General features: G+C 58.4%; 50 protein-coding genes and 1 riboswitch (1 of these 51 only partly in view). Of the genes, 31 read left to right on the top strand and 19 right to left on the bottom strand.

The features are described from left to right. The 3 genes from NW849_RS00250 to NW849_RS00240 form a co-directional block, all read left to right on the top strand. Positions 1-641, top strand: partial view of a response regulator transcription factor gene (locus NW849_RS00250; protein WP_414342492.1) — the 3' portion only. Its footprint begins 112 nt before the window's first position; only the last 641 of its 753 coding nucleotides appear in the window; its start codon lies off the left edge, out of view; its stop codon occupies positions 639-641. An 84-nt stretch (positions 642-725) separates the two neighbouring features. Beyond that, the gene (locus tag NW849_RS00245) at positions 726-2,858 is read left to right on the top strand and encodes a TIGR00300 family protein (RefSeq protein WP_414355387.1); all 2,133 of its coding nucleotides are present in this window, start codon (positions 726-728) and stop codon (positions 2,856-2,858) included. 68 nt (positions 2,859-2,926) lie between these two features. Further along, the gene (locus NW849_RS00240) at positions 2,927-3,709 is read left to right on the top strand and encodes an S-adenosyl-l-methionine hydroxide adenosyltransferase family protein (RefSeq protein WP_414355385.1); all 783 of its coding nucleotides are present in this window, start codon (positions 2,927-2,929) and stop codon (positions 3,707-3,709) included. A gap of 38 nt (positions 3,710-3,747) precedes the next feature. Here NW849_RS00240 and NW849_RS00235 read toward each other — a convergent pair whose 3' ends face one another. Next, complete coding sequence (locus NW849_RS00235) at positions 3,748-4,200, bottom strand: Hsp20/alpha crystallin family protein (protein ID WP_011431920.1); 453 nt, start codon at positions 4,198-4,200, stop codon at positions 3,748-3,750. Between the two features lie 287 nt (positions 4,201-4,487). Between NW849_RS00235 and NW849_RS00230 the strand changes: the two genes are divergently transcribed. Together NW849_RS00230 and NW849_RS00225 are read left to right on the top strand one after the other, a co-directional pair. Further along, positions 4,488-7,391 (top strand): molybdopterin-dependent oxidoreductase, encoded by a 2,904-nt coding sequence (locus tag NW849_RS00230; RefSeq protein WP_414355383.1) that lies wholly within the window; start codon positions 4,488-4,490, stop codon positions 7,389-7,391. 202 nt (positions 7,392-7,593) lie between these two features. Continuing rightward, positions 7,594-11,706 carry a hypothetical protein gene (locus NW849_RS00225; RefSeq protein WP_414355381.1) on the top strand — a complete coding sequence of 1,371 codons (4,113 nt, stop codon included), beginning with the start codon at positions 7,594-7,596 and terminating at the stop codon, positions 11,704-11,706. A 27-nt stretch (positions 11,707-11,733) separates the two neighbouring features. Here NW849_RS00225 and NW849_RS00220 read toward each other — a convergent pair whose 3' ends face one another. From NW849_RS00220 to ffh, 3 genes are read right to left on the bottom strand one after another with little or no spacing between them, the layout of a single operon-like run. After that, entirely contained in the window at positions 11,734-12,795 is a 1,062-nt protein-coding gene (locus tag NW849_RS00220) for a histidinol-phosphate transaminase (RefSeq protein WP_011431927.1), read from the bottom strand. A 48-nt stretch (positions 12,796-12,843) separates the two neighbouring features. Then, positions 12,844-13,302 carry a tRNA (cytidine(34)-2'-O)-methyltransferase gene (locus NW849_RS00215; RefSeq protein ID WP_414342486.1) on the bottom strand — a complete coding sequence of 153 codons (459 nt, stop codon included), beginning with the start codon at positions 13,300-13,302 and terminating at the stop codon, positions 12,844-12,846. Between the two features lie 9 nt (positions 13,303-13,311). Next, complete coding sequence (gene ffh / locus NW849_RS00210) at positions 13,312-14,775, bottom strand: signal recognition particle protein (protein WP_011431929.1); 1,464 nt, start codon at positions 14,773-14,775, stop codon at positions 13,312-13,314. A gap of 166 nt (positions 14,776-14,941) precedes the next feature. Between ffh and NW849_RS00205 the strand changes: the two genes are divergently transcribed. From NW849_RS00205 to NW849_RS00180, 6 genes are all read left to right on the top strand, one after another. Continuing rightward, a complete protein-coding gene (locus NW849_RS00205; protein ID WP_414355379.1) occupies positions 14,942-16,390 on the top strand; it encodes a carotenoid oxygenase family protein in 1,449 nt (482 codons plus the stop codon). A gap of 577 nt (positions 16,391-16,967) precedes the next feature. Beyond that, positions 16,968-17,930 carry a hypothetical protein gene (locus NW849_RS00200; protein WP_414355376.1) on the top strand — a complete coding sequence of 321 codons (963 nt, stop codon included), beginning with the start codon at positions 16,968-16,970 and terminating at the stop codon, positions 17,928-17,930. An 82-nt stretch (positions 17,931-18,012) separates the two neighbouring features. Then, complete coding sequence (locus NW849_RS00195; protein WP_414355373.1) at positions 18,013-18,303, top strand: hypothetical protein; 291 nt, start codon at positions 18,013-18,015, stop codon at positions 18,301-18,303. A 67-nt stretch (positions 18,304-18,370) separates the two neighbouring features. Continuing rightward, positions 18,371-20,098 (top strand): ABC transporter permease, encoded by a 1,728-nt coding sequence (locus tag NW849_RS00190; RefSeq protein WP_414355370.1) that lies wholly within the window; start codon positions 18,371-18,373, stop codon positions 20,096-20,098. Positions 20,099-20,126: 28 nt separating this feature from the next. Further along, complete coding sequence (locus NW849_RS00185; RefSeq protein WP_414331442.1) at positions 20,127-21,500, top strand: nitrate/sulfonate/bicarbonate ABC transporter ATP-binding protein; 1,374 nt, start codon at positions 20,127-20,129, stop codon at positions 21,498-21,500. 148 nt (positions 21,501-21,648) lie between these two features. Next, positions 21,649-22,635 (top strand): macro domain-containing protein, encoded by a 987-nt coding sequence (locus NW849_RS00180; protein ID WP_414355368.1) that lies wholly within the window; start codon positions 21,649-21,651, stop codon positions 22,633-22,635. 130 nt (positions 22,636-22,765) lie between these two features. Here the strand turns inward: NW849_RS00180 and ndk are convergent, their stop codons facing one another. From ndk to NW849_RS00165, 3 genes are all read right to left on the bottom strand, one after another. Beyond that, positions 22,766-23,215: a nucleoside-diphosphate kinase gene (ndk, locus tag NW849_RS00175; RefSeq protein WP_011431937.1), complete on the bottom strand. Its 450-nt coding sequence runs from the start codon at positions 23,213-23,215 to the stop codon at positions 22,766-22,768. 87 nt (positions 23,216-23,302) lie between these two features. Further along, positions 23,303-23,974 (bottom strand): HupE/UreJ family protein, encoded by a 672-nt coding sequence (locus tag NW849_RS00170; protein ID WP_414355365.1) that lies wholly within the window; start codon positions 23,972-23,974, stop codon positions 23,303-23,305. A 50-nt stretch (positions 23,975-24,024) separates the two neighbouring features. Beyond that, positions 24,025-24,537 carry a hypothetical protein gene (locus NW849_RS00165; RefSeq protein ID WP_414355362.1) on the bottom strand — a complete coding sequence of 171 codons (513 nt, stop codon included), beginning with the start codon at positions 24,535-24,537 and terminating at the stop codon, positions 24,025-24,027. Positions 24,538-24,761: 224 nt separating this feature from the next. Here NW849_RS00165 and NW849_RS00160 point away from each other — a divergent pair, with 224 nt between their 5' ends. The 7 genes from NW849_RS00160 (at position 24,762) to NW849_RS00130 (ending at position 31,737) form a co-directional block, all read left to right on the top strand. After that, positions 24,762-25,214, top strand: coding sequence for an MGMT family protein (locus NW849_RS00160; protein WP_414355360.1), 453 nt, complete (start codon positions 24,762-24,764; stop codon positions 25,212-25,214). Between the two features lie 212 nt (positions 25,215-25,426). Beyond that, positions 25,427-27,379, top strand: a complete 1,953-nt coding sequence (locus NW849_RS00155) for a bifunctional metallophosphatase/5'-nucleotidase (RefSeq protein ID WP_414355444.1) — start codon at positions 25,427-25,429, stop codon at positions 27,377-27,379. 357 nt (positions 27,380-27,736) lie between these two features. Then, on the top strand, positions 27,737-28,264 hold the full coding sequence (locus NW849_RS00150; protein WP_011431942.1) for a hypothetical protein: 528 nt from the start codon (positions 27,737-27,739) through the stop codon (positions 28,262-28,264). Between the two features lie 51 nt (positions 28,265-28,315). Further along, entirely contained in the window at positions 28,316-28,780 is a 465-nt protein-coding gene (locus tag NW849_RS00145; protein WP_414330005.1) for a GUN4 domain-containing protein, read from the top strand. A gap of 40 nt (positions 28,781-28,820) precedes the next feature. Next, entirely contained in the window at positions 28,821-29,558 is a 738-nt protein-coding gene (locus NW849_RS00140) for a DUF1995 family protein (protein ID WP_414350487.1), read from the top strand. A gap of 112 nt (positions 29,559-29,670) precedes the next feature. Further along, positions 29,671-29,771: riboswitch (TPP riboswitch) on the top strand. A 5-nt stretch (positions 29,772-29,776) separates the two neighbouring features. Further along, a complete protein-coding gene (gene thiC / locus NW849_RS00135; RefSeq protein WP_414355358.1) occupies positions 29,777-31,144 on the top strand; it encodes a phosphomethylpyrimidine synthase ThiC in 1,368 nt (455 codons plus the stop codon). Between the two features lie 206 nt (positions 31,145-31,350). Next, entirely contained in the window at positions 31,351-31,737 is a 387-nt protein-coding gene (locus NW849_RS00130; protein ID WP_414355356.1) for a VOC family protein, read from the top strand. 129 nt (positions 31,738-31,866) lie between these two features. Here the strand turns inward: NW849_RS00130 and psbM are convergent, their stop codons facing one another. Then, positions 31,867-31,974, bottom strand: coding sequence for a photosystem II reaction center protein PsbM (gene psbM, locus NW849_RS00125; protein WP_071818137.1), 108 nt, complete (start codon positions 31,972-31,974; stop codon positions 31,867-31,869). A gap of 85 nt (positions 31,975-32,059) precedes the next feature. Further along, positions 32,060-32,356 (bottom strand): 2Fe-2S iron-sulfur cluster-binding protein, encoded by a 297-nt coding sequence (locus tag NW849_RS00120; protein WP_414350488.1) that lies wholly within the window; start codon positions 32,354-32,356, stop codon positions 32,060-32,062. A gap of 361 nt (positions 32,357-32,717) precedes the next feature. Between NW849_RS00120 and psbB the strand changes: the two genes are divergently transcribed. The 3 genes from psbB (at position 32,718) to NW849_RS00105 (ending at position 35,265) form a co-directional block, all read left to right on the top strand. Further along, entirely contained in the window at positions 32,718-34,250 is a 1,533-nt protein-coding gene (psbB, locus tag NW849_RS00115) for a photosystem II chlorophyll-binding protein CP47 (protein ID WP_011431948.1), read from the top strand. 106 nt (positions 34,251-34,356) lie between these two features. Further along, positions 34,357-34,455 (top strand): photosystem II reaction center protein T, encoded by a 99-nt coding sequence (locus tag NW849_RS00110; RefSeq protein ID WP_011431949.1) that lies wholly within the window; start codon positions 34,357-34,359, stop codon positions 34,453-34,455. A 399-nt stretch (positions 34,456-34,854) separates the two neighbouring features. Then, positions 34,855-35,265, top strand: a complete 411-nt coding sequence (locus NW849_RS00105) for a response regulator (RefSeq protein ID WP_414355353.1) — start codon at positions 34,855-34,857, stop codon at positions 35,263-35,265. Between the two features lie 17 nt (positions 35,266-35,282). Here the strand turns inward: NW849_RS00105 and purQ are convergent, their stop codons facing one another. After that, complete coding sequence (purQ, locus tag NW849_RS00100; RefSeq protein ID WP_414355351.1) at positions 35,283-35,960, bottom strand: phosphoribosylformylglycinamidine synthase subunit PurQ; 678 nt, start codon at positions 35,958-35,960, stop codon at positions 35,283-35,285. A 172-nt stretch (positions 35,961-36,132) separates the two neighbouring features. Continuing rightward, a complete protein-coding gene (gene purS / locus NW849_RS00095) occupies positions 36,133-36,390 on the bottom strand; it encodes a phosphoribosylformylglycinamidine synthase subunit PurS (protein ID WP_414355348.1) in 258 nt (85 codons plus the stop codon). Positions 36,391-36,452: 62 nt separating this feature from the next. Between purS and NW849_RS00090 the strand changes: the two genes are divergently transcribed. Continuing rightward, complete coding sequence (locus tag NW849_RS00090; protein WP_414355347.1) at positions 36,453-37,226, top strand: ABC transporter permease; 774 nt, start codon at positions 36,453-36,455, stop codon at positions 37,224-37,226. Positions 37,227-37,252: 26 nt separating this feature from the next. Next, positions 37,253-37,981, top strand: coding sequence for a 2-phosphosulfolactate phosphatase family protein (locus NW849_RS00085; RefSeq protein ID WP_414355346.1), 729 nt, complete (start codon positions 37,253-37,255; stop codon positions 37,979-37,981). Between the two features lie 136 nt (positions 37,982-38,117). Here NW849_RS00085 and NW849_RS00080 read toward each other — a convergent pair whose 3' ends face one another. Beyond that, the gene (locus NW849_RS00080; protein WP_414355344.1) at positions 38,118-38,402 is read right to left on the bottom strand and encodes a hypothetical protein; all 285 of its coding nucleotides are present in this window, start codon (positions 38,400-38,402) and stop codon (positions 38,118-38,120) included. A 244-nt stretch (positions 38,403-38,646) separates the two neighbouring features. On the opposite strand from NW849_RS00080, the gene argC reads away from it, so the two are divergent. The 4 genes from argC (at position 38,647) to NW849_RS00060 (ending at position 44,057) form a co-directional block, all read left to right on the top strand. Continuing rightward, positions 38,647-39,753 carry an N-acetyl-gamma-glutamyl-phosphate reductase gene (gene argC / locus NW849_RS00075; RefSeq protein ID WP_414355341.1) on the top strand — a complete coding sequence of 369 codons (1,107 nt, stop codon included), beginning with the start codon at positions 38,647-38,649 and terminating at the stop codon, positions 39,751-39,753. Between the two features lie 38 nt (positions 39,754-39,791). Continuing rightward, positions 39,792-41,246 (top strand): hypothetical protein, encoded by a 1,455-nt coding sequence (locus tag NW849_RS00070; protein ID WP_414355338.1) that lies wholly within the window; start codon positions 39,792-39,794, stop codon positions 41,244-41,246. A gap of 299 nt (positions 41,247-41,545) precedes the next feature. Then, the gene (gene murD / locus NW849_RS00065) at positions 41,546-42,988 is read left to right on the top strand and encodes a UDP-N-acetylmuramoyl-L-alanine--D-glutamate ligase (protein ID WP_414355337.1); all 1,443 of its coding nucleotides are present in this window, start codon (positions 41,546-41,548) and stop codon (positions 42,986-42,988) included. Next, entirely contained in the window at positions 42,933-44,057 is a 1,125-nt protein-coding gene (locus NW849_RS00060) for an FtsW/RodA/SpoVE family cell cycle protein (RefSeq protein ID WP_414355334.1), read from the top strand. The genes murD and NW849_RS00060 overlap by 56 nt, the downstream gene beginning before the upstream one ends. Positions 44,058-44,200: 143 nt before the next feature. On the opposite strand, the gene NW849_RS00055 is transcribed toward NW849_RS00060, so the two are convergent. Both NW849_RS00055 and NW849_RS00050 read right to left on the bottom strand, forming a co-directional pair. Continuing rightward, positions 44,201-44,395: a hypothetical protein gene (locus NW849_RS00055; protein WP_414350751.1), complete on the bottom strand. Its 195-nt coding sequence runs from the start codon at positions 44,393-44,395 to the stop codon at positions 44,201-44,203. Positions 44,396-44,509: 114 nt separating this feature from the next. Beyond that, positions 44,510-45,133, bottom strand: coding sequence for a hypothetical protein (locus NW849_RS00050; protein WP_414355331.1), 624 nt, complete (start codon positions 45,131-45,133; stop codon positions 44,510-44,512). Between the two features lie 332 nt (positions 45,134-45,465). Between NW849_RS00050 and NW849_RS00045 the strand changes: the two genes are divergently transcribed. Then, a complete protein-coding gene (locus NW849_RS00045; protein WP_011431964.1) occupies positions 45,466-45,645 on the top strand; it encodes a hypothetical protein in 180 nt (59 codons plus the stop codon). Positions 45,646-45,836: 191 nt separating this feature from the next. On the opposite strand, the gene NW849_RS00040 is transcribed toward NW849_RS00045, so the two are convergent. Both NW849_RS00040 and pdhA read right to left on the bottom strand, forming a co-directional pair. Further along, positions 45,837-47,423 (bottom strand): NAD(P)H-quinone oxidoreductase subunit 4, encoded by a 1,587-nt coding sequence (locus NW849_RS00040; RefSeq protein ID WP_414355329.1) that lies wholly within the window; start codon positions 47,421-47,423, stop codon positions 45,837-45,839. Positions 47,424-47,675: 252 nt separating this feature from the next. Further along, complete coding sequence (pdhA, locus tag NW849_RS00035) at positions 47,676-48,677, bottom strand: pyruvate dehydrogenase (acetyl-transferring) E1 component subunit alpha (RefSeq protein ID WP_414329458.1); 1,002 nt, start codon at positions 48,675-48,677, stop codon at positions 47,676-47,678. A gap of 326 nt (positions 48,678-49,003) precedes the next feature. Here pdhA and NW849_RS00030 point away from each other — a divergent pair, with 326 nt between their 5' ends. Beyond that, a complete protein-coding gene (locus tag NW849_RS00030) occupies positions 49,004-49,816 on the top strand; it encodes a phosphatidate cytidylyltransferase (RefSeq protein WP_414355326.1) in 813 nt (270 codons plus the stop codon). A gap of 61 nt (positions 49,817-49,877) precedes the next feature. On the opposite strand, the gene NW849_RS00025 is transcribed toward NW849_RS00030, so the two are convergent. Next, positions 49,878-50,519 carry a hypothetical protein gene (locus tag NW849_RS00025; RefSeq protein ID WP_414355324.1) on the bottom strand — a complete coding sequence of 214 codons (642 nt, stop codon included), beginning with the start codon at positions 50,517-50,519 and terminating at the stop codon, positions 49,878-49,880. A gap of 165 nt (positions 50,520-50,684) precedes the next feature. Here NW849_RS00025 and NW849_RS00020 point away from each other — a divergent pair, with 165 nt between their 5' ends. Together NW849_RS00020 and NW849_RS00015 are read left to right on the top strand one after the other, a co-directional pair. Next, the gene (locus NW849_RS00020; RefSeq protein ID WP_414355322.1) at positions 50,685-53,423 is read left to right on the top strand and encodes a valine--tRNA ligase; all 2,739 of its coding nucleotides are present in this window, start codon (positions 50,685-50,687) and stop codon (positions 53,421-53,423) included. A 224-nt stretch (positions 53,424-53,647) separates the two neighbouring features. Further along, positions 53,648-53,971, top strand: coding sequence for an RNA recognition motif domain-containing protein (locus tag NW849_RS00015; protein WP_011431969.1), 324 nt, complete (start codon positions 53,648-53,650; stop codon positions 53,969-53,971). 231 nt (positions 53,972-54,202) lie between these two features. On the opposite strand, the gene cobN is transcribed toward NW849_RS00015, so the two are convergent. Together cobN and NW849_RS00005 are read right to left on the bottom strand one after the other, a co-directional pair. Continuing rightward, positions 54,203-56,416 carry a cobaltochelatase subunit CobN gene (gene cobN / locus NW849_RS00010; protein WP_414355320.1) on the bottom strand — a complete coding sequence of 738 codons (2,214 nt, stop codon included), beginning with the start codon at positions 56,414-56,416 and terminating at the stop codon, positions 54,203-54,205. Then, positions 56,404-56,703, bottom strand: a complete 300-nt coding sequence (locus tag NW849_RS00005) for an SBBP repeat-containing protein (protein WP_414355442.1) — start codon at positions 56,701-56,703, stop codon at positions 56,404-56,406. Before NW849_RS00005 ends, cobN begins: the two co-directional genes overlap by 13 nt. Positions 56,704-56,991: the final 288 nt, after the last annotated feature.

Genomic DNA, 56,991 nt, shown 5'->3' with positions numbered 1-56,991 from the left:
AAGCACTGGCTCTGCAAGTTCTCCCCGATCTCATCATCCTCGACCTGATGCTGCCCCAGGTAGATGGCCTGACCGTTTGTCAGCGCTTGCGGCGGGAGGAGCGCACCAGCGAGATCCCGATTTTGATGCTCACCGCCCTCGGCCAAACCCAGGACAAGATCGAGGGCTTTAATGCCGGTGCCGACGACTACCTGACCAAGCCTTTTGAGGTGCAGGAGCTGCTGGTGCGGGTGCGGGCCCTGCTGCGTCGCTCAGACCGGATCCCACAGGCGGCTAAGCATGGGGAGATCCTCACCTATGGCCCTCTCACGCTGGTGCCGGAGCGCTTTGAGGCGTTGTGGTTCGGCAAAACGATCAAGCTCACCCACCTGGAGTTTGACCTGCTCCACTGTCTGATGCAGCGACATGGGCAGACCGTTTCCCCCAGCGAAATCCTGCAGGAGGTGTGGGGCTACGAGCCCGACGACGACATCGAGACCATCCGTGTTCACATCCGCCACCTGCGCACCAAGCTGGAGCCGGATCCCCGCCACCCCCAGTACATCAAAACCGTCTATGGGGCGGGCTACTGTCTGGAATTGCCCAACATTGCCGATCCCAGCCCACTGCAGCCAGAGCTGGCGAAAGATTCCCACAAATAATGATTCTTTCATGATTCTTGAGGATGCTGCTCACGCAACTGCTAATCTAGGGGATGCCCTGCTGCAGATTGCGCTCTGAGATCTATGCCTGGTGCCATTCGGTATTTGATGTGCCCACCCGATCACTACGAGGTGGACTATGTGATCAACCCCTGGATGGTGGGGAATGTCCACCGCTCTTCCCGAGAACGGGCGCTGCAGCAGTGGCAGGCTCTTTATCGGCATCTCTCGCAGCGGGCGGAGGTGAAGCTAATCCAGCCGGTGCCGGGATGGCCGGATATGGTGTTTACGGCAAATGCCGGGCTCATTCTGGGATCCAAGGTGGTGCTGAGCCGTTTTTATCACCCAGAGCGGCAGGGGGAACAGCCCCATTTCAAGGCTTGGTTTGAGGAACAGGGCTACACCGTCTATGAGCTGCCGCCGGCCCTGGCTTTTGAGGGGGCGGGAGATGCTCTGTTGGATCGGGCAGGGCGCTGGCTGTGGGCGGGCTACGGCTTTCGCTCCATGTTGGAGTCTCACCCCTACTTGGCCAAGTGGCTGGGGATCGAGGTGTTGTCTTTGCGGCTGGTGGACGAGCGGTTCTACCACCTAGACACCTGCTTTTGCCCCCTCTCCGAAGGCTATTTGCTCTATTACCCGCCGGCTTTTGATGCCTATTCCAACCGCTTGATCGAGATGCGGGTGCCCCCTGAAAAGCGGATCCCGGTTCAGGAGGCGGATGCCATTCACTTTGCCTGCAATGCCGTGGATGTGAACGGCACGATCTTGGTGAATCGGGTCAGCCCAGAGCTGGAAGCCACCCTACAGGAGCGGGGATTTGCGGTGGTGCAGACGGAGCTGACGGAGTTCCTGAAAGCCGGTGGGGCGGCCAAGTGCCTGACGCTGCGCCTCGACGAGACGGTGGCTCCCCAAACCGATCCGGTGGCCACGGTGCTCAGCCGGACGGTGACCCTCCAGGGACACTTGGTGGACAGCGACCTGCTCACCAGAGCCGTCGATTGCATTGTCGACAATGGCGGCAGCTTCCAGATCCTCAAGTTTCAGCTTGGGGAAAAACGGCAGAGCACTTCCACGGTGGAACTGGCCGTTTCCGCTCCCACCGAAGAGACCCTGGATACCATTCTCAGCGCCTTGATCGAGCAGGGGGCCCGTCTCTCGGAGGAAACCCAGCAAGATGCCCGTCTGGAGCGGGTAGAGAAAGCAGGGGTAGCGCCCGACGATTTTTATGTCACCACCATCTATCCCACGCAGGTGCGGGTGGCCGGCCAGTGGATCCCGGTGCAGCGGCAGCGCATGGATGGGGTGATCGTGGTCAAGGGATCCGATTGCAATGGCGAGACGGAGTTTTCAGCCTACTGCACCCTGATTCGAGATTTGCAGGTGGGGGATGCCGTGGTGTGTGGGGTGGAAGGGATCCGCACCGTGCGCCAGGCCAGCAAAGAGCGCTCTTCCCAGGAGTTTACCTTTATGGGATCGGGGGTCTCCAGCGAGCGGCGGGTGGAGATCCTGGTGGAGCAGATTGCCTGGGAGCTGCGGCAAATCAAGGAGCGGGGCGGCAAAACGGTGGTGGTGGCAGGGCCGGTGGTCATCCACACAGGCGGCGGATCCCACTTGGCCACCCTCATCCGCGAAGGCTATGTGCAGGCGCTGCTGGGGGGCAATGCCATTGCCGTTCACGATTTGGAGCAGAATCTCTACGGCACCTCGCTGGGGGTGGATCTGTCGCGGGGCACCCCGGTCAAGGGCGGCCACAAGCATCACCTCAAAACCATCAACCTCATCCGCAAGTATGGCAGTATCCGAGCTGCGGTGGAAGCGGGCGTGATTACCGGCGGGGTGTTCTACGAGTGTATTCGCGCTCAGGTGCCCTTCTCCCTGGCGGGATCCATCCGCGACGATGGGCCGCTGCCAGATACGGAGATGGATTTGATCAAGGCCCAGCAGGATTACGCACGGCTGCTGCAGGGGGCCGACATGGTGCTGATGCTCTCCAGCATGTTGCACTCCATTGGTGCCGGGAACATGACGCCTGCCGGGGTCAAGCTGATCTGCGTGGACATCAACCCGGCAGTGGTGACCAAGCTGGCCGATCGGGGATCCCTGGAGTCGGTGGGGATTGTGACCGATGTGGGCCTGTTCTTGAGCTTGCTGGTGCAGCAGTTGGCGCGTTTGGGGCAGGTGTATGAGCGCCCGCAACCTGCTCTTGCTGCCCGCTAGCCACCCCATCCATAAGCGCTGTTATCTTTTGGGATCCTTAAACTGGGATCCTCAAGCCTCAAAAGGGTATGCCTTTTATTAGCCTGTTGACGGATTTTGGCCTGCAGGATCCCTATGTGGGCATTATGAAAGGGGTGATTCATACCCTTTCCCCACAGGCTCAACTCATCGACCTCAGCCATGGGATCCCGCCTCAGGATGTGGCGGCGGCTCGCTTTGCCCTGATGACGGCCTACCCCTATCTGCCGTCGGGCACCATTCACCTGGCCGTTGTGGATCCAGGGGTGGGGAGTAGCCGCCGGGCGGTAGCCATCCAAACCGAGACGGGCTTTTTGGTTGGCCCTGACAATGGCCTGTTCAGCGGCGTTTTGGCCCAAACTCCGGCGCTGGCTGCTGTGGAACTCAACCGGCCCCGCTATTGGCGCACCCCCTCTCCCAGCCGCACCTTTCATGGGCGGGATATTTTTGCCCCGGTTGCCGCTCATCTGGCCAACGGGATCCCTTTGGCGGAGCTGGGGGATCCCCTAGACGTAGCAGAACTAACCCGCTGGGAGTGGCCGCCACCCCAGATGGAGACCAACGGCTGTCGCGGCCTGGTCCAGGCCATCGACCACTTCGGCAACGGCATCACCAACCTGCCCGGACAGTGGGTGGAAGGTCGAAGCTGGAGCGCCTGGATCAAAGGGATCCCCGTCCGCTCCGTGGCCACCTTTGCTGAGGGAGAAGTTGGGGAAGTGCTGGCCCTGGTGGGCAGCTCCGGCTGGGTGGAGATCGTGCAAAACCGAGGCAATGCCAGCCGTGCCTTGGGTTTCAAAGTGGGAGATGAGGTGCGCGTGCAGTGGAACGGCTAGATCCCCTCGCCTGAAAAGAGAGGGAGAGACTGGGGATCCTAGGCAGGTTGGCTTTCCACCGTCACGGCTTCCGTCGGAGTAGTGGGGTTTGAGGCGCCCACTTGGACTTTGATCACCCGCGCTGCGTCGGCTTTGGGCAGAGTGAGGGTGAGGATGCCGTCGCGATAGGTGGCCGAGACTTTCTCCGGCTGGATGCGGCGGGCCAGCTTGAGGATGCGTTGAAAAGGTTGGGGCTCCACTTCTTGGTAGCGCAATTCAGCACCTTCAGGGCCGTGAACCTGGATCTCGCCGCTGATGGAGAGCTGTTGAGCCGTGGCCTCGATGTGGAAGCGTTCCCGATTGGCACCGGGCACCCACAACTGGACGGTGTAGGCTTCGCCGCTCTCCCAAACCTGCAGAGGAGTGGGCAGGAAGGAGCGAGAGCGTCCCCGGTTGGGCTCCGCTTGCAGAGCTTGTACCTCGAAAAGCGGGCTGAAGTAAAGAGTTGCCATAGTGTCTCCTAGGGTAAATAGGCTAAGTCATCAATGGAGTTGAGGGAAGCGAAGAGATCTCGGCACAGAAGGCTTGGCCTGCACTTGGGATTTGAATTCACAAAATCCTGCTCTGATCATCCAAGAAAGCCATCCCAGCGAGGGAGGGCAAACCGATCTGCGATAGGCAGGATCCCCTCACCTCATGGGGAAGAGGGATGAAAACAAACAGGGCAATCCAATGGTTCACTCGAAACATTTTGCTCAAAACAGAATGGGGTAGATGTGAGTGAAAAAAGAAGACCGTTATGGATCCCACTCCCATTCCCATCCGATTTCAGGTGAACGGCCAACCCTATGGGCAGGTGGTTCCGCCGGGGATCACTCTGCTGAGCTTGTTGCGGGAGCTGGGCTGGGTGGGGGTACGCCGTGCCTGCGACTCGGGGGATTGCGGGGCTTGCACGGTGCTGTTGGAGGGGGATCCCGTCCACAGTTGCCTGTACCCGGCGGCGCGCTTGCAGGGCCAAGCCATCACCACCATCGAGGGGTTGGCCAGAGGCGGGGAATGGGATCCGATGCAGGCCCGCTTTTTAGAGGGACAGGGGTTCCAGTGTGGCTTTTGCACGCCGGGGATGATCTTGAGTGCTCGTCAGCTCTGTGGGGAAGGGATCCCATCCGCTCGCGTAAGCGGGACGGAGTCCTTGGCCGAGCTGCGGGATCACCTGCGGGGCAACCTTTGCCGCTGTACAGGCTATCAAGCCATCTTGGACAGCATTCAAGGGATCCCGGCCTCGTTCGCGTTAGCGGTGGGGAGCACTTTCCCTGAATCAGAGCTGGAGAGTGTGGGGCGCAATGTTCCCAAGCAAGATGGCCCACAGATCGTCTCCGGCCAGCCTGCCTACACGGGCGATTTTGCTCCTGCTGGGCTACTTCATTTGCGGCTGCTGCGCTCCCCTTATGCCCATGCCCGAATCCGCCGTATCGACACCAGCCAAGCCCAGGCCCTGCCGGGTGTGGTGGCCGTACTGACCTATCGGGATGTGCCGCGTCGGGCTTACAGCACTGCCGGCCATGCGGAGCCGGTGCCGGATCCTCTGGATCGCTTTGTGCTGGATGAGAAGGTGCGCTTTGTGGGGGATGGAGTGGCGGCGGTGGTGGCCGAGTCAGTGGCCATTGCCGAGCGGGCCTGCCAGCTCATCCAAGTGGAGTATGAGGTTTTGCCCCACGTGCTGGATCCCCTGGAGGCCATGCAGCCGGGATCCCCGGTCATCCACGACGAGCCAGAAGCCCGGCAAATTGACGTTCGCAGCGGCGGTGCGGAGCGCTTGGCCAGCCGCAACCTGGCAGGATACGTGTGCCTGCAAAGTGGGGATCCGGCCCAGGGCTTTGCCGAAGCGGATCTGATTCTGGAGAACACCTACCATCTCCCTGCCGTACAGCACGCCCATCTGGAGCCCCACGTCAGCACCAGTTGGCTGGAAGCCGTTGTTAATGGGACGGAGTCCTTTGACCGCCTGGTGGTGCGCTCCAGCACCCAAGTGCCCTTCCATTGCCAGCGAGTTTTGGCGGAGATCACGGGGATCCCTCGCGAGCGCATTCGGGTGATCAAGGGCAAAATCGGGGGTGGCTTCGGCAACAAGCAAGAAATCCTCACGGAACCCCTCTGTGCCCTGGCGACGCTGAAGACGGGCCGACCTGTGCAGTGGGAGCTCACCCGCAGCGAGGAATTCACCGCCACCAACAGCCGTCACGCCATGCAGATTCGCGTCAAAACTGGCGTGAAAGCCGATGGATCCCTGATTGCCCAGGAGATCACCGCCTACGCCAATGCCGGCGCCTATGGCAACCACAGCCAGGCGGTGGTATTTCTGGCGGGCTACATACCCTTGGGGCTGTACCGCTGCCCCCACAAGCGGTTTGAAGGCTTTGCCGTCTACACCAACTCCATGCCAGGGGGAGCCTTCCGCGGCTACGGGGCCACCCAGGGAACCTTCGCTGTGGAATGCCAGATGGACGAAATTGCCCACAGGTTGGGGCTGGATCCTATCCAGTTGCGACTGAAAAACGTCATCCAGCCCGGGGATCCCCTCACGCTGGGGTACCGAGATCAGCAGAATGCTGATTTAGAGGATGCCCACTTCAACCTCATCGGCAGCTACGGCCTCAAGGACTGCTTTGAAAAGATTCAAACGGCCTTCAGCACCCCCCTTCCCCCACCCCAGGGATCCCGCCGCTACGGGCGTGGCATTGCCATCTCCATGCAGGGGAGCGGCCTTTCCAAGATCCACGTGGCAGGCGTCAAACTCAGCCTCTTGCCTTCTGGGCGCATTCTCATGCGCAGTGGGGCAGTGGATGTGGGCACTGGCTCCGATACCACCCTGCGCCAGATCGTTGCCCAAGTGCTGGGGATCCCCATAGACCAGATCGATCTCATCGCTGCCGATACCCAAGAAACCCCCTTCGACGCCGGATCCTACGCCTCAGCCACCTTGTACATTTCCGGCGAGGCCAGTCGACGGGCGGCCCTAGCCCTGCGGGACAAACTCATCCAGGCGGCTGCCCTGAGATTGCAGACGGATCCCGGCCAAGTTTGTTTTGCGCAGGGACGTTTTTCGGCTCCCCAGGGATCCCTGACTTTGCCGGAGCTGGCCCAAAGGGCTTCGGATCCCATCGAGGTGGAGCTGCACCATGCCGCCGACGAATCTTCCCTCTCCTTTGCCGTGGCGGGGGTGGAATTGGCAGTGGATATGGAAACCGGCCAGATTGAGCTGCTGAAAATCGCGCAAGCCATCGATCTGGGCACGGCCATCAACCCGCGCATCTGTTATGGGCAAGTCGCGGGGGGCACTGCCATGGGCATCGGCTACGCCCTCTCCGAAGAACTGATCCGAGATGAACAAGGCCAGATCCTCAACGCTGGCTTCCGCTACTACCGCATCCCCACCGCCAAGGAAGTTCCCCCCATCGAAGTTCACTTGGTGCAACAGGCGGATCCCTATGGACCCTTTGGCGCCAAAGGAGTGGGGGAAATCACCACCAACTGCATCGCTCCCGCCATTGCCAACGCCGTCTTTCAAGCCACCGGCCTTCGCTTGCGTCGGCTGCCCCTCACCCCAGAGCGGGTCTGGCAAGGGATCCAATCTGGCATTGGCGCACCTCAGTCTGTTCGCGCTAGCGGTGGGGAGCACCAACCCTGCTCGGAGTTGAATTGAGCTTACCGTTCGCGTAAGCGGGACGGAGTCCTTGCATTTCACAAAAGCTTGAATCGAGATGTTTTGTGAGTTTGCAAATGGCTACATAGGTAGTTGTGGGCTACGTGGGGATTATGAAAAAAATTAAGACTTTTGGCACAGCGGCAATTTTCGCCAGTAGTCCGGCACTAGGATGGCTTCCAGGTATACCCAGCGAGATCCCATGTATGTATATTGCCCGGAGGAATTTCTGGGAAGCAAAACCCAGTGCAACCTAGAAGCATTGATAGAACGGCTGGAAGAGGGGGGTCGCACCCTTTTGAGCCAGTTGTTTGACGTTCGTTACCCTTACTGGAAGCGTAATCTCCGCAACAACATTCGCTTGGTGGGGGAGCTGCGCTATGTAGGCGAGGTACCCGTTCTGGTTTTGTTTGGCCTCTGGCCGAGAGGCAGTCACGAATACCGGGAGTTCTTAGACCGACGGCGAGATCCGGATTATCAAGAACGGGTGCGGAGCTGGGTGCCCGATGACCGTTTGCAGGCGTGGCTGGCGCAGCGGCACGAACCAGGGGATCCGCCAAACCATCTCCCCCCTCTGCCCGACGAGCTGTATGAATGGACACAGTTCTTGAATGCTCCCAATCCGCAGGAGCGGCTGGTGTTGGAAAGTGGGGAATGGGTTCGGCAAGTACGGGCCCTTTCTCCAGAGCAGCGGCGCCAGGCTTACCAAGCAGTATCCCGCTTGGTATTGGTAGATGACATTGAAGGCAGGCTCTACCGGCAGCTCCCGCCGTTTTATCTGAAGGCAGAGGTCAAATGCTGGCAGGAGGGATCCCTGTATCTGGCCGTCAGCTTGGTACAAGCGTGCGAGCAGCCAGGGAGATTGTTTCCATTTCTCATCGGGGTTTACGACCACGCCCCAGAGCAAAAGGAACGGTTTGAGCTGGGATGCCAAACCTGCCTCTTTGGGATGAAAGCCAAGCAGCCAGACATTCTCCAGCACCCGCAACCTTTGGAGGTGTGGAAGCGGTACGCCCGTCGCGCCTACCCCGACTACATGGTGATGGATGAGACCATTTGGTTGGAAATGCAGGAGATCACAGAGGGAAATTTGGCTTTGTCCATGGAGGAGGAAGAAATCCTGCAGAGTACATCCATGCCCCTACTGATCAACGGAAGGGCCGGGAGTGGCAAATCTCTGATGTTGTACTACCGCTTTGCCGACTATTGCAGCCACTACCTCAAAACTTCAAAACAGAGACCTCTTGAGTACCGCCCTCTCTTTTTGACCTATAGCCCCAGTTTGGTGCAGCAAGCCCGCGACAGGGTAAGTTCAATTTTGCGCATCAGCCACCGCTATCGGGAGAAGGGGTGCAGCTTCTCCACGGAGGAAATTCAGCAATGTCAAACTTTTTTTAGCACTTTTCAGGATTACCTGCTGAACTGCCTTCCTGCCGAGCGGCAAGAACGCTACCAACCGGATCGGTATGTCAATTTTTATCGATTTCAGAGCTGGTATTGTGGTCGCCGCGATGTAGAGCTGGCTTGGCACACCATTCGCACGCTGATCAAAGGCTATGAGGTCAGTGACTATTTGGATCCCGATAGCTACCGAGAATTGCCTGAGGCCGACCGCAGTGTGGATGAAGAAGCCTTCGAGCAGATTTACGAAGAGATTTGGCCAGGCTACCGGGATCGAACCACCCATGAGGGCTACTGGGATGACCAAGATTTGGCCAGAGATGTGCTGCAAAATGGCACTCTTAATCCTATTCATCCAGTCATTTTTTGCGATGAGGTTCAGGACTTTACCCAACTTGAGCTGAATATCATTTTTTGCTTATCTCCTTGGGGAAAATACAAGTTGGATTGGGCTATTGAGCGCCTGCCCTATGCCTTTGCCGGGGATCCCTTGCAAACCATTAACCCAACGGGATTTCGTTGGGCTGCTCTGAAAAAATATCTCTACGAGCATATCCGCGCCTACTTGTTGCCGAGCCATCCCTTTGAGATTGCAGGCCCGCAGGAGCTGAGAAACAACTATCGCAGCAATCCACAAGTTACTCGTTTTAGCAATGTAGTCAACCTGTGGCGGCGAGTTCTCAGCAAGAGTCGAGAAATCTATCCCCAACAGCCCTGGCGTCCCCATGAGCAGGGCATGCCGGTTCAAAGGTTTGTGCTGGATGGTCAGGAAAGAAACTTAATCGAAGATGAGCTTAGAAAAATGCTTAGTGATCTCACAGGAACAGTCTGTATCTTACCCTGTCCTGTGGGAGAGGAGCTGAACTACGTGCGTCAGGATCCCGAACTCCAGAAGATCTTTGCCGAGGAATTGAAGCAGAATCTTAAACCACCGCTCCTGCAAACTGCTACGTCTGTTAAGGGAATGGAGTTCAAAAAAGTTATCCTCTACAAGTTTGGAAACGCCTATCGACAAAACTTTAACCGGCAGCTTAATTATTACGCCCGAGGAGCTGGGGAGGCGATATCCCTGCAACTCCATTATTTTCTCAACCAATTGTATGTCGGCATTACCCGCCCCATCGAGGCCCTGGCCATTGTGGACACCTCTGCCGGTTGGCGGGAGTTCTGGGATCCAAGCTTAGAATCCAACTCTTGGCTCGATCATCCTTCTCTGCAACCGGATCGGTCGGAATGGGAGACCGACCCACCGGTATTGGGTTACCCTGTCAAAGGCATCAATATCCAGTACTGGACCAATACAAGCTTGGAAGATCTGCAGGAGGCAGCTCTTGAGCTTCTCAGGCGCGGCATCGAGGAGGGCAACCTCAAACTTCTGGAGGATGTTCAAACTCTGGCGCGGAAGGCAAAAAAACCACCTCTAGAACAGGAATGTCAGGCCTGGCTCCTCAAGCTCCAGAGGGATTACGTTTCCGCAGGGCAAAAGTTCCTGAGCCTGGAGCAGTCTGCTTTGCCCAACAAAAATCTTAAACGAGAAGCCTGGGAGTGCTTTTGGAGAGGGAAGGCCTGGTTGGAGCTGCAGCGTAACGCCGCCTACTTTGCTGGATGTCCTGGGATCCCAGACTACAGCCCCTTGGTGGACTTGATGGTGGCGACCCAAAGAACCTCTGTCAAGTCTATGGAGCGCTTCCGACAGGTGGTGCGGGTGCGAGATTGGCTGAGCGTTGAAGTCAGCCCCAAAGATAGGGACTTCGTCCCGCTTACGCGAACGGATCCCACCTGGAAAGAGTGTGTACAGCAATTTTTGGCAGAGCTTGAGCAAGTTCTCAACAACTTAGAAACTTTTTGCCCTCAGGCAGAGGCCCGCAGCTGGTTTTTGCAAGAGACCCTTGAGGCTTTGAAGGGACGTCTGGCCTTTCTCGGCCAGCGGCAGCTGTTCGCGAATCAGTACTACAAGATTTGGGGTATCTGTCACTTCTATCGGCAGGAATTTGAGCGGGCGGTAGAGGTTTGGGATCAGGGGGGCCAAACGGAGCATTCCCCCTACTACCGGGCCAAGATCCACCTGGAACCCCTTCCCGGCAAGGTGAGGTGGCTATCCAAAGACCGCCAAGACTCGGTGGTGCTGGACCGATGGCAAGAGGCAGGACGTCCCCTCACAGGCGAGTGGGCAGAGTACATCGGCGACGTCGTCACCAGTCTGGAGCGCTTGAAAGACTGGCCGCTGATGCTGCGAGTTCTGATCCAGTGCCGAGAGTGGGAGAAGCTCTGGAAAACGGTGCAGGCCCATCCTCAGGCGTGGCAGCGGGGACATGACTACGAGCTGGTGGCTGCCATGGCCCGGGATATCCGGACCAACTGGGAAGACTTGAGGCGCAAATCCCCTGGGCTGCGAGATTTTCTGCAGGAAGTGGTTACCAGCACACAGATGGAGCGGGCCTGGTGGCTACAGCCCCTGGAGGTAGGCTTGGCTTGTGAGCGATTGGGCCACTACCGAGACACGCTCAGGTTTTACGAGCGCTTCACCGAAAGCAGAACCGGCAGGCTGACCAGGCAGCAACGCTCTCAAATTCGGCAGCGCTGGCTGGTGACCCACCAAAGGTATCAAGAGGTTCTCCAAGCGGAGGGGCGCCCAACAGATCGTTTGGCGGAGGAGTTTCGACAGGCTCAAGAGCGCTGGGGGGAGCAACTGCCCCAGGCAGAACCTGAGCTGGACGAACGGGATCCCTGGGCGCTTGACTTTGTGGAGCACCCCAGCCCTGTCCAAAGTTGGCTGCTGCAGCGGGCCCAAACCGACACCCAGAGCCGACTCAGAGCGGAAATCGCCCAGGCGCTGGAGCATCTGGACGAACGACACTTGCAGCAGGTGCACAGCTTGATCCAGCGCTTTTCGCGCGCCGACCCATCCACCTAGGCTGGCTCCGAACGCAGGCCGGGAGGCCTATTGCAGGATTTGGCGCAGGCGCTCCAAGGCCCGTCGGTTCTCTTCAGGGGTGCCCACCGTCAGACGCAGCCCCCCACCCGTGTAGCGCACACCAGTCCCCAGCTCCTGCCAGGCCCGCTGCAGCTCTTGGGGATCCCAGCCGGCCACCCGGAAGTAGAGGAAGTTGGCTTGGCTGGGCCACACCCGCACCCCTGGCAGCTCCTGCAGAGCTTGATAAAGGGCTTCCCGCTCCTGACAAATTAGCGTCACGTCGGCCAAAAGCTCCTCGGCATGCTCCAAAGCCATCTGAACCGCCCACTGAGAAAGGGCCGTGAGGTTGTAGGGCAGGCGGATCCCATCCAACACTTGCATAAGCTGTGGATGACCCACAGCATAGCCCACCCGGTGGGCCGCCAGGCGAAAGGCTTTGGAGAAGGTGCGCAAGATTACCCAGTTGGGATGCTCCGCCAATTTGGGCAGGGCTGTGTGCCGGCTGAACTCAAAATAGGCCTCATCCAAAATCACCAGAATCTCTTCGGGCAGCCCTTCCACCCACTCCCACTCTGCAGCCGTCAGGCCATTCCCCGTCGGCGAGTTGGGATCCACCAGGCACACCACCCGAATCGGATGCTCCCTCAAAGCCTGTTGACATCGCTCTAGATCCAGAGCAAACGTCTCCGGGTCGCGGGGAACCCGCACCACCGGGATCCCCAGGCTCTGGGCCAGGATGGCGTACATGGAGAAGGTGGGCTCTGCCACCAAAATGCCGCCCCGCCCGCCCAGACAGGTGGCAATCAGCAGGGAGCGGATCAGCTCATCCGACCCATTGCCCAGGCTGATCTGCTCTGGCTCCGCTCCGGCATAGGCGGCGATGGCCTGCTTCAGGCCCCGGTGGTGGGCATCGGGATAGCGGTTGCTGGGGATCCCCTTTTCCCAAAGGAGGGAGAGCTTCTGCTTAAAGCCCGCCGGCCAATCGAGGGGGAACTCATTGGCATCCAGCTTGTCGGCAGCCGGGGCTGGCACAGCGTCGTAGGGCTTGAGGTAGAGCAAGTCGGGGCGCAGATACTGCAGAGCACACATCTTCCTGACGGGGAGAAGTAGCTATTATATCAGGGCCAACCCGACCACTTATTCTTTTGTCAGGGATCCCTGCTGACGTAGCGCCTCAAAAAGGGCAATCGCTACGGCATTGCTGAGGTTCAGGCTGCGCACCGGCCCCCGCAACGGAATGCGCACGCTGGGATAGGTTTCCAAAAACATGGGATCCAACCCCCGGCTTTCGCTGCCGAACACCAACCAGTCTCCCGGCTGATAGGTTACTTCCGTATAAAGGGCTTTGCCGCGCACGCTAAAACACCAGAACCGGGCCTCAGGGTGGGCCTGCACCAGAGCAGACCAAGAGGGGTAGCGATACAGTTGGACGTGCTGCCAATAGTCCAGCCCCGCCCGCTTGAGGTAGCGATCCGAAAGGCGAAACCCCAGAGGATCCACCAGATGGAGAGGCGTATCGGTGGCTGCACAGGTGCGGGCGATATTCCCCGTGTTGGCCGGGATCTCTGGGGCAACCAAAACAACGTGGAAGGGCATAGTCCTATCCTACTTGCCCCCAAATCCGCGGTTGCCGCCCCCTTTTTTGCCCCCACCTTTGCCCGGTTTGCGGCTGGGCTGTTGCCGAGAGGGAGAGGCCGTTGAACGTCCGCGCCAACTGGGATCCCCGCCGGGAAGAGAGGTACGCCCACCCCCCCAACCCATACCGGGAAAACCGCCACCCATGCCCATGTTGCGCATCATGTCGCGCATGCGTTGAAAATCACTGACCAGTCGGCTGACATCCTCCAGCTTGTGGCCAGATCCGCGGGCCACCCGTCGTTTGCGGCTGACGCTGCGGGCCAACAGATCCGGGTTGCGCCGCTCTTCGGGGGTCATGGAGTTGATCATGGCTTCGGCGCGGGCCAGTTGGTCTTGTCCCTTTTGCAGTTGTTCCTCGCTGATTTTGCCCATCCCTGGCATCAGTCTCAGCAGCCCTGCCAAGGATCCCATGCGTTTAATTAGGCGCATCTGCTTGAGGAAATCGGTGAAATCAAACTGGGCAGTCATCATCTTCTCCGCCATGCTGGCGGCATCTCCCAGGTCGATTTCCTCTTGAGCTTTTTCCACCAAGCTGAGGATATCCCCCATACCCAGAATGCGGGAGGCCATGCGATCCGGGTAGAAGGGATCCAGCGCTTCCACCTTTTCGCCAACACCGATGAACTTGATGGGCTGACCGGACACTTGGCGAATGGAAAGGGCGGCCCCACCGCGGGTGTCCCCATCCAGCTTGGTGAGAATGGCCCCAGTGATGCCCAAGCGCTCGTGGAAGGCTCGGGTAAGGCTGGCTGCCTCTTGGCCGATCATGGCATCCACCACCAGCAGGATCTCGTGGGGCTGCACCGCCGCCTTGATCCGCTCCAGCTCTGCCATCATCTCCAGGTCAATCTGCAAACGACCGGCAGTGTCCAAAATCACATAGTCGTAGCCCTGCTGCCGGGCCGTCTCCACCCCCTGCCGGGCAATCTCGACGGGATCTGCTTTGCCCAGGTCGAAAACGGGGATCTGAATTTGCTGGCCCAGCGTCTTGAGCTGGTCGATGGCCGCCGGACGGTAGATGTCTCCGGCCACCATGAGAGACTTCTTGCCCTGCTTGCGCAAATACAGAGCCAACTTGGCGCAGGTGGTGGTTTTCCCGGATCCCTGCAAACCGGCCATGAGGACAATGGTGGGAGGCTGCTCCGCTTGGGCAATGGGCACGTTGGCTTCCCCCATCACTTTCACCAGCTCGTCGTGGACGATCTTGATGAACTGCTGATCCGGTGTCACCCCCAGGATGACCTCGGATCCCAGGGCAGCTTCCCGCACATCCTCGATAAACTGCTTCACCACCTGCAAGTTGACATCCGCATCCAGCAGGGCTCGCCGCACCTCCCGCAGAGCTTCTTGAATGTTGGTTTCGGTGATCTTGTCCTGGCCGCGCAGCTTTCTCCAGGCCAATTCCAACTTCTCGGAGAGGGCATCAAACATGGGTACTGTGAATCCTGTCAGGCGCTTTGGGGGCATTTCCTACCATAGTCGAATCGGGGCGACTCCATCTTGGGGATCCCAACCAAGGTGGCTATCCGGGCCCAGAAAAACTGGCGACTTCACAAAAGTTTAAGCAACAATAGAGGGCGTTGCATGCAGATCTTCCATGGTCAGCGTCGCTTCCCTTCCCTACAGCACCACCGACTGGCAATTGGGCTATCGCTCCCTATCCCAGGAGTACGACTATTGGATTACGGAGATCGAAGGACGGATCCCGGCAGGGTTGCGGGGAACCCTGTTTCGCAACGGCCCAGGCAAGCTGGAGGTGGGATCCCAGCGCTACGGGCACCCGTTCGATGGCGACGGCATGGTCTGCGCCATCACCTTTGTGGAGGGGAAGGTTCATTTTCGCAACCGGTTTGTGCGCACCCGCGAGTTTGAAGCAGAGGAAAAAGCCGGTCGGGTGCTTTACCGAGGGGTGTTTGGCACTCAAAAGCCGGGCGGCTGGTGGAGCAACTTTCTCGACTTGCGGTTTAAAAATCCCGCCAACACCAACGTCATCTACCAGGGAGATAAGCTGCTGGCCCTGTGGGAGGCCAGTGCCCCTTACCGGCTGAACCCGGCCACCTTGGCCACCGAGGGGATCGAAACGTTTGCAGGAGGGATCTCAGCCAACCAGCCTTTCACTGCCCATCCCCGGCGGGATCCCCACACGGGAGATCTCATCGCCTTTGGGGTGCGGGCTGCCCAGAACTCCACGTTGCTGTTTTACCGTCTGGACTCGCGCGGGCGCTTGGTGGAAAAGCGGGATTACCGCCTGCGGGGCTTTGCCTTTCTGCATGATTTTGTCTGGACACCCCGCTACCGCATCTTTTTCCAAAATCCCTTGGCTTTCAATCCCCTGCCGTTTGTGTTGGGCTGGCAACCGGCGGGCACCTGTCTGACCTTGAAACCGGGGGAGCCGACCCGCATCTGGCTCTTTCCCCAGGGCGACGAGCCGCTGCAACTGGAAACGGAGCCGGGGTTTGTTTTCCATTTTGTCAACGGCTACGAAGTCGGGGATCAGGTGGTGGTGGATGCCGTCCTCTATGAGAGCTACCCTGCCCTGGAGCCGGATGCCGATTACCTGCAGATTGACTTTGCCCAAATTCCAGCGGGCAAGCTGTGGCGGTTTTATCTGCATCCCAAGGCGGGCAGTGTGCGCCGAGAACTGCTGCTGGATCGCTCGGTGGAGTTTCCGGCCATCCACCCGGCTCAAATGGGGGGATCCCACCGCTACATCTACATCGGGGCCACCCATGCCCCCGGCCCCAATGCTCCCCTACAGGCCATCCTCAAGCTGGATACCGCCACAGGCCGCACGCAGCAGTACAGCTTTGCCCCCCGCGGCTTTGTGGGAGAACCGGTGTTCATCCCCAATCCAGAAGACCAGGGAGAAGAGGCAGGGTGGATCGTGACGGTGGTTTTTGATGCGGCCAGCCAGCGCTCTCAAGTGGTGATCCTAGAAGCAGCCGACCTGACAGCCGGCCCGGTTGCGCGGATCCCATTGCGGCACCACATTCCCTATGGCCTACACGGCAGTTTTACTCCCCAGGTGTGGGTAACGCCTGCCTAAGCGATGAGCTTCAAGATGGCTGAATGGATCCCCTTGGCTGAGGGAATGCAATCCAGCCCTTAGAGAGCCCTGGGGATCGGCCAGTTGGATCCCGGCTGTGCAAAAACACCTCTATTGGCTCCAGTCAGCGTTGCTGGAAAAAACTACAGGTACTCTATTCGTTTCAGCTTAGGGTGAGACGCCTGGGCTACTGAGAAAAGCCTTCTGGCTCTGCACCTTCAATGTTTTGGGTGTGAGTATAATGTCCTAGTTCGAATCGAAATGACCATAAAGATGAAATGGTTCTGTCTGGGGGATAAACATTCTGCGGCCTGAGAACCATTCCCTTGGAACAGTTGCTAGTATTGGCTACACGTCGGCTACAGTGTTGACAACTGCTGGCTCCCCAGTTCCCGACGAGGGCACCTGCTGGGAGTTTGTCAATGGAAGCAGGATGGAAAGACGCTGTTGGGCGTTGTTAGGCTAGTGAATGGTGTGTTGAGCAGGTCTTGGGTCAAGAGCAAAGTTATGGCCTGTTTTTGCAACGGTAAATGTCTGCCGCCGAGCACTCTGAATTGACAGCAACGGAACCGTCACAATGTCCTCCGATCTGAGACCTCCCTTTCGACCGGTACGGCCCCCCAGACCCAGCTCAACGGGTGAGGCCAAGGGATCCCTGTCGTCGGCAAAAGCTCAGGATCCTGGTGCTGCTCGCGACAGCGGGACGGAGTCCTTGCAGCCCGTTGTCAGCACCACCGCTACCTTGGGGGAAAAGAAAGCGGCAGAAAGAGAGCGAGTCTGTCTGGAACCCATCCCGCCGCCTGGGGAGAAGATGCAATACCGAGCCATCGGCCTCATCGAAGGGCAATACATCCCCTCCCCAGAGCACTTTACCCGCGGGATTTTGCGCACCTCGGATGGCTTGGATCTCAATGCCGTATTGCTGGGCCGGGTGATGAGCCTGGTACGCAAGCATCTACGGCCGGAACGCAACTATCTGTGGGTGGTTTATCCTCGCACCCGCGACAAAACCGAAGATCTGCACGTGCAGTTGCTGGGGGTGTGGGCCCCAGAAGAAATGGGGCGAACTCTCCCCGAGGGATCCCGTCCAACAGTGGTGCCGGATTGGTTTTCCATCCGGGGCGAGGTCGTTTTTCAATCCCAGGAGAAAGGGTTCATCATTGTCAAGATCCGTCAATCGGGCAAAAAAGCTTCCGCCAACTCTCCCTCTCAGCGAGTCCAGAAGGATGGAGCCGCAGCCCCCAAGCCCCAAGCCTTCAAATTGCGCCTGATTGGATCCCTGCCGGGCAAAGGGGTAGGCAATTTCTGGGATCTGCAGGTGCGCCGCCGCGGATCCCTGCTCTATGTGGAGGCGGGCACTCCCATCGGCCCAGTACTCAAAACGCCGCCGCGCCCACGCCTGAAGCGTTCCCCCCCCCAACCCAAAGCCAGGAAGAGTTCCACCCCCTCGACACGTGGGGAAGCGTCTATTCAAGAGCCGTTTTATCCTCTGCGAGATCCCACAAAAGTACCCAAGCCGGTTAAGAGAAAACGCCCATAAACTGGGCTAGTAGATCCTGCTTTAATGGAGCTTTTCATGTTGACCTTCTTGTTGTGAACCATTCTTTTACCCTGGTTAGGCCGTGGCAGAACCAACTCCTCCCAACAAACCTCCCAACAAAGATGAATTCATTTCGCCTCGCTATCCCTACTGGGGCGAAGTGAAGCCGCAGAACCTAGTTTTTGATGCCAACCTGCAGGAATTTAGCAATAAAGTGTCCTTGATTTGTAGCTTGGAAACCGGGGGCAAAATTACCCCGGAAGAAGCCTACTGGCAAATCAAGGAGCTGTGGAAACAACTCAAGCAGACCAAAAAAGCCATCTTGGACGATCCCCAGTGGAAGGAGTCTCCCCCCGACTTGCCGGAAGAGTAGCCGGCTGGATCCTGGCTAACCGCAAACGGTGTACACTGGGCGCGGATGCCGGGCTTGGTCAGGGAACATGAGGACTTTTCCTTCTCCGGAGGCGCTGCGTCGGCTGCCAGCGGGGGCTGCCGATGGGGCCATCATTCTGGGCACGTTGGTTCTCCTGGCCTTGGTGGCGCAGGTGGGGGTAGGGGCTTTTGAGCGGTTTCAGCCCCCGGCGGTGGTGCCCCGGATCGACTTGGATCCGCGCAACCTGCCCTACTATGCGGCCCGCTCCACCTTGCGCATGTTCATTGCCTTGGCCTTTTCCACCCTTTTTACCTTGATCTATGGCTACATTGCTGCCAAAAGCCGCTGGGCCGAGCGAATTTTGATCCCCCTGTTGGATATCTTGCAATCGGTGCCGGTGTTGGGGTTTCTCTCCATTACCGTCACCGGCTTTATTGCCCTTTTTCCCGGCAGCTTGCTGGGGCTGGAGGCGGCTTCTATCTTTGCCATCTTCACCAGCCAAGTCTGGAACATGACCTTTTCCTTCTACCAATCCCTGCGCACGCTGCCTCAAGAGTTGGTGGAAGCGGCTACCTTGTATCGCCTGTCGGGGTGGCAGCGCTTTACCCAGTTGGAAGTGCCGGCGGCAATGGTGGGCCTCATCTGGAACGCCATGATGAGCTTTGGCGGAGGGTGGTTCTTTGTGGCAGCCAGCGAAGCCATCAGCGTGCTCAACCAGGAATACACGCTGCCGGGCCTGGGATCCTATGTGGAAGCGGCCGTCCAGGCGGAGGATCTGCCCAAGCTGGGCTGGGCGCTCCTGACCATGGCCGGGGTGATCCTGCTGGTGGATCAGCTCTTCTGGCGACCTTTGGTGGCTTGGTCGGATAAGTTTCGCCTGGAACAGAGCAGCGGGGCTGCTGCCCCCGAATCCTGGCTGTACGATCTGCTGACCACGGCGCGGATCCCGCGGCTGATCGGCAGTTGGCTGTCCCCCTTGGCAGAGTTGGTGGATCGGCTGTTGTCCCACTTAACTCGCCCCCGTTGGGTGGATCCCCTTAGTCCTGAGGTCGAGCGACGCCGCGAGCGGCTGCTGACTCAGCTTTCCTGGATAGCTATTGGCGGCATTGGGATTTGGATTGTTGATTTTGTGGCCACCACTGTGGGCTTTGGGGAGGTGCTGCTGAGCTTTGGGCTGGGGATCCTCACCTTGCTGCGGGTTAGCGTGTTGCTGGTGTTCGCCACGGTGATCTGGACTCCCATTGGGGTGGCCATTGGCTTTAATCCAAAGCTGGCAAAACTGCTGCAGCCGGTGGTGCAATTTCTGGCAGCTTTTCCCGCCAATTTCCTCTTTCCTTTTGCCACGTTGTTTTTTATCCGCACCCAGATCAGCATTGAGTGGGGCAGCATTTTGCTTATGTCGCTGGGAGCACAGTGGTATATCCTTTTCAACTCCATTGCCGGTGCCCAAAGCATCCCCACGGACTTGCGAGAAATGGCCGTGGATGTGGGCTTACGAGGATGGCAGCGCTGGCGAAAGCTGATCATTCCAGGGATCTTTTCCGCCTGGGTCACCGGGGGAGTCACGGCCAGCGGCGGCGCTTGGAACGCCAGCATTGTCTCGGAGATTGTGGCCTGGGGATCCACCACCCTGACGGCTACGGGGTTGGGCACCTACATTGCCGAGGCAACCTCGGTGGGGGACTGGCCCCGCATTACCTTGGGCATTGGCATGATGAGCTTGTTTGTGGTGGGCCTTAACCGCCTCTTCTGGCGACGGCTGTATCGGTTGGCAGAAGAAAAATATCACCTTTAGTCTTTTCAGTTTCTGAGGCAATCTCTCTATGAGCTCTGCAGCTTCCCCCGTTTTAATTGAGGTTGAGAAAGTCTACAAGCGCTTTCCTTTGCCAGAGGGCAAGGGGGAGTTTACCGTTTTAAGCCAAATTGATTTGCAAGTGCGGGCAGGGGAGGTCTTGGCTCTGCTGGGCCGCAGCGGCAGTGGCAAAAGCACCCTTTTGCGCATCATGGCGGGCCTGATCCCCCCCAGCCAAGGGCGGGTGCTGAGCAACGGCCAGCCTCTACGCGGGCCTAACCCCGATGTGGCGATGGTGTTTCAGAGCTTTGCTCTCCTACCCTGGCTGACCGTGCAAGAAAATGTGGAGCTGGGGCTGCAAGCCCGAGGGATCCCCCGCGAGATCCGCCGGCAAAAGGCCCTGAAGGCCATTGACTTGGTGGGCTTGGATGGGTTTGAGAACGCTTACCCCAAGGAGCTTTCGGGGGGGATGAAGCAGCGGGTGGGCTTTGCCCGCGCCTTTGTCTTGGAGCCCAAGGTGCTGTTTATGGATGAGCCTTTTAGCGCTTTGGACGTGCTGACGGCGGAAAACCTGCGGGGGGAAATTGATGAGCTGTGGAATGCGCAAGCCTTCCCTTCCCAAAGCATCCTCATCGTTACCCACAACATCGAAGAGGCGGTGTTTTTAGCGGATCGGGTGGTGATTCTGGGATCCAACCCGGGGCGGATCCGGGGGGAGGTGAGAATAGATCTGCCGCGGCCCCACGAGCGCACGGATCCCCGCTTCAAGTCCTTGGTGGACTACATCTACGAGATCATGACCAACCCCGAAATTGCTGTTACCGGAGAGGTGGCTCTGCCTGCGCTGGCTGGTGATAAGGCCACTTCCCCCTATGCCCTGCCTCTGCCCCATGCACGGGTGGGCGGGATCAGCGGTCTGCTGGAGTTGATCGTGGAGTGGCCGCAAGGGCGGGCGGAGATTGCCGATTTGGCCGAGCGGCTGCAACTGGCCGTGGACGATCTGCTGCCGATTTTGGATGCGGCGGTGCTGTTGGGCTTTGCCGAGGTGGCCAGCGGGGTGGTGCAACTGACCGAAATTGGCCAGGACTTTGCCAACACCACCATCCTGCGCAGCAAGGATCTCTTCCGACAACAGCTATTGGCACGGGTTCCCGTGTTCCGCAGCATCTTGCAGACCCTGGAAGAAAAAGGCAGCCGCTCCATGCGGGCGGATTTCTTTTTGGATCTCTGGGATGAACATTTCCCCCACGCTGAAGCCGAACGGCAGTTTGCCACCGCCATTGACTGGGGACGCTATGCGGAGCTATTTGAGTATGACGCCTCGGAAGAACGTCTCTATCTGCCCGAGCCAAGCGAGAGCTCCACTGCTCAAAAGCCTGTCGGTCTCAACTCTCGTTCCGACTGAAGCGCATCTGGCTCTGCCTTTTTCAAAGCTGCATCGTAGAGCGGAGGTATGGCGCCAATTCCAGAAAGTCCCAAAATCTACCACATTACCCATGTAGACAACTTGCAAGGGATTTTGACATACCCCCCCGCTTTTAGGCAGGGGATTCTTGTTACTGGTTCTGCGACAGCACTTGAAATCATGGCCTGGGAACTTCAAGGCCTACGCGGCAGCCTGCCGGCGGGGGGAAGTCCAACCGGGCAAAATGTTCGTTTTCGAGACCGGAAACCTGACCAATCCGCGCTACATCATCAATTTCCCCACAAAACGCCACTGGCGGGGGAAGTCGCGGATCGAGGATATAGAAGCTGGGCTGAAGTCCCTTGCCGAGGAGATCAGGCATCTTGGTCTGCGCTCAGTCGCTTTGCCACCCCTAGGCTGCGGCCTCGGGGGTCTTCATTGGCCCGATGTGCGCTCCCGCATCGAGCAGGCGCTAGCAGAACTTCCCGACGTCCACATCCTTGTCTTTGAGCCCACCGGGCCTCAGCCTTTACCGAAGAGCATGCGCCGCGGCCAGATCCCTTCCTTGACGCCGGGAAGAGCGGTGCTGGTGGGCCTTATGGAGCGCTATGTAAACGGTCTACTTGTTCCGTTTGTCTCTTTGCTTGAGCTGCACAAGCTGATGTACTTCCTGCAGGAAGCCGGGGAGCCGCTTCGCCTGCGATTTACAAAGGGCGTTCATGGACCCTACGCCGAGAACCTGCGGCATGTTCTTAAGGAAATCGAGGGTTACTACATCTCTGGGTACGGATCGGGGAGTGACCGACCAGACAAGAAGCTGGAGCTGGTGCCTGGCGCCATCGAGGAGGCCCACAGCTATCTCGCCGATCAGCCAGAGACGAGAGAACGCTTTGAGCGTGTCAGTGACCTCGTGGAGGGCTTTGAGTCGCCGTACGGTTTAGAACTGCTCGCTACTGCTCACTGGATTTTGACTCGGGAGCACCCTGCCACGGCGGAGGCGCTGGTGGAGGGTTTCCACGCCTGGGCAGAAAGGAAACGGCAATTCAGCAAGAAACAAATCCTGCTTGCCGCTCAAGTTTTGGCAGAGAAGGGGTGGGTCGAGGCGCTTCCAGGGCAGCAGTTCACAGCCAATTGAAGCCCGTTTGAGATATTGCCCCGGAGTGCTGCACAGACTTTGCTCCTAGCCTTTGTGCCGAAGGCAGAGGATAACTGGGGATCATAGCACTGCCGTTGGAGATGAGGTTGGCGATTTGCAATAGCCATACTTATTCATAAATCCAGCTTTGGGCAACCGGTGTCCAGCTCACCAATTCCGACTCATCGAACCAAAGGGCGATCTCCCGCTGCGCGGTTTCAACTCCATCGGAGCCGTGAATGAGGTTGCGGCCAATGTCGATGCCAAAATCGCCGCGAATGGTGCCCGGTTCTGCCTCCAGGGGGTTGGTCTTGCCGATGAGCTTACGGGCGGCAGCAATCACCCCTTTGCCCTGCCAGACCATAGCCACCACCGGCCCCGAGGTAATGAACTTCACCAAACTGTGGAAGAAGGGGCGCTCCTTGTGTTCGGCGTAATGGGCTTCCGCCAGCTCTTGGCTCACTTGCACCAGCTTCAAGCCCACCAATTGGTAGCCCCGGCTCTCCAGGCGCTGGATGATGGTGCCCACCAGCCCCCGCTGCACGCCGTCTGGCTTGATGGCAATAAAGGTGCGCTCCATGGGATCTCCCCTCGTTTTACAGATCTTCACCGCTATCCTTGTACCGGATCGGGGATCCCGAGCGCAAGGGAGCAAAATTAGCGCTTTTTACGCGCCCACCACTGCCAAGGTCAGGAAGGCAGCCCCCACCACTGTAATCGCCCAGCCGGCCCAGCGAGTTAAGCCAGGGATCCGCAACCCCCAGCGTTCTGCTGCCCAAAGGGCCAGGAGAGCTACCCCATACTGGACGGTGCTCAACCCCAGTAGATATCCCACCCAAGGCATGGGTTGGGCGCCGATAATGGTTTCGGCGTAGGCATAGCCATGGAATAGCCCCGCCAGGGATCCCCCCATTAGCAAGAGCCAACTTGGGATCTGCCGCGGTTGCACCAGCAGCAAGCCGAAGAGAACCACGGAAGAGGCAATGGCCAGCTCCGTCAGTCCCAGGGGATCCCAGCCGGCCAGGTGGATCCCAGTGCCCACCAGACCCGCCAACACAAAGCCCAGCGGGATCCCGTAGCGCCAGGGCTGCCCCGCCGCCACAAGACCGATGGCCACGACGAAGGCCAGGTGATCCAAGCCAATGACAGGGTGAGCCAGCCCGGAGAGAAATCCCTCCCAGGCCGTTGCAGGCAGTTTCCCTCCCAGGGCGTGGTGGGCAAAAGCCGGCGAAAAAAACCCCGTAACTGCCAGTGCACCCCCAGCAGCGGCAAAGCTGGGGATCCCTTCCTTCCGCCACCGCCCAAGCGGCGATGGGACTTGCTGCCAAAGCCAAGACATGCTTTCAGACCTCCCTGAGTTGCCCTCAGTAGCCACCCCGATCTCCCAGTCTACGGGCGCTCTCTGTACCCTTGCAGATTCTCCGGCTCAAATTGGCGCAAAATCCGCGTGGCTTCGCGGAGGCGGGTTTCGTTCTCTTCTTCCACAATGAGCACGTACTTGCCCGCAGCGAGGCGGTTGCGGTAAGCCAAGGCATCGCCGGAGCCACCAGACAAGCCCACCCCGCCCCCGACAAAAAAGCTGCCCATGGCCGCTGCGGCTCCACCCAACACTCCACCGATGAGGTGGTTGCCCAGGGATCCCGCCCAGGCGAAGGTATCCAAGCCACTCAAGACGCTGAACCCCACCCCAGCCAAAAAGCCAAAGGGCACCAACCAAATGGCCAAACGCTGCATCTGACGGCGGGCGGCTCGGGCCGGATCGATCAGCCCAAACTCATCGGCGGTTTTGTAGCCTCGCCCCAGTAGGTGCAATCGCTCTAGCGGGAAGCCCGCTCGCTCCAGGGCGCTGTAGGCCGCCTCAGCGGCCATACGATCCGGCAGTACCGCGATCAAATAGCTCATGGATGCGGAGAGCCAATCAGTTCCGTACTTCATTGTCTGCCAAGTTTGGGCGAGGATCCCGGTGACCGAGAAAGCTGGGTTGCAAGCCCCGCCCTTAAAGCCTACGGCCCGCTGTCGCGACAGGGCAGCTTTGTGTTATGGTGCGGAGCGAACTCTGCCAACTTGAATATGGCGCAGTGTCAGAAGAGTGAAGTATCTGGGAGTTTATCCCGGTAGTTGGGGTTATGGCATCCCCCACTAATCGCAAGGGTGGTGTAGCCCAGAAAGTAGGAGTCATCCTGCAGCCTGGGAAGGAATCCTTGCCCTTTAGGGCAGGGAGTGATGTCGAGAAGTCTTGCCAAGCCGAGCCAAAATCCGTCAGCCTCTACCAGCGTTTTTACGAAGTGGTGCGGCGGATCCCCCCCGGTCGGGTGGCCACCTATGGCCAAGTTGCACGGGCCGCCGGCTATCCTGGCTATGCCCGGCAGGTGGGCTATGCTTTGTTTCGCCTGCAAGGCCAAAATACCGATATCCCCTGGCAACGGGTGATCAACGCCCAGGGCTGCATTTCCTACTCCCCTTTTCGCCTGGGCTACGACGACCTGCAGAAAGCGCTGCTGCAAGCCGAAGGGATCCACTTCGACGCCGAGGGCCAGGTGGACTTGCAACAATTTGGCTGGGATCCAGGGGAAGTTTAACCTAGGCTTGACCTAACCTTAAACAGGTCATAGCGAAACCCCAATCCCAGCCTTGGTAACGTGAACGCGGATGCGTCCTCTCTTGTGGATGGAGTGAAGGAATTGTCATGAAACCAGCTTGCCGTGCTCGAGGGTCTGCCCCTGCCAAGAGATGGCTCCCGGATTGGCTGAACCCTCTGGCCAGGTCCCTGTGGGTCGGGTTGTGGTGTTTGGTGCTGAGCCTGGCCAGCGCCTGCGGTAGCAGCAGCTCGGTTCCCCCAACCGGCGGAGGGGCAGGGTTTATCGCCTCGGATCCCAATGTGGCCCTCTCGACTCAGCCGCCCGCTTTTACCCTACAAATCCTACACGCCAGCGACTTGGAAGCCTCGATAGCTGCCGTACAAGATGCGCCGCGCTTCTCGGCGGTGGTGAATGCTCTGCGCCCCCAATTTCCCAACACGGTGGTGCTCTCCAGTGGGGACAACTATATCCCCAGCCCCTTCTACAACGCCAGCACGGATCGGTCTCTGCAAGGCCGTTACAACCTCACCCCTGGCAAAGCCGATATCGAGATCATCAACGCCATTGGCTTTGAGGCGGCTGCCTTCGGCAACCACGAGTTCGACCAAGGCACGCGCCAGATTCGCGATCTAATTCGGCCCGACACGGGCCGCGGCTACGCTGGGGCTCGTTTTCCCTATCTGAGCGCCAACCTCAGCTTCAGCGGCACCGGGGAATTGGCCAGCGCTGACTTTGCCGCCGATGGCCAAGAGGCCAGCTCCATTCGAGGCAGAATTGCCAAGACAGCAGTGATTACCGTAGGAGGGCAGCGAATTGGCTTGGTGGGAGCCACCACCACTCGCTTGGCTGCCATTTCCAGCCCCGGCCCAGAGGTGAGGGTGGAAGGCAGAGTGGACGACACCGACCAGGTAAGTGCTGCCCTGATCCAGGGCTTTGTCGATCAACTCACTGCCCAAGGCATCAACAAAATTATCCTCCTGGCCCACCTGCAGCAGTTGCAAAACGAGGTGAGCCTAGCCAGCCAATTGCGAAATGTGGACATCATCATTGCCGGGGGATCCCACCGGGTGATTGCCAAGCCCACCGACCGCCTGCGCACCGATTTGCCGGATACCCGCACGGGTGACTACCCCATCTTGCGCTCCTCTGCCAGTGGTCAACCGGTGGCGGTGGTCAACACCGGCTCCAACTATCGCTACGTGGGCCGCCTGGTGGTCAGCTTCGACGCCAACGGGGTTATTGCCCGCATTGACCCGGTGAGCGGTGCCTATGCCACCGACGACCAAGGGGTAGCAGCTGTCAGGGGCACCCCCAATCCTGACGTGGTTCGGGTGGCCAATGAGATCGGCAACATCATCCGCACCAAGGATGGCCGCACCTTCGGCTCCACCACCCAATTTCTCAACGGCCTGCGGGCAGAGGTGCGCACTGAGGAAACCAACCTGGGCAACCTCACTGCCGATGCCAACCTGGCCTACGCCAGAACGGTTGATCCTTCTACGGTCATCTCCCTGAAAAATGGTGGCGGCATTCGCGCTCCCATCGGAGCTACCACAGGGGGTGGCGGCGGCGAGCCGGTGCGGCGGATCCCACCGGTTGCTAACCCTGAGGCCGGCAAGCAGTCCGGTCAAATCTCTCAGCTGGACATCGAAACGGCCCTTGCTTTTAACAACGGCCTCTCTCTGTTGACCGTCACCGCTGAGGAACTGAAGCAGATAGTGGAACACGGGGTGGCGCAAACCCAGCCGGGAGCTACGCCGGGCCGTTTCCCGCAAATTGGCGGCTTTGCCTTTAGCTTTGATCCCTCGCGGCCACCGGGATCCCGCGTCCTCTCCTTGCGGGTGGATACGCCCACAGGTCGGGATGTGGTGGTGCGCAACGGCCAAGTGCAAGGGGATCCCAGACGCACCTTCCGCCTGGTGACCCTGGACTTCTTGGCCAACGGTGGGGATGACTATCCCTTCCCTCGCCTGTCCAACCCCAACCGGGTGAACTTGGCCCCCAGTTCCGGCATCACCTTCGATACCCCCGGCAGCGAACAAGATGCCTTGGCTCGGTATTTGCGGCAGATCGGCGTGTTCACCCAAGCAGACACCCCGCCTGCCCAGGATACCCGCATCCAGAATCTGTCGGCCCGCCCCGATACGGTGCTGCAAGGGCTGTAGATTGGGTTAATGGACTGAGGCGGATGGATCCGGAGGAGTAGGGATTCCGATGCCAGACTCACTTCTTGCAAAAGGGGAGAGTGGCTTGGGTTAATTCCCTCAGCAACGCCATAGAAAATGTCTTGAGCTTTTTAGGAAAGACTACAGGAAGGGATCCCTGGCCAGTGTCAAGGATCCCTTTTCTTTTTCCTACTCCTATCCCTGCTGGTGTTACTTGGCAACGTTTACCGGGGTGCCCAGGCGGGCTGTAAACCTTGCGGGCATTGCCCACAATAGGTGGATTTGTATACGGATTGAATTGCTTCCTCAAGGAGGAATCATTACCATCAAGGGTGACGTTCGCTCCTTTTGCTGTTCATGACTCTGGAGACGTTTTTTACCCAGCTCAACGCCAATGGCTTAGCCATTGCGCTTTTGCTCTTTGCCACCCCTTGGGTGGTTTGGGTTCTCTGCGACTGGATCCCAGGCCAATGGGAGGAGCCTTTTTTGCTCAGCTTAAGTATCGGCTTGGGAGCGGTAACTCTTGTCCTCTGGGCGGGCTACTTGGCCTATGCCACCAACACCGCCGGCTGGCAGGCGGTGGTGAAGCAGGCGGATATGTTCTTGCTGCTGGTGCCTCCCTGGACTTTTCTTAGCTCCATCTGGGTGGCACGCCAGCGCATGCCTCTCTCGCGGGTGCCGGCTTTTCGCACCTTGCAAGGGATCGGCATTTTGGCGGCAGTCTATCTTATTTTTTCTTGGCTCAGTCGCCGGGTTTATCTTGTCTTTTTTTCCTACATGCCCTTTTCGGCTTTCTTGTGGATCCTGGCAGGGCTGTTGGGGGTGGCGTACATCGGCTATCGCATCATCTTCGGGGATCCGCCCAAGTACCCGCCTGAAACCTGAGGGGACGGACAGCAGGGACTAAAATCAAGGGAGACCTTTTGCAACTTGGCAATGGTGACCGTCCCTCTGACTTCAGCCCTGAATATCGACTATCGTCCTCTGCAGGAGCTGTTATCGGCGGGAGCCTGGCTGGAGGCGGATCGGCTGAGCCTACAACTGCTATGTCGGGCGGCAGGAGAGGGGGCGGCGCGGCGAGGCTGGCTGTATTTTTCCGAGGTGAGCCGGATCCCGGTCGAGGATCTGCGCACGATCGATCGCCTGTGGCGGGCGGCCTCCGGGGATCGCTTTGGCTACTCGGTGCAGCGGCAACTGTGGCTGGGGGTGAACCGCAACTGGGAGCGCCTCTGGCCGCTCATTGGCTGGAAGCAGGGCTACCACTGGACTCGCTACCCTGACGAGTTCATCTGGGATCTCTCCGCCCCCAAGGGCCACCTGCCCCTTTCCAACCAACTGCGGGGGGTGCGGGTTCTGGAGGAGTTGCTCACCCACAAGGCTTGGGAAGAAGTGTCTGGCTGAGCATCCCTGGTTACTGGCTGAATCATAATTGGACTAGACTGTGGCCGAGCAACTGCAACTAACCCAATTTCCCAACTTGCCCATCGACCTGGCCCAGGCCTGTGAGCAGGCCATCCAGGCTACACGGCTGGCTATGCAAGCAGGATATCGCCGCCTGCTCATCGAGATCCTGGCCCCCGACATCAAGCCAGAAGTATTGTCCCGCCCGTTCTTGGAGCTGCTGCAACCGCCTGCTTTGGTGCTATTCAGCGATGCCGGCGGAGCAGCCCTGGCCCAGCGGGAATGGGGATCCCTGCCAGAAGGGATTGAATTACAGAGCTTGACTTCCCGGACTCAACCTACCCCAGAACAGAGCCTCCTGCTGGTGATGCCAGCGGTTTACAGCTTGGATCAGGTGGAGCGGGTTTGCCAAGCGGTCAGCGGTGGGGATCCCTCTGGACTGACTTCCAAAGGACGGGATCCCAAACCCGTCGTTCTCCTCAACCCCCAATTGCAGGATGCCGCCACCGTGGGTGTGGGTCTGGCCGGTCGCCGTCTGCGCCAGCGGTTTCTGAGCACCTTCGAGACCAGCTACTACCTGCGCTCATTGGTGGAGGGAGCCCTGTTTCGCGCCTATCCGGATCCCTGGAGCGTGTGGCAGCAGGAAGAGCCCGGCCTCTACAGCGTCTTGAAGACTTTTATTGCCCAGCCCACCGGCGAGGAAGTGGCCGAACTGTTCAGGGCCAGCAAGGGAAAGGATCCCTGGTGGAGCTGGCGGCGCTGGCTGGGATCCCTGTGAGGGTCAGGATCTCATGGGGAGAGAGGCCAGGGGTGAGGGTTAGTACTATCTCAAACTCTTTTAATAAAGACTATAGAGCTCCCCGCCTCATCTCTATTTCGGTGATATGATCACACCACGCTAGGAGTGTCTGGGGATTATCCCCAGGCTGAGATTACATCCTCAGAACCTGATCTGGTTCATACCAGCGTAGGAAAGCGAGCACTGGAGTTGACAACATGCGCAGCGAATGGGTTGCCCGTCGTCGTGGGCAAGCAAATGTAACGCAAATGCACTTTGCCCGTCAAGGCCTGATTACCGAAGAGATGGAGTACGTGGCCCGGCGGGAAAACCTGCCGGCGGAACTGATCCGCTCGGAAGTGGCCCGGGGTCGCATGATCATCCCTGCCAACATCAATCACACCAACCTCGAGCCGATGTGCATTGGGATCGCTTCCCGCTGTAAAGTTAATGCCAACATCGGCGCTTCCCCCAGTTCCTCAGGATTGGCGGAAGAGTTGGAGAAACTGAAGTTGGCCATCAAGTACGGCGCCGATACTGTTATGGATCTGTCCACCGGAGGCGGCGATTTGGATGAAATCCGTACTGCCATTATCCAAGCTTCTCCGGTGCCGGTTGGTACGGTGCCCATCTACCAAGCCCTAGAAAGTGTGCACGGCAACGTCGAAAAACTTTCTGCAGAAGACATCTTGCATGTTATCGAAAAACAGGCCCAGCAGGGGGTGGACTACATGACCATCCATGCCGGGATCCTGATCGAATATCTGCCGTTGGTGCGCCATCGCCTGACGGGAATTGTTTCCCGTGGAGGTGGGATCCTAGCCCGCTGGATGTTGGCCCACCACAAACAAAATCCTCTCTATACCCACTTCCGCGATATTATTGAGATTTTCAAGAAATACGATGTTTCTTTCAGTTTGGGAGATTCTTTGCGACCGGGATGCTTGCACGATGCTTCTGATGAAGCACAACTGGCGGAGTTGAAAACCCTGGGCCAGTTGACCCGCATGGCTTGGGAGCACGATGTGCAGGTCATGGTGGAAGGGCCCGGCCACGTGCCGATGGATCAAATTGAATTCAACGTGCGCAAGCAAATGGAAGAGTGCGATGAGGCTCCCTTCTATGTTTTGGGACCTCTGGTAACCGATATTGCGGCAGGCTATGACCACATCAGCTCCGCCATTGGGGCGGCCTTGGCTGGCTGGTATGGTGCGGCAATGCTCTGCTACGTCACCCCCAAGGAACACTTGGGTTTGCCCAATGCTGAGGACGTGCGCAACGGCCTCATTGCCTACAAAATTGCCGCCCATGCTGCCGATATTGCCCGTCATCGCCCCGGTGCCAGGGATCGGGATGATGAGATGTCGAGGGCCCGCTATAACTTCGACTGGAACCGGCAGTTTGAATTGTCTTTGGATCCAGAACGCGCCAGAGAATATCACGACGAAACCTTGCCGGCAGATATCTACAAAACGGCAGAGTTTTGCTCTATGTGTGGGCCAAAGTTTTGCCCTATGCAAACCAAGATGGATGCAGAGGCTTTGAGCGAGCTGGAGCGGTTCTTGGCCGCGCAGCCAACAGGATAAGTCTTGGTTCATCCCCAATCCAATGGGTTGAAACCATCTTCTGTCCTGCCTATGGACTGGGTTGGGATCCCAGCCTCAAGCTGTCAAAAAGTTGGGTCTAAAGTTCTGTCCTACCGCAGGGATCCCTACCCTTCGGGGTGGGGAGTGTGTCAAGCTGATCTGGAGGAGAACCGTTGCAGTTGGCTCACTTGAGCACAGAGGATGACATGGCACTTAGACAACTCGGGCATGTCGCCATCCGGGTAGAAGACATCCCCAAGGCGGTGGAGTTCTACCAAAAGCTGGGCATGGTCAACGTCTGGCAGGATCCCGACTGGGCCTACATGAAGGCGGGAGAGGATGGGCTGGCACTGCTGGGGCCGGGCTATCGCGCAGCAGGGCCCCACTTTGGCTTTGTCTTCGACAGCATAGAGGAGCTCCAGCAAGAACACCAACGCCTGAAATCCCAAGGGATCCCGGTAGGGGCCATTCACACCCACAGGGATGGCACGGCCTCTTTCTACGGCAAGGATCCCGACGGCAACCTGTTTGAGTTTTTGTATGAGCCTGCGGGGACTTTCGACAGGGCTAGGTCAGCTCAAGCAACAGCTTGACCGATAGAGCTCCAAATACCCTTAATTCGCCCAGCCTAGACGACAAAAGACGAAGGGATCCCCTCCTACACAGGGGATCCCCCCTTTTGACCAGCATTTACCCGACTTGAGCCAGTGGGAGTTGCCCGGTCAGTCGCCAGATCTGCTGGAGGTTTGCACGTACAAAATCACCAGGAAGATGGCGGGCACCAGAACGACTAAGAGAGTGGCCAAGATGCCCAGGTAGTTCGTCTCCATAACTCCAAATGCCACAAGCCCAACTGGCAGTCAGCATACCACTCTTGAGTACGACTTGCCCAAAGGGAAAACAGGCGGGCCAAGGCTAGGGCTTTGTTTTGACGGAAACATCCCCCAGCACTTTGGTCTGGCAGGCAAGGCGGTAGCTATCGGGCTTGCGCTTGAGCTTGCGGTTTTCTGCCTCGGTGCGAGGGGAGAGATGCTCGGATCCCTCGACAATCTCCACCACACAGGTGCCACATTGGCCGTTGCCGCCGCAGTTGAGCAGCTTGGCCATCATTTTGTAGAGATCGATCTGGTTTTCCAGAGCCTTCAAGCGCAAGTTAGCGCCTTCAGCGACGAAGATCTCTCGGTTCTCGTTGACGAAGCGAATCGTTGCCATACCCCTGCCAGAAACCACGACACTTTTCAGCCTGAGCCAGGAGAGCGCTCACAGTTGCTAAGTATTGTAACATTTTAAGTCATATTTTTAATCTCCGGCGAGAGATCTGGGAAGATGATGCCTAAAGTGAGACGGCATCCTGCCTGAAGCCACTCAGGTCGGTAGCGTTTCGTTATACTGTTTGATGCCCGCGATGGAAATTCTGAGAGCGATATCCTAGTTGGGTGCGCTCAGGGGTTCAAGCGGGTGCGGCACCCCTCGACTCTGAAGAAACTGCTCAGGTCAGGATCCCAGGTAAGATGTCGGCTTAATTTTGACTGGATATCGCGCAAGTGTTGGAGAACGTGGAGGACCGAGCTTTATGGGACTACCGTGGTATCGGGTCCATACGGTTGTACTGAATGACCCAGGTCGCCTAATCGCGGTTCACCTGATGCATACTGCTCTGGTAGCAGGTTGGGCCGGATCAATGGCGCTTTATGAGACGGCCATTTTCGATCCATCGGATCCTGTCCTAAATCCGATGTGGCGTCAGGGCATGTTTGTCATGCCATTTATGGTTCGCCTGGGGGTGGTCAACTCCTGGGGCGGTTGGAATATCTACGGCGAGAGCGTTGCCAATGCGGGCTTCTGGACGTTTGAAGGGGTAGCCACTGCCCATATCGTTTTGTCCGGCTTGCTCTTCTTGGCGGCCTGCTGGCACTGGGTGTACTGGGATCTGGAGCTGTTCCGGGATCCCCGCACCGGCGAGCCGGCTTTGGATCTGCCGAAAATATTTGGGATCCACCTGCTGTTGGCCGGGATCCTCTGCTTTGGGTTTGGCGCCTTTCACCTGACGGGGGTGTTTGGCCCGGGGATGTGGGTGAGCGATCCCTATGCGACGACGGGACACGTCCAGCCGGTAGCACCGGAATGGGGGCCAGCCGGTTTTAACCCCTACAACGCCGGAGGGGTGGTGGCCCACCACATTGCTGCAGGCATCGTGGGCATCATTGCAGGTCTATTTCACATCACGGTACGCCCACCCCAGCGCCTCTATCGCGCTCTGCGAATGGGGAACATCGAGACGGTGCTTTCCAGCTCGATTGCGGCGGTGTTTTTTGCCGGTTTTGTGGTGGCCGGAACCATGTGGTACGGCAGCGCCACTACCCCTGTGGAGCTGTTTGGTCCCACCCGCTACCAATGGGATTCTGGCTATTTCAACCAGGAGATTAACCGCCGGGTAAATGCGGCTATGGAAGCCGGGATGACCCGCAGCGAGGCCTACAACTCCCTGCCCAAATCTTTGCTCTTCTACGACTACGTGGGCAACAGCCCGGCCAAGGGGGGTCTGTTCCGAGCTGGCCCCATGAACAAAGGGGATGGCATTGCCATCGAGTGGCTGGGCTACCCGGTGTTCCGTGACCGCGAAGGGCGGGAGCTGACGGTGCAGCGGATGCCCAACTTCTTCGAGACCTTCCCGGTTATCCTGCGGGATGCCGATGGGGTGGTGCGGGCAGACATTCCCTTCCGTCGGGCAGAGTCTCGCTATAGCTTTGAGCAGGTGGGCGTGACGGTGGAGTTTTACGGCGGCAAGCTGGACGGTCAGGTGTTTACCGACCCGGCAACGGTTAAGAAATATGCCCGCCAGGCCCAGTTGGGTCAGTTGTTTGAGTTCGACCGAGAAACCCCCAAGGCGGACGGCACCTTCCACACCAGCCCCCGCGGTTGGTTTACCTTTGCTCACGCGGTCTTTGCCCTGCTGTTCTTCTTTGGCCACATCTGGCACGGCGCTCGCACTCTCTTCCGCGATGTGTTCGCCGGTATTGACCCCAATATGAGCGAGGAAATGGTGGAGTTCGGCGTCTTCCAGAAAGTAGGGGATCCCACCACTCGCAAGGTTCAGGAAGCCTAGAGCCCTTTTCGGCGATGCCGTCGGCACTCTGCTTCACTTTGGAGATGGGGTGCTGGCGGCTCCGAGTTAATCTGGAATCAAGCCCCCTTAGAAATGGAGGTTTTGTATGGAAGCCATCACCTACACCTTTATCCTGTTTTTGACGTTGGGCCTTCTGTTTTTCGCGGTCGCCTTTCGGGAAACTCCGAGAATTACCAAGAAGTAACCCAGGGTAGTGGCTGCCGTTCCTGCTGTGCCGGGCTCAAGCAAGGCAGAGGGAAGGTCAGTCTCTTTTGAGATTTGTGGTTTAGGCTTAGTTCTGGATGGGGCCGGAGCTCTCTCCGGCTTTCCTATTTGCGGTTGGGTAGCGGCAACTCGGAATGGAGTGATTCCAAAATAAGATTCCAAAATAAATAGTCAAGTAGCGGCAACCTGAGGATCCTTCCTTTTGGGAGAGGAGGGGGGAGTTCTCAGAGCTACTGAGACCCTTTTCGGTACTCTTCAGTACTCTGTAGGAGAACGCTTGTCCTACTGCTCAAATTGAACTCGCTAAGGATGCCTTAGGATGGCTTTTGGGATCCCAGAGACAGCTTAGCTTGGGTTCAGATTCAAGATTGGGTTAACGATGGCAACAGTGCTGCTGGTGGAAGATGATCCGATCAACGCCCGTGTTTTTGAGAAGGTGTTGCGACGGCGGGGAGGTTTTGAGGTCTTTCACAGCCAGGATGTGGAGCAGATTTTGAAGCTGGCCCAGGGGCACGAGGTGGATGTCATTTTGTTGGATGTTTCCCTGTCCCAGAGCACCTTTCGCGGCGAGGCGGTGGACGGGATCCGCATTGCCCAACTGTTGAAGGCGGATCCGAAAAGCAGCTCCATCCCCATCATTTTGGTGACGGCCCATGCGATGCGCGGCGACCGCGAGGCATTTTTGGCCCAGAGCGGGGCAGATGGCTACATTGCCAAGCCGGTGGTGGATCATGAGGAGATGGTGAATCAAGTTCGCCAGGTGTTGTCTCGAGGGCCGGGGCAGGGGTGAGTTCTCCTGGAGAAGAGTTAGGCGGCGAAGCTGCGCAAAATCGACTGCCAAAAGGGGATCCCATCTTGCCCTGGCAAATCGGGATCTGCTGCCCGCTCAGGGTGGGGCATTAAACCCAGAATCCGACCGCTGGGATCGCAAATGCCGGCGATGTTGTCCACAGAGCCGTTGGGCGCAACCGGAGCATAGCGAAAGACGATCTGCCCTCGATCCTGCAACTGCTTGAGGGTATCCGGATCACAGGTGTAGCGGCCTTCCCCATGGGCGATGGGCAGGGTTAAGGTGGATCCCTGGGGATACGCGCTTGTCCAGGGGAGATCCTGCCGTTCTACACGGATCCCCACTCGGTCGCAGATAAAGTGCAGGTTGGCATTGCGCACCAGTGCCCCCCGCAGCAGTCCTGCCTCTGTCAAGATCTGAAAGCCATTGCAAATGCCCAGCACATAGCCCCCTCGCGCCGCGTGCTCCTTCAGGGATCCCATCACCGGGGCAAAGCGAGCAATAGCCCCGCACCGCAAATAATCCCCATAGCTGAAGCCCCCCGGCAGCACCACCACATCCAGCCCCGACAAATCCGTCTCCCGGTGCCAGATCAGCCGCGTTGGGCAGCCCAAGAGGCCGCGGGTTACCCAGGCTACATCTCGGTCGCAGTTGGAACCCGGAAAAACAACAATGCCAAACCTCACGCCGGCCATTGGGATCCCTTGACGAGAGAAAAGAAGAGGGTGTGGTTGTAGCTATCCTAGAGAGCTTGAGACATTTTCCCAGTTTCTCTCCCCTAAGAAAAAACTGCGCTCCGTGAAATGGACAATTTCACAGTTGTTTGGAACGCCTCAAGTCAACCTCAAATCACCTGAACCCATCAAATCAGCCACCGATGGGATCCACTTGGATTTGATAAGTCTCAATCACCGGGTTGGCCAGCAGTTGATGGCACAGCTCATCCACCTGGCGGCGGGCGGTCTCGGCGTCGAGGGCCTCTAGCTGCAGTTGGATGTGCTTGCCAATGCGCACCTGTCGCACCTGGGTATGCCCCAACTGATGCAGGCTGGACTGGACGGCGGCCCCGACGGGATCGAGAACAGAGGGGCGCAGGTGAATCTGGATCTGAGCCTGGAACTGCATAGAATAAAGGCTGGATCTGTTACCAGTGTACCAGTCGAATCATCACAGCTTTGGGTTCAGCCATGGATGCGTCGCGCGTGGTGGCCATTGCCCACAACGTTTTCCGGGAAACGATTCGGGATCGGATTCTCTACCTGGTGATGGTATTTGCGGTGGCCATGCTGGGAGCCACTGTTTTGATCCCGCAGGTGGCCAACCAGGCCCACAACAAAATCATTGCCGACCTGGGGTTGGCAGCCATTCACTTCTTCGGCCTGATCGTGGCCATTTTCGTGGGCACAGGGCTGGTGAACAAAGAGATTGAAAAACGCACGGTGTATGTGCTGATCGCCAAACCCATGAGCCGGGCAGAGTTCATTGTCGGCAAGCATCTGGGCCTATCGGCGCTGCTGTCGGTGCTGGTGCTGCTGATGACGGTTGTGTTTCTGCTCAGCCTGCTGCTGGTGCAGGCCCCGATTTCCCTCTTGGCCATTCTCTGGGCGACGGTCTTCACTTTCTTGGAGCTGGTGCTGATCGTTGCCGCAGCCCTACTGTTCGGGGTTTTCACTTCCTCGATTCTGGCCACCCTCTACACCATTGCCCTGTTCCTGATGGGCCATGCCAGCCGCGCCCTGCTGCAACTGAGCAAGCTGGTGGAAGAGGCCGGATTGAGCAAAGTGTTTGAGGTGATTTATTTGATCCTGCCGGATCTGGAGCGCCTCAATCTGAGAGATGCTGCGGTTTACGGCCAAGTTCCACCCCCAGCAGAACTTCTCGGAGATGCACTTTACGGCTTGGCTTACACCCTTTTGCTGTTGATTCTGGCGGTGTTGGTGTTCGCCCGGCGTGAGTTCTGACGTTTTCGATCCTTACCCCTTGCTCCATGCGTTTTTTCCACTTCCATACGCCTGAACAGGTGCCTTCATCCGGGATCCCAGAATGTGCAGTGGCCATTGATGTGCTGCGGGCCACCACCACCATTGCCACAGCGCTGGCAGCAGGAGCAGAAGCGGTACAGGTGTTTGCCCACCTGCAGCAGCTCCAAGAGGTGAGCCAAAACTGGCCAGCTTCCAAGCGGCTTTTGGCCGGGGAACGGGGGGGCAAAGCGGTGGCGGGATTCGACCTGGGCAATTCCCCTCTCGACTACACCCCCGACCGCGTTCGGGACAAGCGCGTCTTCCTGAGCACCACCAACGGCACGCGCAGCCTACAGCGCATTGAAGGGATCCCGGTGGTGATCACAGCAGCCCTGGTGAACTTGGGGGCCGTGGTGGACTTTCTCAGACGGGGATCCTTTGCCGAGGTGTGGCTGGTGGGATCCGGGTGGGAAGGGGCCTTTTCACTGGAAGATACTGCCTGTGCCGGGGCTATCCTGCATCGCTTGGGCTGCTCTTTGAACCAGTTGGGCAACGACGAGGCAGTGGCAGCCTTAGCCCTGTACCAAACTTGGCAGGATGATCTGCTGGGTTTGTTGCGGCGCTCTAGCCACGGGCAACGGCTATTGGGTCTGGGGCCGGAAAACGATCAGGATCTGGCCTACTGTGCCGATCTGGATCGTCTCTCGGTGGTGCCCCGACAGGTTCAGCCTGGGGTTTTGGCCAGTGGCGGGTAGATTCTGGACAGGTGGAGCGACCTGTGGATCCCACCACCCTCTGAGCTGGAAGTAGGCGGCCATTGTCAGCATGGGCTGGATCTCAACAGGCCGGGCGTAGGCTTGGGGATCCTTCCACGCCAGATATGGTCTTCGGCTAACCTGCTTGTGCCGTGTCGGGAGCGATGCCCAGCGCTTTCTGGTGCAGCCACGCCTGCCATTCTCCTGGGATCAGCTTGTTGTTAAACGCATCGCCAGAAACAAACATATCCCGCTGATTCTGGGCCAACACAAAAATGGAGCGGCGATCGAAATGGGAAGTGAGTTTGTAGAGGGTGTAGGGGCCTTCTGAGTAGAGGGTCAGCGTTTCTTGATCCAGACCGTGGCGGCTGCTTTGGCCGTAGGCCCGCAAGACAATGTTGATCAATCGCTCATAGTGCATAGACCGTAGATCGGCTAGAAAGCTCCACAGAACACAGACAGACTTAAGGTAAGGATGGAAACCGCTGCCAAGGCCCAAGCAGCTCAAGTTAACTCAGCATAACAAATCCTCTTGGATTGCTAGGCAACGCCAACGCGAATGAACAAGATGGGATCCGCACCCATGCAGCGTCAAATGCAGCAGAAAAATGCGGTAGAACTTAAGGCAAGCCATCACGCAACCCTCTTGCACAGGCAGCCCCCCCATGGCCAACATGGCGCCCCGCCCACCCCACCCCACAGAGCCTGTCCGCATTGGCATCGTCGGCGCTTCCGGCTACGGAGGGGTACAGTTGGTGCGGTTACTGAGCGAGCATCCCGGCGTGCAGATCACCTACCTGGCCGGGCAAGACAGTGCCGGCAAGCGCTACGGGGATCTCTATCCCCAGTTGGCCCAGGCCGTGGATCTGACCGTTCAGCCGGTAGAGGTGGATCGCATTGCCGCCAACAGCGATGTGGTGTTTTTGTCTCTCCCCAATGGGCTGGCTGCCGAGCTGGCTCCGCCTTTGCTGGCCAAGGGGTGCAAAGTCTTAGATCTGTCGGCGGATTACCGCTTTCGCAACCTGGCCACCTACCAATCTTGGTACCGCATGGGTCAGACGGATCCCAACTGGCCCAGCCCTGCCTATCGCCAGGCCAATGAGCAGGCGGTCTATGGGTTGCCGGAACTTTATCGCGAGGCGATTGCCCAAGCCCAACTGGTGGGCTGTCCCGGCTGTTATCCCACTGCCTCATTGTTGGCGGTTGCTCCTCTGCTGCGGCAGGGGTTGGTGGAGCTGGACAGCCTCATTTTCGATGCCAAATCCGGCGTTTCGGGGGCAGGTCGTACCCCCAAGGTGGGATCCCTGTTTGCCGAAGTGGACAGCTCTCTGGCAGCCTATGGAGTGGCCCAGCACCGGCATACGCCCGAGATCGAGCAAGCTTGCACCGACCTGACCCACACCCCCATCACCGTGCAATTTACGCCTCATCTGGTGCCCATGGTGCGGGGGATCCACGTCACCTTGTATGCCACTCTGCGGGATCCCGGCTTTGTGGGGGAAGATTTGCTCACCATTTACAATGCTTTCTATCGCCAATCTCCTTGGGTGAAGGTGCTGCCGCGGGGGGTTTACCCGCAAACCAAATGGGTCTCCGGCACCAACACCTGCATGATCGGGGTGGAGGTGGACAGCCGCACCAACCGCGTTATTGTCCTGTCGGTGATCGACAACCTGATGAAAGGGCAAGCCGGGCAGGCAGTGCAGTGTCTCAACTTGATGATGGGATGGCCGGAAACGTTGGGTTTGCCTCGGCTGGCGTTTTACCCCTAGCTATAATGCCGGTAATCCCCTTGAGGCCGGTTCTGTCCATGTCTGAACCCCTGAATCCCCCTTTCCATTCCGAGCCCCAAAACGCCTCGCCCAGCTCAAAGGTTGCCTCGGATGCCGTCAATGGCGCTGCTGAGGGCCTGAACTGGGAGGAGCTGTGGCGGCAGCTGGAAGCGGGCTGGCAGGATCTACCCCGTCGCTCCGAAGAGACGGTGCAACAGACCCTGGCTCGCCTGCAACTGGAGTGGGGCGGGCTGTGCCGAGAGGCGCGGGATCGGCTGCAAAGCGCTCTGGAACAGTCGAGAACGGCAGGATCCCCAGAGCCCATCCACCGAGAGCTGCAAGCGCTCTTGCCCCTGCTCAACCCCTGCCAATGGGAAGTGGTCATTGGCTCTTTGCGGCAGGCTGCGGATCGCGCCTGGGTGGCCAGCTTGCTGTATCACGGCTTGCAGGAACCGGCCCATCCAGATGGGATCCCTTCTTGGGCTCAGACGCTAACCTCTGACCAACGCTCTGCTCTAGAGGCGATGAGTGCCCGTGCCTATGGCAACAGCCGCCTGCCTCTCGTGGTCGCGACAGCGGTGCAGAGCAACATGGACAAAGCCGGCCAGATCCAGGTGAAAGCCTCAGCCGCCCTGCTGGCCGCCTTGATCGCCATCGAGATCGGCAGTGTGGGTTCGGCAGGTGCCTTGTCCTTGCTGGGCACACCAGAGCTGCGCAAGCTCTTGAATGCCGAGGGCAAGCTGCGGCGAACCGGCTTAAAACAGGGACGAACTGCCCTCACAGAAGAAGAATGGCAAACGCTGCGCCGTTGGCTGGATCCCAAGGGATCCCCCCCCGACTGGTATCTCAATCTGACCCAAGTGGGGATCCAGACCACCCAAGTAGGGGACTATGTGGCACGGCGGCTGCGGGAGTTTTTCCAGAGCGAGTGGATCAAGCTCGTGATCCCTCCCTTGTATCACCTGGTCATCGATGCAGTGCGGCTGCTGACGGGAGAAGTGTTTCTCAGCGTGGGCACCACCCTGGAATCGGCTTTGGAATCGGCAGAGGCAGGGCGGCGACTGGAGTTGGTGCTGCAAGCCTTGCCCCAAGCGCGGAATATTCCCAGCCCCGACCGGATCCAAGCTGCCATCCCCGCTGTGGTGGAAGCTGCCGAGAAAATCCTCAGACCCCTGCTGGCCCGCCAGTTGATGACCGTGGCGGACATCTTCGATCCGCCCATTCGCAACGAGAGCTTAAATGAATTGGGGCGGCAGCTCAACCTGTGGAACCCCTTCCAGTTTCTGCTCACCTGGAGCACGGCTGGCTGGCTGGAGGCCCTTCTGGATCAGATCAGCGAGTTGCAGCAGACCTACCCGGAAATGCCCCTGTGGGAGAGCTATCGCCAGGGCGTTGAGACGGCAGCGCAAGCTCCACGGGTAATGGAGCAGGCGGAGGCTCTGCGTCTGACTGCCAAGAGTCTGGATCCCAAGTTGGATCCTTTGGAAGATTGAGTAGATGATGCATAGGGAAGAAAATTTCCTACAGCATCCACAAAGTGAGGCTGGCAGGCTAGGTGGAATCTTTTCTACGCCAAAGACAAATCTGCACGGGTTGTAGAGGGTGGCCGGCGGACTGGTCTCCAGCCTATTCCCAAGTTAGCCATCCAGGCGGCTAGGAAAACTCCATCCACTCCACCAACTGGTTACCCCCATAAGCAAGGGGAGTGTCGAACAAAAACATGCGGGTCAAGGACGTGACCGGTAAGATCCAAGCAGGGATCCCCAAATAAAGAAACGAAGTAGAAACCAACGTGCAACATCAAGTTTTGGGGTTAGGCATTGCGGGGCTGGCGGCAGCGCGGCTGTTGCGGGCCCAGGGCTATGAAGTGCTGGTTTGGGATGAGCAAGATTCCCCTCTTCTCAGACAGCGGCAGGCCGAGCTCAATCAAGAAGGGATCCCGGTTCGGCTGGGGCAGCCTTTTCAACTGGCCGAAGGGGTGAAGCAGGTGGTGGTCAGTCCGGGCATTGCTTGGGATCACCCGCTGCTGCAGGAGGTGCGTCAACAGGGGATCCCGGTGGTGGGAGAGGCGGAGCTGGCCTGGATCTATCTTGACCACCTACCCTGGGTGGGGATCACCGGCACCAACGGCAAAAGCACCACCACGGCTCTGGTGGCGGAAATGTTCAAGGCGGCGGGGTTGCAAGGGATCCCCTGCGGCAACATTGGCCTGCCCCTGTCGCAAGTGGCTTTGGCAACGCTCCAGGGAAAGCTCAAGCCGGATTGGATCGTGGCGGAGCTGAGCAGCTACCAGTTGGAGGCCAGTAGCCGCCTCATGAGCAGCACTCCTGGAGGGCCGCCGCGCATTGGGGTGTGGACCACCTTCACTCCCGATCACCTAGAACGGCACGGGACGCTGGAGCGCTATGCCAGCTTCAAGGCTCGCCTTTTGGATCGGGCCCAGTGGCGGGTGCTCAACGGCGAGGATCCCTACCTGTGCTGCCGCCGGCAGGACTGGGAAAAGACCTATTGGACTTCCCTTGCTGCCCCGCAACTCTGTTGCGATCAGGATCCCACCGCAACCCTTGACCTGCGGGAAAACCGCCTCTACATCCAGGGGGAGATGGTGGCGGAGCTGGAGGACTTTGCAGAACGCTGCCCTGGCCAACACAATCTGCAAAACCTGCTCTTGGCGGCAGCAGCAGCGCGTCTGGCCGGGATCCCCAACGCTGCCATTCAAAAAGCCATCCGATCTTTTGCCGGCATGCCCCATCGGCTGGAGCGGGTGGCGCAAATCCAGGTGGGAGCCACCCCCATCCGCTTTGTCAACGACAGCAAGGCCACCAACTACGAGGCCGGCTGGGTGGCGCTCAACGCCCTCTCCCCACCCATTATTCTGATTGCCGGAGGAAGGGCTAAGCAGGGGGATCCCAGTGCCTGGCTGCAGTTGATTCGGGCCAAGGTGGCCCGCGTGGTGCTGATGGGGGAGTCTGCCCCAGTGCTGGCAGAGGCCCTCCAGGGGATCCACTATACTGACGTTGAGCTGGTGCCAACCCTAGATGTAGCGGTGGAAAGAGCCTTTGCAGCGGCTTGTTCCCTTTCGCGTCAAGCTCAGAGCTTGGGGAAGCCCGCTCAACCCATCACCATTTTGCTGTCCCCCGCCTGTGCCAGTTTTGACCAGTACTCCAGCTTTGAACACCGTGGCAACCATTTCCGAGCCTGCTGCCAAGCCCTTCAGGGATCCCTGGAATGCTGAAGCTCGCTGGCTGCGCTGGCTCACCTTGATCTGGCTGGTGCTGGGGCTGCTGATGCTGTTTTCTGCTTCCTACCCGGTGGCTCAGCGGATCACCGGCGATGGCCTCTACTTTTTCAAGCGCCAATTGCTCTGGGCCGGGCTGGGTCTGGGCTGTTTCTGGGCTCTGGTGCAGATCCCGCTGCGGCGCTGGTTCCCCTGGGCCGGGATCCTCTGCTTGCTGGGAGTTGGCCTGGTGTGGGCCACCCAGGTGCCGGGGTTGGGGGTTTCCCGCCTGGAAGCCAGCCGCTGGCTGGATTTGAAGGTGATCCCTGTTATCCAGCCCTCGGAATTGCTCAAGCCCCTGTTGGTCTTGCAGGGATCCTGGATCTTTGGCCGCTGGTTTCACCATCCTCCCTGGTTCCGCATCCTCTGGGTGGTTATCTTCGCCTTTGCGCTCTTGGGGATCCTCGCCCAGCCCAACCTGGGCACCACGGCCATCTGCGGCCTTACCCTCTGGGTCATGGCTTGGACTGCCGGGATCCCAGCTTTCACCCTTTTGGCCACAGCGGGGCTGGGGATTCTGGCGGCTGTGGTGAGCATTCTCAGCAAAGATTACCAACGGCGGCGCATCTTGGCTTTTTTGGATCCCTGGGGCAATGCCCAAGGGGATGGCTACCAGCTGGTGCAAAGTCTGTTGGCCATTGGCTCTGGCGGCCTGTGGGGCAAGGGATATGGCCTCTCCCAGCAAAAGCTGTTCTACCTGCCCATCCAATACACCGACTTCATCTTCTCGGTGTATGCAGAAGAGTTTGGCTTGGCCGGATCCCTGTTCTTTCTGGGGTTGCTGACCTTCTACACTCTGCTGGGCTGGCGGGTGATGGGGCGCTGTCGGGAGTTGACCATTCGCTTAGTAGCCTGCGGCTGCCTGATGTTTCTGGTGGGGCAGTCGCTGATGAACATTGGCGTGGTCACCGGGGTTCTGCCCACCACAGGTGTGCCCCTGCCTTTGTTCAGTCATGGCGGCAGCTCTATTCTGGCAGGGCTGATCACAGCAGGATTGTTGGTGCGGGCAGCCCGCGAAGCAGGGTAAAGTAAGGCTGCATGTTGCCAACCCAGCAAAGGGATCCTTTCACGCAAGCAGCAAACCCAGAGGGCCAGGGATCCCTATTGGTTGGCCTCTGCTTTAGAGCGGCTTCTTATGCAGCAAAACCAAAGCTGAAGTTGAAACCGAGCCTAGATCCAGCCCATTTCATCCAAAACGAGGGTAAACACCGTCGCGCAACAGGCCACCAACAGCGACACATAAGCCGGCTGACCGTGGGCAATGCAAACACCGGCTGCCACCGAAGCGCCCGTAGCAGCGGAAAAGGTGCGACCTGCCCAATTGCCTTTGGAGGGTTTGTCAGAAGGATTGAATTTGTTAAACATTTTTACAGCAGAAAGAGGATTCAAAGGGAATCAATTCCATAGGAAACGGCCTCAGGTTATCACCCCCCGACTCGATTCCAGAGGGATCCAAGGCCATTCTCAATATTTCTTCGCTTAGGCTTCAATCTTTCGTAAAATTGCGCTGAGATGCTCATAATCATCCCGCAACAGAGAGCTCAACTGCCGACCTGCCTGTAGAAGCCAGTTGCGATCCCGGTTCAGGATTCGGTAAGTCTGGCGAATCACGGCAGCCACCAGCTCATCGGTTGGGATCCCGTTGACCCGTAGCAGGGTGCGCAAAAACTCGAAAGAGCGGCAGAACTCCCTCACTTCCGTATCGGAGCAGAGATAAACCGGCTGGTGAATCTGGGGAGGGCGTGGCGGCAAGTACTGATAGACCCGTCCCCCGCTGACAAAGCCGACAATGGCCGCGCGAAAATCGGTGCGCAACATGGCAAAAATCTGGGGCTGTTGCTCCCGCAGCTCCTGAGGGGAGAGGCCCAAAGCCCTGGCGCGATGGACGGTGTCGATGGGGGCGATGGCGGCATAGCAAACCACGCCATAGATCAGGTTGCCGGTCTCTTCGTCTTGGGAGCGCGTCCAACTGCCGAGAGCAGGCATGGGTGGGAAGGTCAGACGTTCCGGCTCGAAGCACTGGGCCACAAAGGTTGTGGTGTTGGCTTCCACCACTTCTCCAAAAGCAGAAGCAGGCTGGGGAGAGATGGCCTTGGCTCTCATCGCGATCTCAGGCTCCTCAAGGGTTGCTGCTGCAGAGGCCGACAGAGGGAGACAGAGGAGTCAGGAGAAAATGGAATTTTTCCAGGTTTTAAGACTTGTGAAGATAGGGGCAATCCCCTCGCCCAACATTTTGCCCCTTCTGCAACGTTTTGTCCGATCCCCGGACGGCAAATCGGCAACTCAACGGCTTATGAGATCCTCATTGCTAAGAAAGTTAGCCGATTTTGGGGATCCCTGCGTAATATATTTTTTCACACGCTCCCGCACAAATTCGCCATCCTAAATATTAGCCATTCTAAGTATTGAGCAGTTGGCGAGCGGAGGGAGAAACAATGAATGCTCAGCAACGCGGCCAAATCATCGCTTCTGAGTGGATGATCGACAGCCAAAACCCGGTACACTCCATTTCTCGGCTCAAGCGCCGGGCAACCTATTCCGATGTAACCCTCTGGTGGTTGGTGGTGCAACTCAACCTGATGGAACAAAACTCTATTCATACCGATCACCGATAGGATGGACGGCACAAGAACAATCGGCTGCACGAAAATCCCAGCCCAGGAACATCCCGGATCCTAAATCCAATCTTAAAACTTAAAAAAAACAAAAGAAGAGCTGAAAGTTGAGTCGGGTTGCACCTCGAACACCAGCTCTTCTGGACAGAGTAAGGAATAGAGATAAAGAAGAACCGAGTCTCGACCCCCCTTTAATCCTCCAGAGGCAAAGCCGCCACCTGAGCCGATTGCACCGGCGAGGGGAAGAAAGGCCGCTGCACAATCTCAGTTGCCAACACACTGCGCAACTGGGCAGCTACCGCCACCGTTGTGACATCGTAGGTTTGGGTAGCCAGGCGTGGGTAGAAGCCAATGCCGAGGATCGGCAACAGCAGACAGAGGGCCACCGCCATTTCTCGCGGACGCACATCCCCCAGGTAGTCTTCCAAAACCAAGCCGGGATCCTGAGCCCCGTAGAACACCTGCCGCAGCATGGAGAGCAAGTAAATGGGCGTCAGAATGATGCCCACTGCCGCCAGCAGGGCAATTCCAGCTTTGAAGGTCGGCGCATAGGCATCGCTGGTGGTCAAGCCCAAGAACACCGTCAGCTCACCCACAAATCCGCTCATCCCCGGCAGCGCCAGAGAGGCCAGGGATCCCGCTGTAAACAGGGCAAAAGCCTTCGGCATCTGCTTGGCCAACCCTCCCAACTTGTCGAGGGCAAGGGTGTGGGTGCGCTCGTAGGTGATCCCCGTCAGGAAGAACAAAACTGCAGCGATCAGACCGTGGGAGATCATCTGCAGCACTGCCCCATTGATGCCCAGCTCCGTAAAGGCGGAGATCCCGATCAACACAAAGCCCATGTGGGCAATGGACGAATAGGCCAAGCGCCGCTTGAGATGGTTCTGACCGAAGGCCGCCAACGCCCCGTAAATGATGTTCACCACACCCAACACCGCCAGCACCGGGGCGAAGTACACGTGGGCTTCCGACAACATGCCCACATTCATGCGGATCAGGCCATAGCCACCCATCTTGAGCAGAACTCCCGCCAAGATCATGGAAATGGGAGCAGAGGCTTCGCTGTGGGCATCCGGCAGCCAGGTGTGCAGCGGAAAAATCGGCAGCTTCACCCCAAAGGCAATCAGCAAAGCCGCATAGGCCAACAGCTCCAAGGCCAGTGGGTAAGACTTAGCGCTCAGCTCTGCCATCTCCAGGCTGAAGCCCTCGCCGTAGAAGGCCATCGCCAGGGATCCCACCAAGATAAAAATGGAGGCGGCGGCGGTGTAGAGGATGAACTTGGTGGCGGCGTACTGGCGCTTCGGCCCACCCCAAATGGAGATGAGCAGATAGACCGGCACCAGCTCAATCTCCCACATCAGGAAGAATAGAAGCATGTCCTGCGCCAGAAATACGCCCACCTGGGCGCCGTACATCAGCAGCAGCAGGAAGAAAAACAAACGCGGCTTATGGGTGAGATTCCAAGCCGCCACAATCGACAGGGTCGTGATCAAACCGGACAGCAATACCAGCGGCAAGGACAGGCCGTCCACCGCCAGCGACCAGTGGAATCCAATTTGGGGCACCCAGGCGTAGCGCTCCGCCAGTTGCAGAGAAAAGTCCTGCAGGTCATAGTGCCGCGCAAAGACATAGGCCATCAGGCCCAAATCAAAAGCCCCCACAGCGAGGGCATACCAACGCACCCAACGGCTCTGGGGGATCAAGGGGATCCCAAAGGCTGCCAGCAGAGGCAAGAGCACCAGCACCGACAGCCAGGGAAACTCAAGAGAATTGCTCATGACCGGGAATAAATACTCATGCTCGATATCTCAATGATATGAAGCTGTGTAAACAAATGGGAAGCGATATTTACAAAAAAATCTGCGCAATAGCGCAGATCTCGAGAAGGTTTCTCCAATGCCAATCATCGAGGATCCTCAAGGGATCCGGCGCGATAGCGCTCCGTCGGGTGGATAGGCCGCCCGAGCTGGCCAGGGATCCTCCGGCCAAGCAAGATCTCGGCTCCTGAACTCCCCCGGTACCTGGGGGGTCTACTCATCTTCGGCAAAGACAAAACGGTGTAGCTCGTCCAGAGTGGGCTCTGGGCTTTCCAGAGCAAAAAGAACCGCGTCCTCAATCACGGCGCTGACCTCCGCGTGGATGGCTTGGAAGTCTGCCTCGGTCATTAGGTTGTGCTCCAGGGCATAGCGTTCCAGTTGCTTAATGGGATCCCGCTGCCGCCAGAACTCTTTTTCCTCAGGACTGCGCAGCTCGTCAGGGTCGGCCAGAGAATGGCCCCGGAAACGATAGGTGATGCACTCCAGCAAGGTGGGGCCTTCTCCGGCACGGGCGCGGGCGATGGCCTGTTGGGCGGCCTCTCGCACTGCTAGCACATCCATCCCATCCACCTGGTAGCCGGGCATGCCAAAAGCCGGGCCTTTGCGGTAAATATCGGTGTCGGAAGTGGCGCGTTCATGGGCCATGCCAATAGCCCAGAAGTTATTTTCCACCACATAGACGATGGGCAACTTCCAGAGGGCGGCCATGTTGAGGCACTCGTAAAACTGGCCGTTGTTGCAGGCTCCATCCCCAAAGAAGCAGGCGGTTACCTGGTCAGTGCCCCGGTATTTGGCCGAAAACGCTGCCCCCGTCGCCACCGGGATCCCTTCGGCCACAAAGGCATAGCCCCCCAAAAAGTTGTGCTCTGCCGAAAAAAGGTGCATGGAGCCACCCCGACCCTTGCTGCAGCCGGTGGCCTTGCCGAACAACTCTGCCATCACCGCCCGTGGCGGGATCCCGGTGCTGAGGGCATGCACATGATCGCGGTAGGTGCTGCACACATAGTCGGTGGGCTTGAGCGCCTTGATCACCCCCGTAGAGACGGCCTCTTGGCCGTTGTACAGATGCACAAAGCCGAACATCTTGCCCTTGTAGTACATTTCGGCGCACTTGTCTTCAAACAGGCGGCCCAGCACCATGTCTTCATAAAGAAGACGAGCCTCTTCGGCAGAAATGCGAGCAGTTGTGGAGCGCGAAGTAAGTTCTTGAACCATGCTGCGGTGCAACGAATCAGAGGTATCTTAGGCGGTCAGCAGTGAGCTTTGCGGTTTGCCCATTATCTCATGCTCCAGTCTGTCTGCCACCTTACCTGGAAATCCCATCCTGCAGGGCCGAAAGCGGTTGTTTCGAGGCCAAGGGAGTTAAACTGAAAGGCTAGGGCAAGAGGCATTTCCATTGCAGCAGCCGCATCAGGACTCCGTCCCGCAAACGCGAATCTTGAACACCAGAGGGGGGGTTTCTTCTGCTCTCGGCTTGGACGTCGATCTGCTGGAGCCGGGGGCAAGAGGTATTTGGCCAGCCAACGTGACGGGGTGCGCCCATGGGAGCCCGTTGGGTTAGCGGTTTTGCGGCGGTGTTGTTTGCGTTGGCGGTCACCCTGCTAGGGGGCTGGTATTTTACTGCAGCCATTGGGCTAATCATTTTTTTGGCCCAGTTGGAGTTTTTCCGCTTGGTGCAAGCCAAAGGCAATGCGCCGGCCATGCGCACCACCATGTTTTCCAGCCAGGTGCTGGTGATTTTGCAGCAGGTGAGGCCGGAGTGGACCAGCCCTGCCTTTATCGTGGCGGGATCGATCATCTGTTTTTATTTGCTCTTTAAGCCCAAGGTGGCCACCATTGCCGATATTGCCACCTCGATCTTGGGGTTGTTCTACTGTGCGTTGCTGCCCAGCTTCTGGATTCGGGTCAGGGCCTTGTCTTTTGCGCAAGGGCTGGGCGAAGGGCTATGGATTACGCTGCTGGCCATTGGCTGCGTGATCGCTGCCGATGTGGGGGCCTACCTGTGTGGTCGGGCCTTTGGGCGCACCAAGCTCTCCATCCTCAGCCCGAAGAAAACGGTGGAAGGGGCAGTAGCCGGCATTGCCGCCAGCATGGCCCTGGCCGTGGCCGGAGCCCACGCCCTGAGCTGGCCCTGGAGCTGGCTGAGCGGCAGCGTGTTGGGGTTTTTGATCGGGTTGACCAGCCTGCTGGGCGACCTGACCGAATCGCTGATGAAGCGAGATGCCGGCGTCAAAGATTCCGGGGATCTGATCCCGGGCCACGGCGGCATCTTGGATCGGGGAGACAGTTATGTGTTCACCGCACCACTGGTGTTTTACTTCATGGAATGGCTCAACGCTTACTCTGGCCTCTAGGGCCGTTTCGTAAGCCTGCCAAAACCCAAGAACGCACACCAGTTACAGGTGCAGGAGATCCTCAATTCAAAATGGCCTGGCACTCGGGACTCTCTAAAAACACCTCTCGCGAAATGGAGTCTCCGAAGTATCCCAGAGGCGTGACCACTATTCTTGGCTGCTTCAGGCGAAACTCAGTCTCGTCGTAAACCACCAGTTGGCTGATACCGAAAATGGGATCTGCCGCCACCTGGAGAATACGGGCCTTCCGCTGGATAACTTGGGGGGTCTCTACCTCCAGTTCAGAAGGGGTCAGGAGGCGATCCAAACCGAAGAATAGCCGTCCACTTCGACCCACATAAATCTCCTCTGAGTCATCGAACTTCTCTGTACCCACAAAGCAAAAGCTATAGGTGGTGTATGGGATGAAATACAGGCCTACCAACTGGGATTGGCTATTAGACTGAGAGGGGGTTCGCTCGAAGTACGAAAGCAACAAATCTGCTAACAACTGGGGCGCGGATTGGTTATCAGACTGAGAGTAGGTGTAGGAACCCAAACTCAAGCAAGCCTCAAAACCTACCAAAGAGCCTAGATGAGATACCCCCTGACAAATCAGGATGTCACCATCTAAGCTCTCCTGGTCCTGTTGCGCCAAGGCAGGGATCCCAGGGGATAGAGCCATCAGAGCCATCAGGACCGTTGCCGTCAATGATCTGGACATAACGCAGTACCCAAAGCTGAGGATGGTAGTACCCTAGCTCGAAATCCCTCTCTGGCTGTGTGATCGGGGTCAAGACCGATGGGCCGCCCTATCCCGAAGAGCAGAGAGCTAGACTGCTACTCTATAAGGTGATCCGTCCTTCTCAGCCGTTGGCCTATCCTCCCTATGACTGCTGCAATTTCCTCCGCCAACCTGCCCAGCCAGTACAACCCCTTCGAGACCGAGCCGAAGTGGCAGCGCTTTTGGGAGGAGAAGGGCTTTTACGTGGCGGATCCCAAGGCGCCGGGAGAGGCCTTTAGCATGGTACTGCCCCCGCCCAATGTGACGGGCAACCTGCACATGGGCCATGCTTTTGCCTTTACCCTGCCGGATGTGGTGACGCGCTACAAGCGGATGCGCGGCTACAACGTGCTCTGGCTGCCCGGCACGGATCATGCCAGCATTGCTGTACACACCATTTTGGAGAATCAGCTTCGTCAGGAAGGCAAAACTCGCTTCGATCTAGGCCGAGAGGCTTTTCTGGAGCGAGCTTGGGCTTGGAAGGAGCAGTCGCAGGGAGCCATCAAGAGCCAATTGCGGCGGCTGGGTCTCTCGCTGGACTGGACGCGGGATCGCTTTACCCTCGACGAGGGGCTGAGCCGGGCGGTAACCGAGGCGTTTGTGCGGCTATACGAGGCGGGGTTGATTTACCGGGGCGAGTATTTGGTGAACTGGTGCCCGGCCACCCAGTCGGCGGTGTCAGACATTGAGCTGGACGACAAAGAGGTCAAGGGCCACCTGTGGCATTTTCGCTATCCCTTGGCCGAGGATCCCAGCCAGTATCTGGTGGTGGCCACCACTCGGCCCGAGACCATGCTGGGGGATACGGCGGTGGCGGTGAACCCCCAAGACGAGCGCTATTGCCATCTCATCGGCCAGTTCATTCGCCTGCCCATTAAAAATCGCCTCATCCCCATCATTGCGGATGAGTATGTGGATCCCTCCTTTGGCTCCGGGTGTGTGAAAATTACCCCGGCCCACGACCCCAACGACTTTGAAATCGGCAAACGGCACCAATTGCCCTTCATCAACATCCTCAATAAAGACGGCACCCTCAACGAAAACGGGGATCCTTTCACCGGCCTAGATCGCTTTGTGGCCCGAGAAAAGGTGGTGCAGTGGTTTGCCGAACATGGCCTGCTGGAGAGGGTAGAAGAGTACACCCACACCGTTCCCCACAGCGACCGCGGCGGCGTGCCCATCGAGCCTTTGCTTTCCATTCAGTGGTTTTGCGATGTCTCGGGGATGGGGGCCCGCTGCTTAGAAGAAGAATACCAACGGAATAGCCCCCGCTTTATCCCCGAGCGCTGGGCCAAGGTTTACACCGGCTGGCTGGAAAAGCTACGCCCCTGGTGCATTTCTCGGCAATTGTGGTGGGGCCATCAGATCCCAGCTTGGTATCCAGTCCTCAATGGCCAGCTTCTCGAGGATCCCCAAGCTTTTGTGGTGGCCCGCAACGGCGAGGAAGCGCTGCTCAAAGCACGGGAAAAGTTTGGCCCAGAAGTTGAGAGGGTGGAACAGGATCCCGATGTGCTGGATACCTGGTTTAGCTCTGCTCTGTGGCCCTTTTCAACCCTGGGCTGGCCGGAAGAGACCGAGGATTTCAAACGCTACTATCCCAACTCCCTGATGTCCACGGGCTTTGACATCATTTTCTTCTGGGTGGCCCGCATGGCCATGATGGGATCCCAATTTACCGGCCAGATCCCCTTCAAAGATGTGTACATCAATGGCCTGGTGCGGGATGAGCACGGGGCGAAAATGTCCAAAACCAAGGGAAATGGCATCGATCCCCTGGAGCTTCTGGACAAATACGGCACCGACGCCCTGCGCTATGCCCTGGTCAAAGAGGTGGTGGGGGCAGGGCAGGATATCCGCCTGGCCTACGACCGCAAGACGGGGGAGAGCGCCAGCGTGGAGGCCGCCCGCAACTTTGCCAACAAGATCTGGAACGCCTCCCGCTTTGTGCTCATCAACTTGGAGGGACAGACCCCTGCCCAACTGGGATCCCCTGTTCCTGAAGCGCTGGAATTGGCCGATCGCTGGATCCTGTCGCGGCTGCACTCCACGGCCACCCAAGTTATCGCCGAGCTGGAAGCCTATGGCCTGGGCGAGGGGGCGCGCCTGCTCTACTCTCTCATTTGGGATGACTTTTGTGACTGGTACATCGAGCTGGTCAAGCCCCGGCTGCGGGGAGAAAACTTGGCTTCCAAGCGCACAGCGCAGCAGGTGCTGGCCATCGTTTTGGAAACCATTCTCAAACTGCTGCACCCCTGGATGCCCCACATCACCGAGGAGATCTGGCAGCTGCTCACCCAGGTCAATCAAACCACTTCCATCTCTGTGCAGCCCTATCCCACCCCGGATCCCACCTGGATCGACCCCCAACTGGAGCGGGAGTTTGGCTTGGTGATCCAAACCATTACCAGCCTGCGCAACCTGCGGGCAGAAACCGGCCTCAAGCCCCATCAGACCACCAGGGCCCTTTTGCTCACTACCGATCCCGCCGAGCAGCGGATCCTGACGGCTGCCCAAGCTTATATCCGGGATCTGGTTAAGGCTGAGGCTTTGGAGATTACGGGATCCCTGGCCACGGAGCCCAAACAGGTGGCGGCTGCAGTGGTGGGCACGGTGCAGGTGCTGATGCCCTTGGCAGGACTGGTGGATGTGGAAGCGCTGCGGGCCAAACTGCAAAAAGACCTGGCCAAACTGGAAAAAGAGGCCCAAGGGATCCGCGCCCGCTTGGAGAACCCCAATTTTCTCAACCGGGCCAACCCTGAAGTGGTGCAAGCCAGTCAGGAACAACTGGCAGAGCTGGAAGCCCAGATGAGGTTACTGGGATCCAGGCTGGAGAAGCTGGGCTGAGATGGCATCAGCGCAGGCAGAGCGGCGGGGTGATGAAGGCAATCTTCCCAGGATTTGGAAAAATCGGAGTGGCGAGCCCCTACTTCTGTGTTAGGATAGGGGACGAGATCGTTGTCGGTTGTAGTGCTCGTTTCTTCTAGTCTTGACGGATTTTCACGTTTTGTATTGGCAGACGGCTCTCCGAACATCTCACCCTTTGTTACTCTCTCTTTCGGAGATCGTCTATGTCGATTTATGTTGGCAACCTTTCCTTTAAGGTGACAGAAGCGGATTTGACCGCTGTTTTTGCTGAGTACGGTTCTGTCAAGCGGGTGCAAATCCCCACTGACCGTGAGACAGGCCGCATTCGAGGCTTCGGGTTTGTGGAAATGAGCTCTGAAGCAGAGGAGCAGGCTGCCATTGCTGCTCTGGATGGGGCAGAATGGATGGGGCGCGACCTCAAGGTGAACAAAGCTCGTCCCCGGGAAGAACGCCCCACCTCAGGTTTCCGCTCTGGTAACGCGAACAGTGGCGGCGAGCGGCGGCGGAGTTTTCAATCTCGCTATTGAAACGCCTGCTGAGGCTTCCCGGTGCTGGGCAAGGGATTCTCAGTTGAGCTTGTTTTGAAGCGCAGCACCAGGATCCAGCCGTCTCTCTAGGTTGCTTCAATTTTTGTTCAAGTGGTAGCTCAGGAGGAGTTGAGAGGGGATCCCAATCAACTCCTTTTGAATCTCTCACCGCCGACCTCTCTCTCAGAGGGAGAGGGGAGCTAAGGCAAACCGTATTTGAAACTGGAATAGCTACTGGGCTGGCGGTTTGTCTGGCCAGGGATCCGTTAGATCGGCGGTCAAGGGATCCCAGTCCCATCCCCAATCGCGGGCAATGGCCTGAGTAATCCCCAGTTGCCCGTGGCCAGGGTAGCGGGCCAGGGCTACCACCAGATCAACAAGCTGCTCACCGGCAGGGATTCGACCAAAGATGTGCAGCCCATCGCGAATCTGAGATTCTTTTAGCTCGCAGAGATAGCCATCCAGGCGATTCCAATCTTCTTCTTTTTCCAAGTTGAACTGCTGGTCTAGATGCTCGGCTCGAACCAGCTCCTGAATCTGGGCGCGAATCAGCGGGCAGCGGCCTGGATCCATCTGTTGGGCCTGCACGTACTCATCCATCAACCGTTCCAAGTCCGCCAGGGGGCCGTACAGCTCAGCACGAGTAAGGGGCGGGGTGAGGTGGTCGATAATCACTGCCTGGGCTCGCCGCTTGGCCTGGGATCCCTCTCCCGGATCGTTGACAATGAAGGGGTAGAAGTGGGGCAGCGGCCCCAGGGCCATCTCCGGGTAGCAGGTGGCGGAAAGGGCGGATCCCTTGCCGGGCAGCCATTCCAGGTTGCCGTGCTTGCCCACATGCACCACCGCTTGAGTGCCGAAGACCTGCCGCAACCACAGGTAAAAAGCCAGGTACTCATGGGGGGGCACCAGATCCGGGGCATGGTAGTTCAAGGACGGATCCCGGTCATAGCCTCGCGGGGGCTGAATGCCAACAAAAACGTGCCCCAACTGGAGACCGGCGATGGGGATGTTTTGGGCGGGCGGATTCCCCCATTGCTGAATGAGGTTGGCTTGGATGGGCTCAGGCAAGCGGGCAAACCACTCTCGATAAAGGGCAGCAGAAAGGCATTGCCGAGCCGGGCGCAGGGATCCCAAGGGGTCGTAGGTCTGGCCTTCGGTTAGCCAATGGATGAGTTCATCTCCAGTCTGGGGCAGGGGATCTACTGAGTAGCCAGCTCCCGCCAAAGCTTTGAGAATTTCCACACAACTGGCAGGGGTATCCAGACCCACCCCATTGGCCAGTCGCCCGTCCCGACTGGGGTAGTTGGCCAGGATCAAAGCCAGTCGCCGCTGGGAAGGGGGGGTACGCCGCAATTTCACCCAGTTGGCCGCCAAATCGGCTACAAACTCCACCCGATCCGGCACAGCCACGTAGGCCACCACCTCCGTTTGCAAGCGGGGATCCCGCTGTTGAACGGCTTTAAAGGAAATGGCGCGGCTAATAATGCGCCCATCCACCTCGGGCAAAGCCACATTCATGGCCAGATCCCTCGCCCCCAAGCCCCGCGTCGAGTCCTGCCAGCTCTGCCGGGATCCGCTGCTGAGGATGACCTGCAAAACGGGCACATCCAACTCCTGCCATAGTTTCACATCGGGTTGCTGGCTGTCCAAGCGCGCTAGCGAAAAACTGGTGGTATTGAGCAACACCTCAATCTGGCTGCCAAAGTGATCCCGAATGGCCTGGGGCAAGTCGGGATCTTGAAGGCTGTAGGTGTAAAGGCACAGAGGCTGCAGCCCCCGCTCCACCAAGGCTTTTGCCAATTGATCCACCGGCTCTGTATTCCCCGCCAGAACATGGGCCCGGTAGAGTAAAATCCCCACCTTGGGAGCTTGGGGATCCGTCGGCGAGGCTACGGGAGGTTGGTAGATCCCAAGACGAGGCAACCCTTGTGGATCCGGCGCCGAATATTGGCCCCCTAGGAACTCCCCAGCCAGCAACAGCAGACAGGCAGCCACATTCTCCGCTCCCCCCTCCAGCCAGTACCGCCACACCCGATCCGCCACCGCCAGGGGCACAGTGGAATGGCTCACCAAATCCCAGTCCGGGCGATCGTCCCCAGGAATGACGATCAGGGTGGATCCCTCCTCGGCTGCCACCTGCTTGGCTACCTCCAGGCCATAGCTCCAGTAGGCCCTTCCCCCCAACAGGCGAAGGAGCACCACCTGCGCCCGCCGCAGCACCCTCTCGGCATAGTCATCCAGGCTTAGGGGCTGTTGCAACTGCAACAAATTGGCCGCCCGCACCGCCGGAAAATCGCCGGGCAACAGGCGCAGGGCTGCGCTCAAGGCCGTGAGATCCGTATCGGCTGCCGAAAGGATAACGATGGGAGCGGGATCCTGCTCCAAGAAAATGACGCCGGATTGGGAAGGATCCCATCCCCCTGGCAAAGCAGCTATTCGGTGCATGGCCGCTCTCCCAAGGGAAGGAAGCTCAGGCTTAGCGACTGTACTTGAAGCACAGAAGCACCCCAGCTCCCAGCGCTCAACTGGTCAGGAAGGGCTCCCGTAGTGGTTCCCGCTACCCAAGCATTGCCCTGTCCATCGATGGCAATAGAATCAGCCACCTCATCCGCAGGAGTTCCGAACTGGCGAGTCCACTCGATTGAATGGGAACCGTAGGCCCCCAGAAGAATTGAGCTGGCAAAAGAAGTTAAAGTTCCTAAAAGAACTACCTTGCCCACCCTTTGTTTCATATCTTTCAAGTCCCCCCTTGCCGACCAGAGCAGCACCGCCTAGAGCCTAGCATGGGGCAGCTCTCTGCTGGCTACTAGGGTAATGAACTGCCGCAGAGGGATCCTGCCCTGGCAAAGCCTCAGCCTAACGAGCGTATTTGAGTACCAAGACATCTTTCATGCCCGCAAGGACTCCGTCCCGCTGACGCGAAAGGACTCCGTCCCGCTGACACGAAAGGACTCCGTCCCGCTGACGCGAAAGGACTCCGTCCCGCTGACGCGAAAGGACTCCGTCCCGCTGACGCGAAA

Origin of the sequence: Synechococcus sp. R55.3 (assembly GCF_047461975.1) — a bacterium.
In the GTDB taxonomy this organism is placed as follows: domain Bacteria; phylum Cyanobacteriota; class Cyanobacteriia; order Thermostichales; family Thermostichaceae; genus Thermostichus.
Note: the sequence above shows the minus strand (reverse complement) of the source record. Positions and strands in the feature narration are given on the sequence as shown.

What these genes read in the sequence shown, in the direction of transcription:
- NW849_RS00245 (WP_414355387.1), top strand. Translation starts at nt 726, where the DNA reads ATGCCTGGTGCCATTCGGTATTTGATGTGCCCACCCGATCACTACGAG.
- NW849_RS00240 (WP_414355385.1), top strand. Translation starts at nt 2,927, where the DNA reads ATGCCTTTTATTAGCCTGTTGACGGATTTTGGCCTGCAGGATCCCTAT.
- NW849_RS00235 (WP_011431920.1), bottom strand. Translation starts at nt 4,200, where the DNA reads ATGGCAACTCTTTACTTCAGCCCGCTTTTCGAGGTACAAGCTCTGCAA.
- NW849_RS00230 (WP_414355383.1), top strand. Translation starts at nt 4,488, where the DNA reads ATGGATCCCACTCCCATTCCCATCCGATTTCAGGTGAACGGCCAACCC.
- NW849_RS00225 (WP_414355381.1), top strand. Translation starts at nt 7,594, where the DNA reads ATGTATGTATATTGCCCGGAGGAATTTCTGGGAAGCAAAACCCAGTGC.
- NW849_RS00220 (WP_011431927.1), bottom strand. Translation starts at nt 12,795, where the DNA reads ATGTGTGCTCTGCAGTATCTGCGCCCCGACTTGCTCTACCTCAAGCCC.
- NW849_RS00215 (WP_414342486.1), bottom strand. Translation starts at nt 13,302, where the DNA reads ATGCCCTTCCACGTTGTTTTGGTTGCCCCAGAGATCCCGGCCAACACG.
- ffh (WP_011431929.1), bottom strand. Translation starts at nt 14,775, where the DNA reads ATGTTTGATGCCCTCTCCGAGAAGTTGGAATTGGCCTGGAGAAAGCTG.
- NW849_RS00205 (WP_414355379.1), top strand. Translation starts at nt 14,942, where the DNA reads ATGGTCAGCGTCGCTTCCCTTCCCTACAGCACCACCGACTGGCAATTG.
- NW849_RS00200 (WP_414355376.1), top strand. Translation starts at nt 16,968, where the DNA reads ATGTCCTCCGATCTGAGACCTCCCTTTCGACCGGTACGGCCCCCCAGA.
- NW849_RS00190 (WP_414355370.1), top strand. Translation starts at nt 18,371, where the DNA reads ATGAGGACTTTTCCTTCTCCGGAGGCGCTGCGTCGGCTGCCAGCGGGG.
- NW849_RS00185 (WP_414331442.1), top strand. Translation starts at nt 20,127, where the DNA reads ATGAGCTCTGCAGCTTCCCCCGTTTTAATTGAGGTTGAGAAAGTCTAC.
- ndk (WP_011431937.1), bottom strand. Translation starts at nt 23,215, where the DNA reads ATGGAGCGCACCTTTATTGCCATCAAGCCAGACGGCGTGCAGCGGGGG.
- NW849_RS00170 (WP_414355365.1), bottom strand. Translation starts at nt 23,974, where the DNA reads ATGTCTTGGCTTTGGCAGCAAGTCCCATCGCCGCTTGGGCGGTGGCGG.
- NW849_RS00165 (WP_414355362.1), bottom strand. Translation starts at nt 24,537, where the DNA reads ATGAGCTATTTGATCGCGGTACTGCCGGATCGTATGGCCGCTGAGGCG.
- NW849_RS00160 (WP_414355360.1), top strand. Translation starts at nt 24,762, where the DNA reads ATGGCATCCCCCACTAATCGCAAGGGTGGTGTAGCCCAGAAAGTAGGA.
- NW849_RS00150 (WP_011431942.1), top strand. Translation starts at nt 27,737, where the DNA reads ATGACTCTGGAGACGTTTTTTACCCAGCTCAACGCCAATGGCTTAGCC.
- NW849_RS00145 (WP_414330005.1), top strand. Translation starts at nt 28,316, where the DNA reads ATGGTGACCGTCCCTCTGACTTCAGCCCTGAATATCGACTATCGTCCT.
- thiC (WP_414355358.1), top strand. Translation starts at nt 29,777, where the DNA reads ATGCGCAGCGAATGGGTTGCCCGTCGTCGTGGGCAAGCAAATGTAACG.
- NW849_RS00130 (WP_414355356.1), top strand. Translation starts at nt 31,351, where the DNA reads ATGGCACTTAGACAACTCGGGCATGTCGCCATCCGGGTAGAAGACATC.
- psbM (WP_071818137.1), bottom strand. Translation starts at nt 31,974, where the DNA reads ATGGAGACGAACTACCTGGGCATCTTGGCCACTCTCTTAGTCGTTCTG.
- NW849_RS00120 (WP_414350488.1), bottom strand. Translation starts at nt 32,356, where the DNA reads ATGGCAACGATTCGCTTCGTCAACGAGAACCGAGAGATCTTCGTCGCT.
- psbB (WP_011431948.1), top strand. Translation starts at nt 32,718, where the DNA reads ATGGGACTACCGTGGTATCGGGTCCATACGGTTGTACTGAATGACCCA.
- NW849_RS00110 (WP_011431949.1), top strand. Translation starts at nt 34,357, where the DNA reads ATGGAAGCCATCACCTACACCTTTATCCTGTTTTTGACGTTGGGCCTT.
- NW849_RS00105 (WP_414355353.1), top strand. Translation starts at nt 34,855, where the DNA reads ATGGCAACAGTGCTGCTGGTGGAAGATGATCCGATCAACGCCCGTGTT.
- purQ (WP_414355351.1), bottom strand. Translation starts at nt 35,960, where the DNA reads ATGGCCGGCGTGAGGTTTGGCATTGTTGTTTTTCCGGGTTCCAACTGC.
- purS (WP_414355348.1), bottom strand. Translation starts at nt 36,390, where the DNA reads ATGCAGTTCCAGGCTCAGATCCAGATTCACCTGCGCCCCTCTGTTCTC.
- NW849_RS00090 (WP_414355347.1), top strand. Translation starts at nt 36,453, where the DNA reads ATGGATGCGTCGCGCGTGGTGGCCATTGCCCACAACGTTTTCCGGGAA.
- NW849_RS00085 (WP_414355346.1), top strand. Translation starts at nt 37,253, where the DNA reads ATGCGTTTTTTCCACTTCCATACGCCTGAACAGGTGCCTTCATCCGGG.
- NW849_RS00080 (WP_414355344.1), bottom strand. Translation starts at nt 38,402, where the DNA reads ATGCACTATGAGCGATTGATCAACATTGTCTTGCGGGCCTACGGCCAA.
- argC (WP_414355341.1), top strand. Translation starts at nt 38,647, where the DNA reads ATGGCCAACATGGCGCCCCGCCCACCCCACCCCACAGAGCCTGTCCGC.
- NW849_RS00070 (WP_414355338.1), top strand. Translation starts at nt 39,792, where the DNA reads ATGTCTGAACCCCTGAATCCCCCTTTCCATTCCGAGCCCCAAAACGCC.
- NW849_RS00055 (WP_414350751.1), bottom strand. Translation starts at nt 44,395, where the DNA reads ATGTTTAACAAATTCAATCCTTCTGACAAACCCTCCAAAGGCAATTGG.
- NW849_RS00050 (WP_414355331.1), bottom strand. Translation starts at nt 45,133, where the DNA reads ATGAGAGCCAAGGCCATCTCTCCCCAGCCTGCTTCTGCTTTTGGAGAA.
- NW849_RS00045 (WP_011431964.1), top strand. Translation starts at nt 45,466, where the DNA reads ATGAATGCTCAGCAACGCGGCCAAATCATCGCTTCTGAGTGGATGATC.
- NW849_RS00040 (WP_414355329.1), bottom strand. Translation starts at nt 47,423, where the DNA reads ATGAGCAATTCTCTTGAGTTTCCCTGGCTGTCGGTGCTGGTGCTCTTG.
- pdhA (WP_414329458.1), bottom strand. Translation starts at nt 48,677, where the DNA reads ATGGTTCAAGAACTTACTTCGCGCTCCACAACTGCTCGCATTTCTGCC.
- NW849_RS00030 (WP_414355326.1), top strand. Translation starts at nt 49,004, where the DNA reads ATGGGAGCCCGTTGGGTTAGCGGTTTTGCGGCGGTGTTGTTTGCGTTG.
- NW849_RS00025 (WP_414355324.1), bottom strand. Translation starts at nt 50,519, where the DNA reads ATGTCCAGATCATTGACGGCAACGGTCCTGATGGCTCTGATGGCTCTA.
- NW849_RS00020 (WP_414355322.1), top strand. Translation starts at nt 50,685, where the DNA reads ATGACTGCTGCAATTTCCTCCGCCAACCTGCCCAGCCAGTACAACCCC.
- NW849_RS00015 (WP_011431969.1), top strand. Translation starts at nt 53,648, where the DNA reads ATGTCGATTTATGTTGGCAACCTTTCCTTTAAGGTGACAGAAGCGGAT.
- cobN (WP_414355320.1), bottom strand. Translation starts at nt 56,416, where the DNA reads ATGCACCGAATAGCTGCTTTGCCAGGGGGATGGGATCCTTCCCAATCC.
- NW849_RS00005 (WP_414355442.1), bottom strand. Translation starts at nt 56,703, where the DNA reads ATGAAACAAAGGGTGGGCAAGGTAGTTCTTTTAGGAACTTTAACTTCT.